The sequence below is a fragment of the Bradyrhizobium sp. SBR1B genome (assembly GCF_014198205.1).
Taxonomy (GTDB): domain Bacteria; phylum Pseudomonadota; class Alphaproteobacteria; order Rhizobiales; family Xanthobacteraceae; genus Bradyrhizobium.
In genome coordinates this window covers 435074-490848 of record NZ_JACIHC010000002.1, presented here as the reverse complement: position 1 = coordinate 490848, position 55775 = coordinate 435074, and the positions used below count along the sequence as shown (strand labels likewise).

52 protein-coding genes, 1 tRNA gene and 3 pseudogenes (2 of these 56 running past the window's edge) are annotated in these 55775 nt (G+C 64.9%); 25 read left to right on the top strand and 31 right to left on the bottom strand.

Annotated features, from left to right (window positions below; all coding sequences use genetic code 11):
- The 4 genes from GGD61_RS06990 to GGD61_RS06975 form a co-directional block, all read left to right on the top strand.
- A protein-coding gene (locus GGD61_RS06990; protein WP_092255549.1) for a GTP-binding protein crosses the window boundary here: on the top strand, positions 1-172 show its final stretch. The gene continues 875 nt to the left of window position 1, outside the view; the window shows 172 of its 1047 coding nt (coding positions 876-1047); the start codon falls outside the window, past its left edge; the stop codon is at positions 170-172.
- Positions 172-1191 (top strand): WD40 repeat domain-containing protein, encoded by a 1020-nt coding sequence (locus GGD61_RS06985; protein ID WP_177237069.1) that lies wholly within the window; start codon positions 172-174, stop codon positions 1189-1191. The genes GGD61_RS06990 and GGD61_RS06985 overlap by 1 nt, the downstream gene beginning before the upstream one ends.
- A 134-nt stretch (positions 1192-1325) precedes the next feature.
- Entirely contained in the window at positions 1326-2042 is a 717-nt protein-coding gene (locus GGD61_RS06980; RefSeq protein WP_092255543.1) for an MgtC/SapB family protein, read from the top strand.
- 99 nt (positions 2043-2141) lie between these two features.
- Entirely contained in the window at positions 2142-2471 is a 330-nt protein-coding gene (locus GGD61_RS06975; RefSeq protein WP_026201622.1) for a hypothetical protein, read from the top strand.
- 151 nt (positions 2472-2622) lie between these two features.
- Here the strand turns inward: GGD61_RS06975 and GGD61_RS06970 are convergent, their stop codons facing one another.
- From GGD61_RS06970 to GGD61_RS06950, 5 genes are all read right to left on the bottom strand, one after another.
- A complete protein-coding gene (locus GGD61_RS06970) occupies positions 2623-4065 on the bottom strand; it encodes a homospermidine synthase (protein ID WP_092255541.1) in 1443 nt (480 codons plus the stop codon).
- A 68-nt stretch (positions 4066-4133) separates the two neighbouring features.
- Positions 4134-4523 carry a RidA family protein gene (locus GGD61_RS06965; protein WP_092255538.1) on the bottom strand — a complete coding sequence of 130 codons (390 nt, stop codon included), beginning with the start codon at positions 4521-4523 and terminating at the stop codon, positions 4134-4136.
- Positions 4524-4669: 146 nt separating this feature from the next.
- Entirely contained in the window at positions 4670-5257 is a 588-nt protein-coding gene (locus tag GGD61_RS06960; protein ID WP_092255536.1) for a GNAT family N-acetyltransferase, read from the bottom strand.
- 129 nt (positions 5258-5386) lie between these two features.
- Positions 5387-6529 (bottom strand): type III PLP-dependent enzyme, encoded by a 1143-nt coding sequence (locus GGD61_RS06955; protein WP_018316185.1) that lies wholly within the window; start codon positions 6527-6529, stop codon positions 5387-5389.
- 690 nt (positions 6530-7219) lie between these two features.
- Positions 7220-7474, bottom strand: a complete 255-nt coding sequence (locus GGD61_RS06950) for a hypothetical protein (RefSeq protein WP_018316184.1) — start codon at positions 7472-7474, stop codon at positions 7220-7222.
- A 138-nt stretch (positions 7475-7612) separates the two neighbouring features.
- On the opposite strand from GGD61_RS06950, the gene GGD61_RS06945 reads away from it, so the two are divergent.
- From GGD61_RS06945 to GGD61_RS06935, 3 genes are read left to right on the top strand one after another with little or no spacing between them, the layout of a single operon-like run.
- Entirely contained in the window at positions 7613-9694 is a 2082-nt protein-coding gene (locus tag GGD61_RS06945; protein WP_092255533.1) for a M3 family metallopeptidase, read from the top strand.
- Positions 9694-10332 (top strand): DUF1007 family protein, encoded by a 639-nt coding sequence (locus GGD61_RS06940; RefSeq protein ID WP_018316182.1) that lies wholly within the window; start codon positions 9694-9696, stop codon positions 10330-10332. The genes GGD61_RS06945 and GGD61_RS06940 overlap by 1 nt, the downstream gene beginning before the upstream one ends.
- The gene (locus GGD61_RS06935; protein ID WP_210310983.1) at positions 10323-11426 is read left to right on the top strand and encodes a nickel/cobalt transporter; all 1104 of its coding nucleotides are present in this window, start codon (positions 10323-10325) and stop codon (positions 11424-11426) included. Before GGD61_RS06940 ends, GGD61_RS06935 begins: the two co-directional genes overlap by 10 nt.
- 105 nt (positions 11427-11531) lie before the next feature.
- Here GGD61_RS06935 and GGD61_RS06930 read toward each other — a convergent pair whose 3' ends face one another.
- A complete protein-coding gene (locus GGD61_RS06930; protein WP_018316180.1) occupies positions 11532-11930 on the bottom strand; it encodes an MAPEG family protein in 399 nt (132 codons plus the stop codon).
- An 83-nt stretch (positions 11931-12013) separates the two neighbouring features.
- On the opposite strand from GGD61_RS06930, the gene hemH reads away from it, so the two are divergent.
- From hemH to GGD61_RS06910, 4 genes are all read left to right on the top strand, one after another.
- Positions 12014-13051: a ferrochelatase gene (gene hemH / locus GGD61_RS06925; protein ID WP_092255526.1), complete on the top strand. Its 1038-nt coding sequence runs from the start codon at positions 12014-12016 to the stop codon at positions 13049-13051.
- 10 nt (positions 13052-13061) lie between these two features.
- Complete coding sequence (locus GGD61_RS06920; RefSeq protein ID WP_092255523.1) at positions 13062-14039, top strand: ABC transporter substrate-binding protein; 978 nt, start codon at positions 13062-13064, stop codon at positions 14037-14039.
- Between the two features lie 223 nt (positions 14040-14262).
- Positions 14263-15267, top strand: a complete 1005-nt coding sequence (locus GGD61_RS06915) for an SPFH domain-containing protein (RefSeq protein ID WP_018316177.1) — start codon at positions 14263-14265, stop codon at positions 15265-15267.
- A gap of 55 nt (positions 15268-15322) precedes the next feature.
- Positions 15323-15766, top strand: a complete 444-nt coding sequence (locus GGD61_RS06910) for an NfeD family protein (protein ID WP_183230457.1) — start codon at positions 15323-15325, stop codon at positions 15764-15766.
- A 9-nt stretch (positions 15767-15775) separates the two neighbouring features.
- On the opposite strand, the gene GGD61_RS06905 is transcribed toward GGD61_RS06910, so the two are convergent.
- Entirely contained in the window at positions 15776-16096 is a 321-nt protein-coding gene (locus tag GGD61_RS06905; RefSeq protein ID WP_183230456.1) for a helix-turn-helix domain-containing protein, read from the bottom strand.
- A gap of 75 nt (positions 16097-16171) precedes the next feature.
- Here GGD61_RS06905 and GGD61_RS06900 point away from each other — a divergent pair.
- Positions 16172-16720: pseudogene (locus tag GGD61_RS06900) on the top strand (carboxymuconolactone decarboxylase family protein); the annotation flags it as partial.
- Positions 16721-16760: 40 nt separating this feature from the next.
- Here the strand turns inward: GGD61_RS06900 and GGD61_RS06895 are convergent.
- Positions 16761-17768, bottom strand: coding sequence for an SIS domain-containing protein (locus GGD61_RS06895; protein WP_092255510.1), 1008 nt, complete (start codon positions 17766-17768; stop codon positions 16761-16763).
- 193 nt (positions 17769-17961) lie between these two features.
- Here GGD61_RS06895 and GGD61_RS06890 point away from each other — a divergent pair, with 193 nt between their 5' ends.
- Positions 17962-19719, top strand: coding sequence for an outer membrane beta-barrel protein (locus tag GGD61_RS06890; protein ID WP_183230454.1), 1758 nt, complete (start codon positions 17962-17964; stop codon positions 19717-19719).
- A 202-nt stretch (positions 19720-19921) separates the two neighbouring features.
- Here GGD61_RS06890 and GGD61_RS06885 read toward each other — a convergent pair whose 3' ends face one another.
- Both GGD61_RS06885 and gltB read right to left on the bottom strand, forming a co-directional pair.
- Entirely contained in the window at positions 19922-21373 is a 1452-nt protein-coding gene (locus GGD61_RS06885) for a glutamate synthase subunit beta (RefSeq protein WP_183230453.1), read from the bottom strand.
- 160 nt (positions 21374-21533) lie between these two features.
- Positions 21534-26267, bottom strand: a complete 4734-nt coding sequence (gene gltB / locus GGD61_RS06880) for a glutamate synthase large subunit (protein WP_183230452.1) — start codon at positions 26265-26267, stop codon at positions 21534-21536.
- Between the two features lie 492 nt (positions 26268-26759).
- Between gltB and GGD61_RS06875 the strand changes: the two genes are divergently transcribed.
- On the top strand, positions 26760-27551 hold the full coding sequence (locus GGD61_RS06875) for a hypothetical protein (protein ID WP_092255499.1): 792 nt from the start codon (positions 26760-26762) through the stop codon (positions 27549-27551).
- Positions 27552-27790: 239 nt separating this feature from the next.
- Here the strand turns inward: GGD61_RS06875 and GGD61_RS06870 are convergent, their stop codons facing one another.
- The gene (locus GGD61_RS06870) at positions 27791-28561 is read right to left on the bottom strand and encodes an alpha/beta fold hydrolase (protein WP_092255496.1); all 771 of its coding nucleotides are present in this window, start codon (positions 28559-28561) and stop codon (positions 27791-27793) included.
- Positions 28562-28845: 284 nt separating this feature from the next.
- On the bottom strand, positions 28846-29307 hold the full coding sequence (locus GGD61_RS06865; RefSeq protein ID WP_026201620.1) for an Hsp20 family protein: 462 nt from the start codon (positions 29305-29307) through the stop codon (positions 28846-28848).
- Between the two features lie 221 nt (positions 29308-29528).
- Between GGD61_RS06865 and GGD61_RS06860 the strand changes: the two genes are divergently transcribed.
- Entirely contained in the window at positions 29529-30476 is a 948-nt protein-coding gene (locus GGD61_RS06860) for an alpha/beta fold hydrolase (protein WP_028140009.1), read from the top strand.
- 214 nt (positions 30477-30690) lie between these two features.
- Here the strand turns inward: GGD61_RS06860 and GGD61_RS06855 are convergent, their stop codons facing one another.
- Complete coding sequence (locus GGD61_RS06855; RefSeq protein ID WP_183230451.1) at positions 30691-33453, bottom strand: di-heme-cytochrome C peroxidase; 2763 nt, start codon at positions 33451-33453, stop codon at positions 30691-30693.
- Between the two features lie 192 nt (positions 33454-33645).
- Positions 33646-35442, bottom strand: a complete 1797-nt coding sequence (locus GGD61_RS06850; protein WP_177237068.1) for an adenylate/guanylate cyclase domain-containing protein — start codon at positions 35440-35442, stop codon at positions 33646-33648.
- A 247-nt stretch (positions 35443-35689) separates the two neighbouring features.
- Between GGD61_RS06850 and GGD61_RS06845 the strand changes: the two genes are divergently transcribed.
- Positions 35690-36322, top strand: coding sequence for a LysE family translocator (locus GGD61_RS06845; protein ID WP_092255486.1), 633 nt, complete (start codon positions 35690-35692; stop codon positions 36320-36322).
- A 126-nt stretch (positions 36323-36448) separates the two neighbouring features.
- On the opposite strand, the gene GGD61_RS06840 is transcribed toward GGD61_RS06845, so the two are convergent.
- The gene (locus GGD61_RS06840; protein WP_092255483.1) at positions 36449-37201 is read right to left on the bottom strand and encodes a sulfite exporter TauE/SafE family protein; all 753 of its coding nucleotides are present in this window, start codon (positions 37199-37201) and stop codon (positions 36449-36451) included.
- Positions 37202-37371: 170 nt separating this feature from the next.
- Here GGD61_RS06840 and GGD61_RS06835 point away from each other — a divergent pair, with 170 nt between their 5' ends.
- The gene (locus tag GGD61_RS06835) at positions 37372-38262 is read left to right on the top strand and encodes a LysR substrate-binding domain-containing protein (RefSeq protein ID WP_092255480.1); all 891 of its coding nucleotides are present in this window, start codon (positions 37372-37374) and stop codon (positions 38260-38262) included.
- Between the two features lie 125 nt (positions 38263-38387).
- Positions 38388-38669, top strand: a pseudogene (locus GGD61_RS40385) (SIR2 family protein); the annotation flags it as partial.
- Between the two features lie 18 nt (positions 38670-38687).
- Here the strand turns inward: GGD61_RS40385 and GGD61_RS40380 are convergent.
- From GGD61_RS40380 to GGD61_RS06810, 5 genes and pseudogenes are all read right to left on the bottom strand, one after another.
- A pseudogene (locus GGD61_RS40380) lies at positions 38688-38792 on the bottom strand (hypothetical protein); the annotation flags it as partial.
- Between the two features lie 27 nt (positions 38793-38819).
- The gene (locus tag GGD61_RS06825) at positions 38820-39056 is read right to left on the bottom strand and encodes a DUF3551 domain-containing protein (protein ID WP_183230450.1); all 237 of its coding nucleotides are present in this window, start codon (positions 39054-39056) and stop codon (positions 38820-38822) included.
- 125 nt (positions 39057-39181) lie between these two features.
- Positions 39182-40147 carry a tripartite tricarboxylate transporter substrate binding protein gene (locus GGD61_RS06820; RefSeq protein WP_092255473.1) on the bottom strand — a complete coding sequence of 322 codons (966 nt, stop codon included), beginning with the start codon at positions 40145-40147 and terminating at the stop codon, positions 39182-39184.
- Positions 40148-40168: 21 nt separating this feature from the next.
- Positions 40169-40951 (bottom strand): histidinol-phosphatase, encoded by a 783-nt coding sequence (gene hisN, locus GGD61_RS06815; RefSeq protein ID WP_183230449.1) that lies wholly within the window; start codon positions 40949-40951, stop codon positions 40169-40171.
- Positions 40952-41483: 532 nt separating this feature from the next.
- Positions 41484-42374 carry an N-formylglutamate amidohydrolase gene (locus GGD61_RS06810; protein WP_018316156.1) on the bottom strand — a complete coding sequence of 297 codons (891 nt, stop codon included), beginning with the start codon at positions 42372-42374 and terminating at the stop codon, positions 41484-41486.
- Positions 42375-42700: 326 nt separating this feature from the next.
- On the opposite strand from GGD61_RS06810, the gene cpdR reads away from it, so the two are divergent.
- Together cpdR and GGD61_RS06800 are read left to right on the top strand one after the other, a co-directional pair.
- Complete coding sequence (gene cpdR, locus GGD61_RS06805) at positions 42701-43060, top strand: cell cycle two-component system response regulator CpdR (RefSeq protein WP_007597092.1); 360 nt, start codon at positions 42701-42703, stop codon at positions 43058-43060.
- A 75-nt stretch (positions 43061-43135) separates the two neighbouring features.
- Positions 43136-43210: transfer RNA gene (locus GGD61_RS06800), tRNA-Val, on the top strand.
- Between the two features lie 225 nt (positions 43211-43435).
- Here the strand turns inward: GGD61_RS06800 and GGD61_RS06795 are convergent.
- Positions 43436-43960, bottom strand: a complete 525-nt coding sequence (locus GGD61_RS06795; RefSeq protein WP_092255471.1) for a DUF4440 domain-containing protein — start codon at positions 43958-43960, stop codon at positions 43436-43438.
- A gap of 199 nt (positions 43961-44159) precedes the next feature.
- Here GGD61_RS06795 and GGD61_RS06790 point away from each other — a divergent pair, with 199 nt between their 5' ends.
- From GGD61_RS06790 to GGD61_RS06780, 3 genes are all read left to right on the top strand, one after another.
- Complete coding sequence (locus tag GGD61_RS06790; RefSeq protein ID WP_183230448.1) at positions 44160-44387, top strand: DUF2945 domain-containing protein; 228 nt, start codon at positions 44160-44162, stop codon at positions 44385-44387.
- Positions 44388-44419: 32 nt separating this feature from the next.
- Positions 44420-44956 carry a DUF488 family protein gene (locus GGD61_RS06785; protein ID WP_092255465.1) on the top strand — a complete coding sequence of 179 codons (537 nt, stop codon included), beginning with the start codon at positions 44420-44422 and terminating at the stop codon, positions 44954-44956.
- A gap of 73 nt (positions 44957-45029) precedes the next feature.
- Positions 45030-45515, top strand: a complete 486-nt coding sequence (locus tag GGD61_RS06780) for an L-2-amino-thiazoline-4-carboxylic acid hydrolase (RefSeq protein WP_183230447.1) — start codon at positions 45030-45032, stop codon at positions 45513-45515.
- Between the two features lie 14 nt (positions 45516-45529).
- Here GGD61_RS06780 and GGD61_RS06775 read toward each other — a convergent pair whose 3' ends face one another.
- Positions 45530-45997: an NUDIX hydrolase gene (locus GGD61_RS06775; protein WP_092255463.1), complete on the bottom strand. Its 468-nt coding sequence runs from the start codon at positions 45995-45997 to the stop codon at positions 45530-45532.
- A gap of 89 nt (positions 45998-46086) precedes the next feature.
- Between GGD61_RS06775 and GGD61_RS06770 the strand changes: the two genes are divergently transcribed.
- Entirely contained in the window at positions 46087-46626 is a 540-nt protein-coding gene (locus GGD61_RS06770) for a RidA family protein (protein ID WP_244550645.1), read from the top strand.
- A 9-nt stretch (positions 46627-46635) separates the two neighbouring features.
- Here GGD61_RS06770 and GGD61_RS06765 read toward each other — a convergent pair whose 3' ends face one another.
- The 6 genes from GGD61_RS06765 to GGD61_RS06740 form a co-directional block, all read right to left on the bottom strand.
- Entirely contained in the window at positions 46636-47727 is a 1092-nt protein-coding gene (locus GGD61_RS06765; protein ID WP_092255460.1) for an enolase C-terminal domain-like protein, read from the bottom strand.
- A 32-nt stretch (positions 47728-47759) separates the two neighbouring features.
- Positions 47760-48386: a LysE family translocator gene (locus GGD61_RS06760; RefSeq protein ID WP_018316147.1), complete on the bottom strand. Its 627-nt coding sequence runs from the start codon at positions 48384-48386 to the stop codon at positions 47760-47762.
- 402 nt (positions 48387-48788) lie between these two features.
- Positions 48789-50012: an ABC transporter substrate-binding protein gene (locus tag GGD61_RS06755; RefSeq protein ID WP_177237084.1), complete on the bottom strand. Its 1224-nt coding sequence runs from the start codon at positions 50010-50012 to the stop codon at positions 48789-48791.
- A gap of 152 nt (positions 50013-50164) precedes the next feature.
- Complete coding sequence (locus tag GGD61_RS06750; RefSeq protein ID WP_092255458.1) at positions 50165-51094, bottom strand: alpha/beta hydrolase; 930 nt, start codon at positions 51092-51094, stop codon at positions 50165-50167.
- A gap of 133 nt (positions 51095-51227) precedes the next feature.
- A complete protein-coding gene (locus GGD61_RS06745) occupies positions 51228-51632 on the bottom strand; it encodes a DUF3606 domain-containing protein (RefSeq protein ID WP_092255454.1) in 405 nt (134 codons plus the stop codon).
- Between the two features lie 205 nt (positions 51633-51837).
- On the bottom strand, positions 51838-52407 hold the full coding sequence (locus tag GGD61_RS06740) for an alpha-ketoglutarate-dependent dioxygenase AlkB (protein ID WP_092255450.1): 570 nt from the start codon (positions 52405-52407) through the stop codon (positions 51838-51840).
- Positions 52408-52486: 79 nt separating this feature from the next.
- Here GGD61_RS06740 and GGD61_RS06735 point away from each other — a divergent pair, with 79 nt between their 5' ends.
- Positions 52487-52627, top strand: coding sequence for a hypothetical protein (locus GGD61_RS06735; RefSeq protein ID WP_018321489.1), 141 nt, complete (start codon positions 52487-52489; stop codon positions 52625-52627).
- Between the two features lie 83 nt (positions 52628-52710).
- Here the strand turns inward: GGD61_RS06735 and GGD61_RS06730 are convergent, their stop codons facing one another.
- The 3 genes in view from GGD61_RS06730 to GGD61_RS06720 are tightly spaced (at most 12 nt apart) and all read right to left on the bottom strand, a layout consistent with a single transcriptional unit that may run on beyond the window.
- A complete protein-coding gene (locus GGD61_RS06730) occupies positions 52711-54297 on the bottom strand; it encodes an ATP-binding protein (RefSeq protein ID WP_183230446.1) in 1587 nt (528 codons plus the stop codon).
- Entirely contained in the window at positions 54294-54998 is a 705-nt protein-coding gene (locus tag GGD61_RS06725; RefSeq protein ID WP_092255443.1) for a response regulator, read from the bottom strand. Before GGD61_RS06725 ends, GGD61_RS06730 begins: the two co-directional genes overlap by 4 nt.
- A gap of 12 nt (positions 54999-55010) precedes the next feature.
- On the bottom strand, positions 55011-55775 hold the 3' portion of the coding sequence (locus GGD61_RS06720; protein WP_177237067.1) for a DUF4173 domain-containing protein. Its footprint extends 744 nt past the window's final position; the window shows 765 of its 1509 coding nt (coding positions 745-1509); its start codon lies beyond the right edge, outside the window; it ends in the stop codon at positions 55011-55013.

Here is a 55775-nt window from a genome sequence, read left to right as displayed (position 1 = left end):
CCACGACGACGACGACCGCTACGTCTTCCAGGGCGTCCACATGATGCTGGAGGGTGACCACCAGCGGAAGTGGAAGGAGGGCGAGCCGCGCGAGAGCCGCCTCGTCTTCATCGGTCGCGAATTGCCGGAAGAAACCATCCGCAAGGGTTTTGAGAGCTGCATCGTCTCGTGATGAAAGAGTTTTCGCCGGCCCCCGATTCCGCCTCGATCGTCTCCGTCACCGATCGCGTCAAGCCTGTTACGCTCGGCATGGGCGTGACCTCGGTGCATTTCCTCAGGGATCGCGCCGCCTTCGTCGGCGGCGAGGAGAATGTCGCGTTCGTCGATGACAAGGGTAAGATCAGCACGGTCACTGTTCACAGCGGCGGCATTCTCTCCACCGCTTGCGACGGCAAGCGCCTGGTGATGGGCGGCGACGACGGCAAGGTCGTCTCGCTCGACGCCAAGGGCGAGGTGACGCTGCTCGCCACCGATCCCAAGCGACGCTGGATCGATGCGGTGGCGCTGCACGCGGACGGCTCCTACGCCTGGTCGGCCGGCAAGACGGCTTTCGTCAAGAGCGGCAAGTCCGAAGAGAAGTCGCTCGAGGTGCCCTCGACCGTCGGTGGGCTTGCGTTCGCGCCCAAGGGACTCCGGCTCGCAATCGCCCATTACAATGGCGCGACGCTGTGGTTTCCGAACATGGCGGGATCAGCCGAATTCCTGCCCTGGGCCGGCTCGCATCTCGGCGTCACCTTCAGCCCGGACAACAAATTCCTGGTCACCACCATGCACGAGGCGGCGCTGCATGGCTGGCGGCTTGCCGACAACAGGCATATGCGGATGACCGGCTATCCCGGCCGCGTCCGCTCGATGTCCTGGAGCGCGGGCGGCAAGGGGCTCGCGACCTCGGGCGCCGACACCGTCATCATTTGGCCGTTCGCCAGCAAGGATGGCCCGATGGGCAAGGAGCCCGCGATGCTCGCGCCGCTGCAGGCGCGGGTGTCGGTGGTCGCCTGCCATCCGAAGAACGACATCCTCGCCGCCGGCTACAGCGACGGCACCGTGCTGATGGTGCGGCTGGAGGATGGCGCCGAGATCCTGGTCCGCCGCAACGGCACGCCCCCTGTCGCAGCGATCGCCTGGAATGCGAAAGGCACGCTGCTCGCTTTCGCCGATGAAAATGGGGACGGCGGGCTTCTCGAGCTTTAATTCGTCATGGTTCCGGCCGTAGGGTGGGCAAAGGCGCCCTTGCGTCGTGCCCACGATTTCTCTCAGCGAAGCAAAAGTGGTGGGCACGTCGCGCGAAGAGCGCGCCTTTGCCCACCCTACCGCGGCTGACATTCATGCGATTTCTGACGACCTTCCAGCTTGCTGATTTCCTCGACACGCTGGTCAGCCTGACCACGGCCTTCGTGCTGGGCACGCTGATCGGTGCCGAGCGGCAATATCGCCAGCGTACCGCGGGCCTGCGCACCAATGTGCTGGTCGCGGTCGGCGCGGCCGCCTTCGTCGATCTCGCCATGCAGCTGGACGGCGCCGACGGCGCGGTGCGGGTCATCGCCTATGTCGTCTCGGGCATCGGCTTCCTCGGCGCCGGTGTCATCATGAAGCAAGGCATGGACGTGCGCGGGCTCAACACCGCTGCGACGCTATGGGCTTCGGCCGCGGTCGGCTCCTGCGCCGGTGCCGATATGATCGCGCAGGCTGCAGCGCTGACCGTGTTCGTGATCGCCGGCAACACCATGCTGCGCCCCCTGGTCAACGCCATCAACCGCATCCCGCTGAACGAGAAGGCGCTGGAGGCGACCTATTATTTCAAGCTCGCGGTCGCCGCCGACGCACTGCCCGACATGCGCGACCGCCTCGTCGACAAGCTCGAAGGTGCGAAATATCCGGTGGCGGGTATCGAGGTCGTCGAGCTCGGCGAGGATATGCTGGAGATTGTCGCCAAGCTGGTCGCCAGCGCGGTCGACCCGAACGAGCTGAACGCGGCGGCGACCGATCTCCAGCATCTGCCCGGCGTCCGCCACGCGACGTGGGAAGTCAGCACGACGGAGTGAGCGCGGCGTTTTGGCGCGCAGGCTGCAGTTCCCCCTCGCCGGGAACGGAACCCTGGTCGGGCAATTTCGTTGATCCCGCGGACAAAGGCGGTGATCGACATGACAGTCAATGACAAGCGCAGACTGAAACTCGACCTTCTGATCGCCTGTTCGCTGTTCGCAGCAGGTGTCGTTATATCGGGCATATCGATCGCGCAGATCCGCGCCGAGAGCCGGATGCAGCTGGCGCAGGCGACACCGCCGCTTCAGGGCACGCCCTCTGACGAGCAGAGCAAGGTGCCCGCGGAAGCCAAGCCGGGCGGCGACCGGCCGACCACGCCGGCCCCCGAGCCGGCGCGGCCTGAGCCGCAGACACAAGGCGCGGCGACCAAGCCGGCACTGCCGCCGGCACCGGCCGAGAAGATCGCGCCGCCGATCGAGAAGAAGTAGCTGTCTGATAGACCAACGGTGTCATCGTCCGCGAAGGCGGACGATCCAGTATTTTCAGAGACCGTAGTGATTGAACCGAGACGCCGCGGCGTACTGGATGCCCCGCCTTCGCGGGGCATGACAGCTGTGGTGGGGCCGAAGCCCGCGCCCCTCAGCGCACCAGAATGTTCTTGAACTGCCAGGGATCGCTGGTGTCGATGTCTTCCGGAAACAGTCCCGGACGATCCGTCAGCGGCGTCCAGTCGGTGTAGAACCCCTTCACTGGGCCGAGATAGGGCAGCTGGATTTCCAACAGGCGATCGAAATCCATCTCGTCGGCTTCGACGATGCCTTCCTTCGGGTTCTCCAGCGCCCACACCATGCCGCCGAGCACGGCAGAGGTCACCTGCAGGCCGGTGGCATTCTGATAGGGTGCGAGCGCGCGGGTCTCTTCGATGGAGAGCTGCGAGCCGTACCAGTAGGCATTGTTGTCGTGGCCGAACAGCAGCACGCCGAGTTCGTCGATGCCGTCCACGATCTCGTTCTCGTCGAGGATGTGGTGCTTCTCCTGCATCTTCGCGGCGCGGCCGAACATCTCGTGCAGTGACAGCACGGCATCGTCGGCGGGGTGATAGGCATAGTGGCAGGTCGGCCGGTAGATCGCCTTGCCCGATGCGTCGCGCACCGTGAAGTAGTCGGCGATCGAGATCGACTCGTTGTGGGTGACGAGGAAGCCATATTGCGCGCCGCGGGTCGGGCACCAGGTGCGCACGCGCGTGTTGGCGCCGGGCTGCATCAGGTAGATGGCAGCGCCGCAGCCAGCTTCGTGGGTCCGCGCGTTCTCGGGCATCCATTTTTCATGGGTGCCCCAGCCGAGCTCTGACGGCTGCACGCCTTCCGACAGGAAGCCTTCGACCGACCAAGTGTTGACGAACACGTCGGGCTCTTTCGGCTTCTTCGAGCGCTGGGTGTCGCGTTCGGCAATGTGAATGCCCTTGATGCCGGCCTGCCGCATCAAATCCGCCCATTCGGCCTTGGTCTTCGGCTTGGGGGCATTGAGCTTCAGATCGGCGGCGACGTTGAGGAGCGCCTGCTTGACGAAAAAGGAGACCATACCGGGATTGGCGCCGCAGCAGGAGACCGCCGTGGTCGAGCCCGCGGGACGCGCGCGCTTGGCCGCCAGCGTGGCTTCGCGCAGGGCGTAATTGGAGCGCGCTTCCGGACCCTTCGAGGAGTCGAAATAGAAGCCTAGCCAGGGCTCGTTGACGGTGTCGATGTAGAGCGCGCCGAGCTCGTTGCAGAGCTCCATGATGTCGGTGGAGCCAGTGTCGACCGATAGATTGACGCAAAAGCCCTGGCCGCCGCCTTCGGTCAGCAGCGGGGTCAGCAACTCGCGGTAATTGTCCCGGGTCACGGCCTTCTGGATGAAGCGCACATTGTGCTTTTCGCAATGCGCCTTGCGGCCCTCGTCCTTGGGATCAATCACGGTGACGCGGGACTTGTCGTAGTCGAGATGCCGCTCGATCAGCGGCAACGTGCCTTTGCCGATGGAGCCGAAGCCGACCATGACGATGGGACCGGTGATCTTCGCGTAGATCTGCGAGGCGGGGCTCATGGGATGGTTTTCTCCGGAACGTGCTGGCAAACAAATGGTGAGGGGTGGATCAGGCGCAGCGGCGCTTGTCAGACGCTGCGGCGCTTGGCGGTGACTTCGATCTCGACCTTCATCTCGGGCTTGGCGAGGGCGCTGACGACCAGCAACGTCGCCGCCGGCCTGATGTCACCGAGGACCTCGCCGCAGACGGCGAAGTGGGCGTCGATGTAGCTGGCGTCGGTGACGTAGTAGGTCGCACGGACAATATCGGCCATCTCGAATCCGCCCTCTTTCAGGACAGCTTCGATGGTCTTGAAGCAGTTGCGTGACTGGCTCGTGACATCGGCCGGCATCGTCATCGTGGTGTAGTCATAGCCCGTGGTTCCCGCGACGAAGGCGAAATCGCCGTCGATCACGGCGCGGCTGTAGCCGACGGTCTTCTCGAGGGGAGAGCCGGTGGAGATGAGGCGACGGGACATGCTTCGGACCTCGACTGAAAGGCGTGTTTCGCGGGGTTAAAGGGCGTTTCTCGAGCCTGCGCAACCCCGAAAGATCAGGCGTCAGGACGGCGCAGCCAAGCGTTGCCGCTTTACGCGGCTTCGGTCGTCGCCATCATGGCAATCCCTCAGGCCGCGTGCGCATGGAGGGCGCGAAGGATCCTCCGTTTGGACAGGGGCGCGCCGGTCGGGACGATCATCCCCTCGGCGCCATCGAGCGCACCCGCCTGGAATTCGATCGCGAGCAGCCGGTCGCGCTCGAACGGGCCGGGCAGCGCCAGCGCGCCGGTCTTCTCGCCCGAGAAGCCGAAGCGGGCATAATAGGGGGCATCGCCGAGCAGGATGACGGCTTCATGCCCGCGCGCTCGGGCGGCGGCCAGCGCTTGATGCATCAGCGCGGCGCCGATCCCGAGCTCGCGGCAGGCAGGGTCCACCGCCAGCGGTCCGAGGACCAGAGCGGGCCTGCCTCCGGCGCTGACGTGCCACAGCCGCACGGTTCCCACGAGCTTGCCCTCGCGCACCGCCGACAGGGCAAGGCCTGTGGCGGGCGCGCGTCCGTCGCGCAGGCGCTGGCAGGTGCGGTCATGGCGGTTCTCGCCAAAGCAGGCATCCAGCAGCGCTTCACGGGCGGCGACGTCGACAGCACGTTCCGCACGGATCGCGAACGGAGCGGCTTTCGAGGTGAGGGCGATCTGTGGCTTCCGAAAAGCAGTCATGGCGCGTCAGTCCCCGCTTGAACCGGCGTGCGCGCAGCACGCCTGTCCAAGACGTCGTCAGATCGAACTGTCAGGGAGGAGCCGGCAAGCCGGCTCCCGGGTTCGTCAGGCCTCAGAGAAAGAGGCGGATCAGATATGGTACGTCCGCAGCGGCGGGATGCCGTTGAACGCCACCGACGAGTAGGTCGACGTATAGGCCCCGGTGCCTTCGATCAGCACCTTGTCGCCGATCTCGAGCGTGACGGGGAGCGGATACGGGCTCTTCTCGTACAGCACGTCGGCGCTGTCGCAGGTCGGACCCGCGAGCACGCACGGCGTCATGTCCGCGCCGTCATGACGGGTACGGATGGCGTAGCGGATCGACTCGTCCATCGTCTCGGCGAGACCGCCGAACTTGCCGATGTCCAGATAGACCCAGCGCACCTCGTCCTCGTCGCTCTTCTTCGAGATGAGCACGACCTCGGATTCGATGATGCCGGCGTTGCCCACCATGCCGCGGCCCGGCTCGATGATGGTCTCCGGAATCTGGTTGCCGAAGTGCTTGCGCAGCGCGCGGAAGATCGAGCGGCCGTAGGTCACGACCGGCGGCACGTCCTTCAGGTACTTGGTCGGAAAGCCGCCGCCCATGTTGACCATGGACAGGTTGATGCCGCGCTCGGCGCAGTCGCGGAACACCTGCGAGGCCATCGCCAGCGCACGGTCCCACGCCTTCACCTTGCGCTGCTGCGAGCCGACATGGAACGAGATGCCGCACGGCTCCAGGCCCAGGCGCTTGGCAACGTCGAGCACCTCGACGGCCATTTCCGGGTCGCAGCCGAACTTGCGCGACAGCGGCCACTCGGCGCCGGCGCAGTCATAGAGGATGCGGCAGAACACCTTCGCGCCGGGTGCGGCACGGGCGACCTTCTCGACTTCGGCGGCGCAATCCACGGCGAACAGCCGGATGCCGAGCGCGAAGGCGCGCGCGATGTCGCGCTCCTTCTTGATCGTGTTGCCGAAGGAGATGCGGTCGGGCGTCGCACCCGCGGCCAGCGCCATCTCGATCTCGGCGACCGTCGCGGTGTCGAAGCAGGAGCCCATGGATGCCAGCAGCGCCAGCACTTCCGGTGCCGGGTTCGCCTTGACGGCGTAGAACACGCGGCTGTCGGGCAGCGCCTTGGCGAAGGTCTGGTAATTGTCGCGCACGACCTCGAGGTCGACGACGAGGCACGGCTCGGTGTCGAGGCCATCCTTGCGGCGGTTGCGCAGGAATTCCTGGATACGTTCGGTCATAGCACTCTCCAAAGCGGCCCCAGCGACGGAGCTCGTTCAAAGTGGTTCTCGGACGAGGGTGCTACGCCGCTGCCGCACGATGGAGACGCGACAGGGCAAAGACCCCTAGACCGAATTGTGCTGCCGTGGATTGGTTGGGAATTTCCCGCCCGCACACCTGGCAATGAAGGACAAGCCTTTTCAGTAGCCCGCGCCGGCGTTGGAATGCCGGTAGAGACCAAAAAAGCCCGATCCGTCGTTGCTTTAAGTCGCGTCCCCCGTTGAGAGCGGGGTGCGCCGGTTCGCCTCCGGCTGCCAGTCACGGTTGCAAAGAGCGAAGTCACCTTCGACAAGGCATCTCTTTGAGAGAGATGCTGGACGCTCCGGGTTTGCTTCTTCGTCCGACCTTCAGGCCTTGCGACCTTCCGTCTTCCGACTTCCGCACTTCCGAAGAGCCCCTCGGCTTCTTCACCCCTTGGCGGCTGTCCGGCCTCTTGTCCGGATACCTACCGACTGACACACGACCACAGGCACGTGCGAAATTGGGCAAGAGCGCACATAAGCGTTTTGAATCAGCTTCGCAAGAATTTTTTTAGGCTGAGAACAGAATTGCCTAACATCTGCTTGCGCGGTGTTGCGCGAGCGACGCGGAAGATGAACACGCGTTAAGTTTTCTGCGGCAGCGCGCGCGTCTCTCGCGCGCGAGAAGCGTCAGCGGCGCTTCGTGAAGGGCTCGACACGCTGGGCCGCGCGGATGAACGCGGTCATCACGAGCACACCGAGCGCGAACAGCACGGCCTGCAGGATGTGCGTGCCCTGGTCGCCGAGGCCGAACAGGATCGCGAGCGCCCAGCCGCCGGCGAAGGCCGCGCCGAACACCTCCGCACCGATCAGGATGGCGGCGCTGATGACGGTGATGACGCTTGGCCAGGCGATCTGACGGGACGAGGAGGAAGGCGCGTTCATGAGCTCAGGGATCCCTAGTCTGTCGAGGGCCGCAATCTCCCCGAAAAGGCGGCCGGGAGCAAGGGCAAATGGCCCAAAAAAGCCCTATCGCGTGCTATAGCTGGCCGCAACAATTGAGCCACGAAATCGGGACTTGTGATGTCAGAACCCCGCCAAATTACGGACTCCGAGACCAACCCGCTGCTGAAGGCCTGGGTGACGCCGTTTGCGACCCCGCCGTTCGACGAGATCAAGCCCGAGCACTTCCTGCCGGCCTTCGAGCAGGCCTTCGCCGACCACTCCGCCGAGATCGCGGCGATCACCAACGATCCGGCGGCGGTCGACTTCGCTAACACCATCACGGCGCTGGAGCGCTCGGGCAAGCTGCTGAGCAAGGTGGCGGCCGTGTTCTACGACCTCGTCTCGGCGCATTCCAACCCGGCCATCCTGGAGATCGACAAGGAGGTCTCCCTGCGGATGGCACGGCACTGGAATCCGATCATGATGAACGCCGTGCTGTTCGGCCGCATCGCCCAGCTGCACGAGAACCGCGCCAATCTGGACCTGGCTCCGGAGCAGCTTCGCCTGCTGGAGCGCACCTACACCCGCTTCCACCGCGCCGGCGCCGGCCTCTCCGAGGAGGCCAAGATGCGGATGGCGGAGATCAACGAGCGGCTCGCCCAACTCGGCACCAGCTTCAGCCATCATCTGCTCGGCGATGAGCAAGACTGGGTCATGGAGCTGGGAGAGGCCGACCGCCAGGGCCTGCCGGAGAGCTTCGTCGCCAGCGCCAAGGCTGCGGCAGAAGAGCGCGGCATGGAAGGCAAGGCCATCGTCACGCTGTCGCGCTCCTCAGTCGAACAGTTCCTGAAGAGCTCCGCCCGGCGTGATCTGCGCGAGAAGGTCTACAAGGCTTTCACCGCGCGGGGCGACAACGGCAATGCCAACGACAACAATGGAACCATCGTCGAGGTCCTCAAGCTGCGTGAAGAGAGCGCCAAGCTGCTGGGCTATCCGACCTTCGCCGCTTACCGGCTGGAGGACTCCATGGCCAAGACGCCGGATGCGGTCCGGAGCCTTTTGGAGCGGGTCTGGAAGCCGGCCAGAGCGCGGGCGCTCGCCGACCGCGACGACATGCAGGCGCTGATCACGGAAGAGGGCGGCAATTTCAAGCTCGCTCCCTGGGACTGGCGCTTCTACGCCGAGAAGCTGCGCCTTCAGCGCGCCAATTTCGACGATGCCGCGATCAAGCCGTATCTGTCGCTCGACCAGATGATCGCCGCCGCCTTCGACTGCGCCACGCGCCTGTTCGGTATCACCTTCAAGGAGCGCAAGGACGTTCCGGTCTGGCATCCCGACGTCCGGGTCTGGGAGGTCAAGGGCCCCGACGGCAAGCACAAGGCGCTGTTCTATGGCGACTACTTCGCCCGGCCGTCGAAGCGCTCCGGCGCCTGGATGACCTCGCTGCGCGACCAGCAGAAGCTCGACGGCGATGTTGCGCCGCTGGTTCTCAATATTTGCAATTTTGCCAAGGGCGCCGGCGGCGAGCCTTCGCTGCTGTCGCCCGACGATGCCCGCACCCTGTTCCACGAGTTCGGCCACGGCCTGCACGGCATGCTCTCCAACGTGACCTATCCGTCGCTGTCGGGCACCTCCGTGTTCACCGATTTCGTCGAGCTGCCGTCGCAGCTCTACGAGCACTGGCAGGAGCGGCCCGAGGTGCTGCAGAAGTTCGCCCGCCACTACCAGACCGGCGAGCCGCTGCCGGACGAGCTGTTGCAGCGGTTCCTGGCCGCGCGAAAATTCAACCAGGGCTTTGCCACGGTCGAATTCGTCTCCTCGGCCCTGGTCGATCTCGAATTCCACACCCAGCCGGCCGAAGCGGCGCAGGATGTCCGCGCCTTCGAAAAGAAGGAGCTGGAGAAGATCGGCATGCCCGAGGAGATCGCGCTGCGTCACCGGCCCACCCAGTTCGGTCACATCTTCACCGGCGACCATTATGCCGCCGGCTATTACAGTTACATGTGGTCGGAGGTGATGGACGCCGACGCCTTCGGCGCCTTCGAGGAGGCCGGTGACATCTTCGACCCCGCCGTCGCCAAGCGCCTGCACGACGACATCTACGCCTCGGGCGGATCGGTCGATCCCGAGGCCGCCTATGAGGCGTTCCGCGGCCGCCCGCCGGAGCCCGACGCGCTGCTGCGCCGGCGCGGCCTGCTCGATGACGCGAAGGCGGCCTGATGGGCATGCGCGCCCTGTTCGGATCGCTGCTTGCCGCCGGCCTGTCGCTCGCGGCAGGCACGGCGCAGGCCCATCCGCATGTCTGGATCACCGCGACCAGCGAGCTGCTCTACGCGGCCGACGGCTCCATCACCGGCGTCCGCCACGCCTGGACGTTTGATGACATGTTCTCGTCCTATGCGGTGCAGGGGCTCGAGAGCAAGACCAAGGGCGCCTATACGCGCGAGGAGCTTGGGCCGCTGGCGCAGACCAACGTCGAGTCGCTCAAGGAATACGCCTACTTCACCTTCGCGCGAGCGGACGGCAAGAAGGAGCGATTCCAGGAGCCGGTCGACTATTTCCTCGACTACAAGGATACGGTCCTGACCCTGCACTTCACGCTGCCGCTGAAGAACCCGGTCAAGTCCAAGCAGCTGGTGCTCGAAGTGTTCGACCGCTCTTTCTTCATCGACTTCCAGATGGCCAAGGAGAGCCCGGTGAAACTGGTGGGCGCGCCCGCCGGCTGCCAGATGAAGCTGGAGCGCCCGAGCGACGGCACCGCGAGCGCGCAGAAGCTCAACGAGCAGACCTTCATGAACGGCGAGAACTCGAATTTCGGCATGATGTTCGCCAACAAGATCACGGTGGATTGCCCTTGATCGGCCGTCTTCGCTCTCCGCTCGCCTGCGGGCTTCTTGTCTGCGCCGCCGTCTTCCTCGTCATGGGCGTGGCTGATGCGGCGCTTCACGATGTCTTCGCGCAAAATCCCTTTGGCGCGCCGCGCCCGGCGCAGGCGGCCCAGCCCGAGGCCAGCGGCCTCATCGGCTGGCTGCTGGCCAAACAGTCGGAATTCTATCGCCAGATGTCGGCAACCATTCGCGCCGCCAAGTCCGACGGCTCGGCGGTGTGGACGCTGCTCTTCATCTCGTTTGCCTACGGCATCTTCCACGCCGCCGGCCCCGGCCACGGCAAGGCAGTGATCGCCTCCTATCTCGTCGCCAACCGCGAGACCGCGCGGCGCGGCATCGCGCTGTCGTTCGCCTCGGCGCTGATGCAGTCGCTGGTGGCGATCCTCATCGTCGGCATTTCTGCCTGGGTGCTGAATGCGACGGCCAAGACCATGTGCAAGGCGGAAGGGGCGATCGAGATCGCGAGTTACGCCCTGATCGCGCTGTTCGGGCTGCGCCTCGTCTGGGTCAAGGGCCGCATTTTCATCCGGGCGCTGCAGGCGGCCCAGCCGGTGCCGGCGATCGCCGGCGTGCCGCATCATCCCGATCACGGTCATCACCATCATCACGATGCCCACGATCATCACGATCACGGTTATGATCATGCCCACCACGGGCATGACCACGTCCATGACGAGCATTGCGGTCATTCCCATGGCCCCACGCCGAGCGAGCTCGCCGGCCCCGGTGGCTGGCGGCGCGGCTTCGCTGCGATCCTGACCGTCGGCATCCGCCCCTGTTCGGGCGCGATCCTGGTGCTGGTGTTCGCGCTCGCCCAGGGCCTGTTCTGGGCCGGCATCGCCGCCACCTTCCTGATGGGATTAGGCACCGCGATCACGGTCGCGGCCATCGCGGTCGTCGCCGTCTCCGCCAAGGACATCGCCGCCCGCCTCAGCGCAGGGCGCGACGGCGGCGGCGCGCTGTTCATGCGCGGCATCGAATTCGCGGCTGCTGGCGTCGTGCTGCTGTTTGGCGCGGGCCTGTTGTTCGGCTACATCGCGGCCGAGCGGACGACGTGTTTCTAGGCGAAGGTCTCGTAGCCCGGCTGGCGCGCAGCGCAATCCGGGACAGTGCCGCCGTGGAAAGACCCCGGATTACGCTTTGCTCCATCCGGGCTACGGTCGCAAACCTCACACCGGCAGAAACCGCTTCAGCGCCGGCATGAAGAAGATCCCAAGATTGATCGCAAAGCCGATGCTCCAGAGGATCGAGCGCAGCGTCGGGCGGTTGCCGAGATAGGTCAGCACATAGGCAAGGCGCACGATGAGGAAGAGGGCCGCGAGCTCGTCGATCAGCCGCTGCGGCGAATCCCTGAATTCGGCGAGCAGCACCGCGAAGGCGAAGAACGGGAAGGTCTCGATGCCGTTCTGGTGCGCGCCGAGCGCGCGCTGCGAGAGCGCGTCCTCGTAGAAGGCGGGGTCGCGTGGCCGGGAATTGTCGAAGCGGCGAAACCTGATCCATTTGATCGAGCCGATCGTCGACAGATAGAGCAGCAGCGCTCCAAAGACGCACCATTCCGCGAGTGTCATCTTTGCCTCCCCTGCCTGGGTGCGACCCTAGCGAAACCGGCCTCATCTTGACAAGTTCGGACCAACGCGCGACCCACAGAGCCATGACCAGTGTCGTCCCCATCGAGGCCGCGAGACCGGCCGCCCAATCCGCCTTGCCGCGCGCTGGCGTGCTCCTGATCAATCTCGGAACGCCCGACACGGCCGATGCGCCCGGCGTGCGGGTCTACCTGAAGGAGTTCCTCTCGGACGCCCGCGTCATCGAGGACCAGGGCCTGGTCTGGAAGTTCGTGCTGAACGGCATCATCCTGCGCAGCCGCCCCCGCACCAAGGCGCTCGACTACCAGAAGATCTGGAACACCGAGAAGAACGAGTCGCCGCTGAAGACCATCACGCGGTCGCAGAGCGACAAGCTGGCCGCCGCCCTGTCGGACCGGGCCCACGTCGTGGTCGACTGGGCGATGCGCTACGGCAATCCCTCGATCAAGTCGGGCATCGACGCACTGATCGCGAAAGGCTGCGAGCGCATCCTGGCGGTCCCGCTCTATCCGCAATATTCCGCCTCGACCTCGGCGACGGTCTGCGACGAAGTGTTCCGCGTGCTCGCCCGTTTGCGTAACCAGCCGACGCTGCGGGTGACGCCGCCTTATTACGAGGATGCGGCCTATATCGAGGCGCTTGCCGTCTCGATCGAGACGCATCTGGCAACCCTGTCCTTCAAGCCGGAGCTGATCGTGGCGTCGTTCCACGGCATGCCGAAATCCTATGTCGACAAGGGCGACCCCTATCAGCAGCACTGCATCGCCACCACCGAAGCGCTGCGTCGCCGGCTCGGCATGGACGAGACCAAACTGCTGCTGACCTTCCAGTCGCGCTTCGGCAATGCCGAGTGGCTCCAGCCTTACACCGACAAGACTATGGAGCGGCTCGCGAAGGAAGGCGTGCGCCGCCTCGCGGTGGTGACGCCGGGCTTTTCCGCCGACTGCCTGGAGACGCTCGAGGAGATCGCGCAGGAGAACGCCGAGATCTTCAAGCACAATGGTGGCGAGCAGTTTTCTGCGATCCCCTGCCTCAACGACAGCGACCCGGGCATGGACGTGATCCGCACCCTGGTGCTGCGTGAGCTCCAGGGCTGGATCTGATGGGCGTCCCATGAACCGCCGAGAGTGTCTGGCGTTTCTTGGGATGATCGCGGCGCTGCCGGTCCCAGTCCTGGCGCAACAACCGAACGCGGCACGTCGGCTTGGCGTGCTCTCGGTCACGGCTGCCGATGATGCGATCGGCCAGACGCGCAGCATGGTCCTGCTCGAGGCGCTCGCCGGACATGGCCTGAAAGAGCGCGACAACCTCAAGATCGACTGGCGCAGTGGTGGCGGGGACCGCGCGCGCATCGCGCGGCTCGCCGACGAGCTGATCGCGCTCAGGCCCGACGTCCTGCTGGCGGTCGGCACGCCTTCGGTCGAGGAGCTGCGCCAGCGCACCACCACGATCCCGATCGTGTTCGCCGTCGTCACCGATCCCGTCAGCCAGGGCTTTGTCGAAAACCTCGCGCATCCCGGCGGCAACGTCACCGGCTTTACCGATTACGACGGCCCGTTGGCCGGCAAATGGCTGGAGATGCTGACGCAGGTCACGCCAAAGGTGTCTCGCGTCTTCGTCGTCTACAATCCCGCCACCGCCCCGTTCGCGCCGCTGATGCTGCGCACGATCGAGGACGCCGCACGGACCCTTCAGGTGACGGTCGAGCCCGCGCCGGTGCATGACGCCGTCTCCATAGCAGCGCTGGCGTCGCGGAGGGACGGCGGCCTTCTGATCCTGCCGGACTTCTTCACCATGGCCAATCGCGGCCAGCTTCTGGCGGCGATCGCGCAGGCGCGCGTGCCGGCGGTGTTCTGGAGCCGCACCTTCGTCGAGGAGGGCGGGCTGATGTCCTACAGCACAGACAGCGCCGAGCAGCTCCGCCGCGCCGCGGACTATATCGACCGCATTCTGAAGGGCGCGCGGCCAGCCGACCTGCCAGTGCAGAACCCCACCAAGTTCGAGCTAGCGGTCAACCTCAAGGCCGCTAGGGAGTGCGGCGTCACACTTCACCCGGGCCTCATCGCCCTCGCGAATGACGTGATCGAATGAAATCGTCTAACGTGCGCCTTCAGATTCGTTAATTTTCGCCGCTAGGTTTCCGCTGCACGCTTCCAAGGGCCCGCTACAAATACATATCTTGATCCTTCCCCGTTTGGATGACTTGTGCAGAATTGGATCGATACCGACGTGAATTGCGACCGCTGAACCGGTAGGGTTGCGCTCCCGACCAATGACGGCGCGGCAAGGAGCTTTTTCCTGCCTTGGAGGAAATATGAGCGGTTTCGACATTTTTGCGATTGTTCTGGTGTTGCTCGTCATCGTCACGCTGGTTGCCGGCGTGAAGACGGTGCCGCAGGGCTATGACTGGACCATCGAGCGGTTCGGCAAATACACGCAGACGCTGAGCCCCGGGCTCAATCTGATCGTGCCCTATTTCGATCGCGTCGGCCGCAAGATCAACATGATGGAGCAGGTGATCGACATCCCCGAGCAGGAGGTCATCACCAAGGACAACGCCACGGTAACGGTGGACGGCGTTGCCTTCTACCAGGTATTCGACGCCGCGAAGGCGAGCTACGAGGTCGCCAATCTGACCCAGGCGATCACGGTCCTGACCATGACCAACATCCGTTCGGTGATGGGATCGATGGATCTCGACCAGGTGCTGTCGCACCGCGACGAGATCAACGAGCGCCTACTGCGCGTCGTCGACGCCGCGGTGTCGCCCTGGGGCGTCAAGGTCAACCGCATCGAGATCAAGGACATCGTGCCGCCCGCCGACCTCGTCGAAGCCATGGGCCGGCAGATGAAGGCCGAGCGCGTCAAGCGCGCCGACATCCTCGCCGCCGAAGGCCAGCGCCAGTCCGAGATTTTGCGCGCCGAGGGCGCCAAGCAGGGCCAGATCCTCCAGGCCGAAGGCCGCCGCGAGGCCGCCTTCCGCGACGCCGAGGCGCGCGAGCGTCTGGCCGAGGCCGAAGCCAAGGCGACGCTGGCGGTGTCGGAAGCGATCGGCAAGGGCGACGTCGCCGCGTTGAACTATTTCATCGCCGACAAATATATCAAGGCGTTCGGCCAGTTCGCGGACGCGCCGAACCAGAAGATCATCATGCTGCCGATGGAAGCAACCTCCATGCTGGGCTCGCTCGCCGGCATCGGCGAGATCGCAAAGGCAACGTTCGGCGAAAGCGCCGCCTCCGCAGCCGCCGCCGCGCGCCGCACCGGCTCGGTGCCGACGACAGGCAGCACGCCGCCGGCGGTGCCGCCGCGGCAGGGATAGTCACCGGCGCATGTCCCTCCGCACGGGGGCATGCACCATGATGGAAGGTCGTGTCATGACCGACATGTTCGTATCGCTCGGCAGCTGGAATTGGCTCATCTTCGGCTTCATCCTGATGGCGCTGGAGGTGCTGGCGCCGGGCATATTCCTGTTCTGGCTCGGGCTCGCCGCGCTGCTCGTCGGCCTGATCTCGTTCACCGTCGTCATATCGTGGCAGATCCAGCTCGTGATGTTCGCGGTGTTTGCCGCCGCCGCCGTGCCGATATGGCGCCGCCTTGCACGGCCGAAGCCGGAAGCAAGCGCCAGCCCGTTCCTCAACAAGCGAACCGAGGCACTGCTCGGCCGCGAGTTCACCCTGGAGAAGCCGATCATCGACGGCAGCGGCACCGTGCGCATCGGCGACACCGTGTGGCGCGTCGCAGGTCCGGATGCGCCGGCGGGGACGCGGGTGAAGGTGGTGCAGGTCGACGGTGCGAACCTGACCGTGGCGGCGGCGTAAGAAAAAGCGCTACCCCTTCCACCTCTCCGCAAACCGGTGCAGCGGCATGACCATCTCGCACAATTCCCGCCCGAGCGGCGTCAGCCGATAGCCTCCGCCTTCCCCCAGCTCCACGAACCCCGCCTCGCGCAACTCCGTCAGCCGCGCTTGCAGCACGGTCGGTGAGGCCTCGTCGCAGGCGGTGCGCAATGCGCGGGAGGTGAGGGGCTCGCCGCGCAACTCCCACAATATTCGCAGGCTCCAGCGCCGGCCGAGCAGGTCCAGCAGCGCCATGATCGGCCGCCCGGTGCGCGAGCCGCGGACGCTTCCTGATGCTGCCTGTTTTGCCATCGCCCCGCCCCCTTGCGTCGTGCTACAGATAGTGTAGCGTATTACTACAATAAATGTAGCAAAAGGAGGCGGCCGATGTCCCAGTCCACGCCGCGCATTGCCCCGCTCACCCCGCCTTATCCCCCGGAGATCCAGGCGCAGTTCGATCGCATCATGCGCGGCGCGGCGCCGCTGGTGCTGTTCCGGGTGATGGCAGGCCATGCCCGCGCTTGGGACAAGTTTCGCGCCGGCGGCCTGCTCGATCCCGGCCCGCTCTCCCTGCGCCAGCGCGAAATCGTCATCGACCGCACCTGCGCGCTGAACAGATGCGAGTATGAATGGGGCGTGCATGTCGCGGTTTTCGCCGGGCCGGCGAAGCTCGCCGAAGACGAGGTGCGTGCCACCGTGCAGGGCGATGCGAAGTCACCGTGCTGGTCGCCGGCCGAACAGGCGCTGATCGCAGCGGTCGACGCGCTGCATCACCGCGCGACGTTCAGCGATGAAGAGTTTGCCGCGCTGTCCGCGCATTACGACGAGGCGCAGATCCTGGAGATCATGCTGCTGTGCGGCTTCTATCGCACGGTGTCGTATCTGGCGAACGGGCTGCGGCTGCCGCTGGAGGAGAACGCGGCGCGATTTCCGGCGGTGGACTCCCTCGCCCCGCAAGCGGGGAGAGGCGAAGAAATTACGCCACGCCCGCCCTCAGCAGATCGTGCAGATGCACGATGCCCACCACCTTGCCCGCCTCGGTCACGACCAGCGTCGTGATCTTGCTTGTGTTCAGCACTTCGATCATCTCGGTGGCGAGCATCGACGGCGGCACGGTCTTCGGCTGCTTCGTCATGATCTCGTCGACCGACGCCGTCAGCAAATCGGGCCGCATGTGGCGGCGCAGGTCGCCGTCGGTGATGATGCCCGCGACCTCGTTCGCTTCGTTGACGATGCAGACGCAGCCGAGGCCCTTGGCCGACATCTCGACCACGGCCTCCGACATCTTGGTGCCCAGGGGCTTGACCGGAATCTCGGCGCCGGTGCGCATGTAGTCGCGGACGAATTTCAGCATCGCGCCCAGCTTGCCGCCAGGGTGGAAATGCGCGAACTCCAGCGCGGTGAAGCCGCGGCCTTCGAGCAGCGCGATCGCGAGGGCATCGCCGATCGCGGCCTGCATCAGGGTCGAGGTGGTCGGCGCCAGATTGTGCGGGCAGGCCTCGCGCGCCTTCGGCAGCTCGATCACGAGGTCCGCGGCTTGTCCCAGCGAGGACGCCGCGTTCGACGTCACCGCGATCATGGGAATGGCGAACCGCGCCGAGTAGTTCACGAGGTTCTTCATCTCCGGCTGCTCGCCGGACCAGGACAGCGCCATGATGACGTCGTCGGTGGTGATCATGCCGAGGTCGCCATGGCCGGCCTCCGCGGCATGCACGAAGAAGGCCGGCGTGCCAGTCGAGGCCAGCGTTGCGGCGATCTTGCGCCCCATATGGCCCGACTTGCCGAGCCCGGTGACGATGACGCGGCCCTTGGCGTTGCGGATCAGATCGACCGCCTTGACAAACGTTTCGCCCAGCGGGCCGCGCAGGGCGGCTGCGAGCGCGTTGATGCCGCCGCTCTCCGTCTCCAGCGTGCGGAGCGCGGATTCGACGCTGTCGGGGATGGGGCCGGATGATTGGGTCATCAGCGGTTTCGAACTCGGCATGTTCTGGTCCAGGGAGGAGGGGGCGTTTGCCCGGTCGGCGCCTCATTAGCACGCCGCGGCGGTGGAGGCGACGAGCGCGCCTAAGCCCTCAACCGGTCATTAACCATAATTGTTTTAACTCCATTAACGATGGTTCCCGCCAGCCGGCGGAGGTCACCGTGAAAGTGTTTGATTTCGTTGGAGTTATTCCATCGTGGGGTCGTCTCCAGGCACCGGCCGGAGCAAACGCGCGCAGTTCCTGCGCGCGGCTTTGCCGTGCCTTGCGCCGGGTCTTGCGCTGACGGCCCTCACAAGCGTGCCCGCGGCCGGCCAGAGCCTCACGTCCGATCTGTTCAATCCCAACCGCGGCGGCTTCGCCGCGCCCGAGACGCTGCCGACGCGCCGCACGGCAGGCGTGCCGCAGGCGCCGTCGGATGCGTTGCCGGCACTGCCCGATCCCAGTGCCGATCCGCGCAAACGCCAGCAGACGCCGGCGACCTCGCGCGTCGGTCAGGTCCCGACCTACGGACTGCCCGCCGCCACTGGCGCGAGCGCCTCCGGCTATGATTCGCTCAACCGCAAGCGACAGCAACCCAAGCTCTATCCGGGCCAGCCGAAGCCGAAGCGCGCCGCCGGGCCCGGCTCGCCGGTGCCGACCACGGCGCCGCCGCACTCGACGCTCGGCCTGCCCAGAATCGCGCCGCCGCCATCCGCGTCCGCCAACAAGGCGCCGGTGCCGGCGGCGATGGCGGGCACCGTGCCCGGCCAGCCGCTGCGCCGCCGCCTCAAGGCGGATGACGATGCGTTCGGAGCCGTCGGCGACTATGCCGGCAGCTTCCTGATCAAGGGCGGGCTCGAGCTCTCCACCGGCTACGACAGCAATCCGACGCGTCTCAACAAGCCGGTGGGATCGCCAGTCTATGTCGTTGCGCCTGATCTGCTGGTGATGTCCGACTGGGAGCGCCACGCGCTGGTCGCTGACCTGCGCGGCTCGTTCTCCGGCTACACCAACAACATGCCGGCGACGATCAATGGTTTTGCCTCGCCTTCGCCGGTCGAGGCCGATCGTCCCGACTTCACCGGCCATGTCGACGGCCGCCTCGACGTCGACCGCGATCTCAAGCTGACCTCGCAGCTGCGCCTGCGGCTCGCCACCGACAATCCCGGCAGCCCGAACGTGCAGGCCGGCCTGCAGAAATATCCGGTTTACGCCGCCTATGGCACCACCGTCGGCTTCGACCAGACCTTCAATCGTTTCCAGGTCGCCGCCGGCGCCACGGTCGATCGCACCGCCTACACGGACTCCAAGCTCACCGACGGCTCGACCTTCAGCAACGGCGATCGCGATTTCAACCAGTATGGCGGCATCGGCCGCTTCTCCTACGACCTCAAGCCGGGACTGAAGCCATTCGTCGAGATCCAGGGCGACACCCGCGTCCACGACCAGGCCGCCGACCGCAACGGCTATTTCCGCGATTCAAACGGCGGCTACGCCAAGGTCGGCTCGTCCTTCGAATTCTCGCGCATCCTCACCGGCGAAATCTCGGTCGGCTATTCCGCGCGCAACTACACCGACCCGCGCCTCAGCCAGCTCGCAGGATTTCTGACCACGGGCTCGTTGATCTGGAATGCGAGCGGCCTCACCACGGTGAAATTCTTCACCGACACGCAGATCGCCGAGACCACCATCCCAGGCTCCTCCGGCGTGCTGGTGCGCACCTATTCGGCCGAAGTCGACCACGACTTCCGCCGCTGGCTCACCGCCGTCGGCAAGTTCACCTACGGCACGCTCGACTACCAGGGCCAGAACCGCAACGACAAGACCTACTCGTTCGAGAGCAATTTGATCTACAAGCTCAACCGCAACATCTGGGTCAAGGGCACGCTGCGCCACGACATCCTGGATTCGAACCAGCCGGGCTCGAGCTCGCAGGGGACGGTGGTGATGGTGGGCGTGAGATTGCAGAATTGAGGGCTGCGGTGAGGCGCGTTTGAGCGCATGCGGCTTGGTTCGGCTCCGCTCTCGCCACTTACTCCGCTGTCATGCCCCGGCTCGACCGGGGCATCCAGTACGCCGCGGCCTATCCGTATACGTTAGATGTCTCTAGAATACTGGATCGCCCGGTCAAGCCGGGCGATGACAACGTTTGCTGACCGGCGGCGGAGCAAAAAGCTCAGCGCGGCAGATCCGTCTTCCCCATCAAAAACGTGTCGATCGACCTTGCGCACAGCCGGCCCTCGCGGATCGCCCACACCACCAGCGACTGGCCGCGGCGCATGTCGCCGGCGGTGAACACGTTCGGACGCGAGGTCTGGTAGTCCAGCGTGTTGGCCTTGACGTTGCCGCGCGGGTCGAGCTCGACGGCGAGCATCTTGAGCAGGCCCTCGTGCACGGGATGGACGAAGCCCATGGCGAGCAGGACGAGCTCGGCCTCTAACTCGAACTCGGTGCCGGCAATCGGCTTGAACTTGTCGTCGACGTGCACGCAGTGCAGCTTCTTGACCTGGCCGTTCTCGCCGGAAAACTTCTGGGTCAGCACGGCGTATTCGCGCACTGCGCCTTCGGCCTGGCTTGAGGACGTCCGCATCTTCAGCGGCCAATTCGGCCAGGTCAGGCCCTTGTTCTCGCGCTCGGGCGGGGCGGGCATGATCTCGAGCTGGGTCACGGACAGCGCGCCCTGGCGCAGCGAGGTGCCGATGCAGTCTGATCCGGTGTCACCGCCGCCGATGACGACGACGTGCTTGCCGCCGGCCAGGATCTCCTTGACGCCGTTCAGCGGCTCGCTGGCGACGCGGCGGTTCTGCTGCGGCAGGAAGTCCATGGCGTAGTGGATGCCTGACAGCTCGCGGCCGGGAATCGGCAGGTCGCGCGGGGCTTCCGCGCCGCCGGTCAGCGCCACCGCGTCATACTCGTTGAGCATCTCGCGCGGATCGACATTGCCGTCGACGCCGACATGGCTGTTGTAGTGGAACGTGACGCCTTCGCCCTCCATCTGCTTGACGCGGCGGTCGATGACACCCTTCTCCATCTTGAAGTCGGGGATGCCGTACCGCAGCAGGCCGCCGGCCTTGGCGTACTTCTCGAACAAATGCACGTCGTGGCCGGCGCGCGCGAGCTGCTGGGCGCAGGCCATGCCGGCCGGGCCCGAGCCGATCACCGCGACCTTCTTGCCGGTCTTGACCGCAGCGATCTCGGGCTTCAGCCAGCCATTATCCCAGGCGCGGTCGACGATCGCGCATTCGATGGTCTTGATGGTGACGGGGTTGTCGTCGATGTTGAGCGTGCAGGAGGCTTCACACGGCGCCGGGCAGATGCGCCCGGTGAACTCCGGGAAATTGTTGGTCGAGTGCAGATTGCGCGAGGCTTCTTCCCAATTGCCCTGGTAGACGAGGTCGTTCCAGTCGGGGATCTGGTTGTTGACCGGGCAGCCGGGCGTGCCGGGCGCGACCGAGCCGGTGCCGTGGCAATAGGGAATGCCGCAATTCATGCAGCGCGCGGCCTGGTCGCGCGTTTCCTTCTCGGTCAAGGGAACGACGAACTCGTTGTAATGCTTCACGCGTTCGGCGACCGGGGTGTACTTGCGGTCATGCCGTTCGATTTCCAGAAAACCCGTGATCTTGCCCATTAAACCCGAAGTCCCTGCCGCTTAAGTTCTTTGTTCTCTCACTCCTCATCCTGAGGAGCGGCGCGCTCTTCGCGCCGCGTCTCGAAGGATAGAGGCCCGGATGGTGGTCTCATGGTTCGAGGCGGCGCTTTCCGCGCCTCCTCACCATGAGGGCTTTCTCTTACGCCCCGATCGCGATTTTCGGCTCGGCGTCCGCGTTGGCGGCCATCTCGCGCAGCGCGCGCCGGTACTCGACCGGCATCACCTTGCGGAATTTGGGCAGCCATTCCTTCCAATTGGCAAGGATGTCGGCGGCGCGCTTGGAGCCGGTGGCTTTCGCATGGCGCGAGATCAAGACGTGCAGCCGCTCGACGTCGGAGGCGAGCAGGTTGTTGAACACGTCGACCCGGCCGTGCGCCTCGAGGTCACCGGAATGGTGATAGGTGCCGGCGTTGATCAGCTCCTCCGACAGCACCGGCTCGAGCTCGACCATCGCCATGTTGCACAGCCTGTCGAAATCGCCGGTCTCGTCGACCACGTAGGCGATGCCGCCGGACATGCCGGCCGCGAAGTTGCGCCCGGTCTTGCCGAGCACGACCACGATGCCGCCGGTCATGTATTCGCAGCAATGATCGCCGGCGCCCTCGACCACGGCGACCGCGCCGGAATTGCGCACGGCAAAGCGTTCGCCGGCGATGCCGCGGAAATAGCACTCGCCCTCGATCGCGCCGTACATCACGGTGTTGCCGACGATGATGCTTTCTTCCGGCACGATGGCGGAGTTCTTCGGCGGCTTGACGATGATCTTGCCGCCCGAGAGACCCTTGCCGACATAGTCGTTGCCTTCACCTTCGAGCTCGAAGGTGACGCCGTGGGCGAGCCAGGCGCCGAAAGCCTGGCCTGCGGTGCCCTTGAGGCTGACATGGATGGTGTCGTGCGGCAGGCCGGCATGGCCGTAGATCTTGGCGACCGCACCGGACAGCATCGCGCCCGCGGAGCGGTTGGTGCTGTTGATCGTGGCCTCGATCTTCACCGGCGCGCCGCGGTCGAGCGCAGGCGTTGCCTTCTCGATCAGCGAGCGGTCGAGCACCGCCTCCAGATGATGGTTCTGGCGCTCGGAGTGATAGATCTTCTGGCCCTTCTCTTCCTTCTGCTTGACGAACAGCTTGGAGAAATCGAGGCCCTTGGCCTTCCAGTGCGCGACCAGCTTGGTCTGGTCGAGCAGCTGAACTTGGCCGACCATCTCGTTGAAGGTGCGGAAGCCGAGCGAAGCCATGATCTCGCGCACTTCCTCCGCAACGAAGAAGAAGTAGTTGATCACGTGCTCGGGCTGGCCGGTGAAACGCTTGCGCAGGACGGGGTCCTGGGTCGCGACGCCGACCGGGCAGGTGTTGAGATGACACTTGCGCATCATGATGCAGCCGGCCGCGATCAACGGGGCGGTGGCGAAGCCGAACTCGTCGGCGCCCAGCAATGCGCCGATCACAACGTCACGGCCGGTGCGGAAGCCGCCGTCGACCTGGACCACGATGCGGCTGCGCAGCCGCTCGCGCACCAGGGTCTGGTGGGTTTCGGCTAGCCCAATCTCCCAGGGCGAGCCGGCATGCTTGATCGAGGTCAGGGGCGAAGCACCAGTGCCGCCTTCGAAGCCGGCGATGGTGACATGGTCGGCGCGCGCCTTGGCAACGCCCGCGGCGACCGTGCCGACGCCGATCTCGGAGACGAGCTTGACCGAGACGTCGCCCGTCGGGTTGACGTTCTTGAGATCGTAGATGAGCTGCGCCAGATCCTCGATCGAGTAGATGTCGTGGTGCGGCGGCGGCGAGATCAGGCCGACGCCCGGCGTCGAGTGCCGGACCTTGGCGATGGTCGCATCGACCTTGTGGCCGGGCAGCTGACCGCCTTCGCCGGGCTTGGCGCCCTGCGCCATCTTGATCTGCATCATGTCGGAGTTGACGAGATACTCCGTGGTGACGCCGAAGCGGCCCGAGGCGACCTGCTTGATCGCCGAACGCATGGAATCGCCGTTCGGCATCGGCTTGAAGCGGTCGGCTTCCTCGCCGCCTTCGCCGGTGTTCGACTTGCCGCCGATCCGGTTCATGGCGATGGCGAGCGTGGTGTGCGCCTCGCGCGAGATCGAGCCGAAGCTCATCGCACCCGTGGCGAAGCGCCTGACGATGTCCTTGGCGGGCTCGACCTGGTCGACCGGGATCGGCTTGCGCTTCTCTTCGTCGGCGTTCTTGATCCGGAACAGGCCGCGCAGCGTCAGCAGACGCTCCGACTGCTCGTTGAGGATCTTTGCGAAGGCGCGATAGCGCTCCTGCGAATTGCCGCGCGCGGCGTGCTGCAGCAGCGACACCGATTCGGCGGTCCAGGCATGGTCCTCGCCGCGGCTGCGATAGGCGTATTCGCCGCCGACGTCGAGCGCGGTCTTGTAGACCTGCGCCTCGCCGAACGCGTCGGCATGACGGCGCACCGCCTCCTCGGCGATCTCGCCAAGGCCGACGCCCTCGACGCGGGTATGCGTGCCCGCGAAGAACTTTGCGACGAAGTCCGCCTTGAGGCCGACCGCGTCAAAAATCTGCGCGCCGCAATAGGACTGGTAGGTCGAGATGCCCATCTTGGACATCACCTTCAAAAGGCCCTTGCCGATCGACTTGATGTAGCGCTTGACGATCTCGTAATCGTCGAGCGAGCCGGGCAGGCGGTCCTTCATCGCGACGATGGTTTCGAACGCGAGATAGGGATTGATCGCCTCCGCGCCGTAGCCGGCCAGGCAGGCGAAGTGATGTACTTCGCGCGGCTCGCCGGATTCGACGACGAGACCGACCGAGGTACGCAGTCCGACGCGGATCAGATGATGATGCACGGCGGCGCAGGCCAGCAGTGCCGGAATCGGCACCCGGTCGGTGCCGACCATGCGGTCGGACAGGATGATGATGTTGACGCCCTCGCGCACCGCGCTTTCGGCGCGCGCGCAGAGCTCGTCGAGCACCTGGTCCATGCCTGCCGCGCCGAGACCGGCGTGGAAGGTGGTGTCCAGCGTGCGCGACTTGAAGTGCGACTCGGCAACATCCGAGATCGAGCGGATCTTTTCGAGATCCGCGTCGGTCAGGATCGGCTGGCGCGCTTCGAGGCGCTTGGTGGTGGCAAGCCCCTGCAGATCGAACAGGTTGGGCCGCGGTCCGATGATGGAGACGAGGCTCATCACCAGCTCCTCGCGGATCGGGTCGATCGGCGGGTTGGTGACCTGCGCAAAGTTCTGCTTGAAGTAGGTGAACAGCGGTTTGGACTTGTCCGACAGCGCCGAGATCGGCGTGTCGTTGCCCATCGAGCCCGCGGCTTCCTCGCCCGTAGCCGCCATCGGCGTCATCAGGATCGCGATGTCTTCCTGGCTGTAGCCGAACGCCTGCTGGCGATCGAGCAGCGACAAATTGGAGCGCACGCCGGTGGTCGGAACCTTCGGCAGCTCCTCCAGCACGATCTGGGTCCGCTCCAGCCACTCCTTGTAGGGATGGCTCCTGGCGAGCTCGGCCTTGATCTCGTCGTCCGGGATCAGGCGGCCCTGTTCGAGGTCGACCAGCAGCATCTTGCCGGGCTGCAGGCGCCACTTGGTGATGATCTGGTCCTCGGGGATCGTCAGCACGCCCATCTCGGACGCCATCACGATGCGGTCGTCCTTGGTGACGAGATAGCGTGCGGGCCTGAGGCCATTGCGGTCGAGCGTGGCGCCGATCTGGCGACCGTCGGTGAAGGCGATCGCGGCGGGGCCGTCCCACGGCTCCATCAGCGCGGCATGATATTCGTAGAAGGCGCGGCGCTTCTCATCCATCAGCGGATTGCCGGCCCACGCCTCCGGAATCATCATCATGACGGCGTGCGGCAGCGAGTAGCCGCCCTGCACCAGGAATTCGAGCGCGTTGTCGAAGCAGGCGGTGTCCGACTGGCCTTCGTAGGAGATCGGCCAGAGCCGATTGATGTCCTTGCCGTAGAGCTCGGAGCTCACTGAAGCCTGGCGCGCCGCCATCCAGTTGGTGTTGCCGCGCAGCGTGTTGATCTCGCCGTTATGCGCGATCATGCGATAGGGATGCGCCAGCGACCAGGCCGGGAAGGTGTTGGTCGAGAAGCGCTGATGCACCAGCGCGAGCGCGCTCTCGAAATCTGTCTCGTGCAGGTCGGGATAGTACTTGCCGAGCTGGTCGGCGAGGAACATGCCCTTGTAGATCACGGTGCGGCAGGACATCGAGCAGGGGTAATAGCCTGCGAGCCCGCGGTCGCGGCGCTGGTAGATCGCCTGCGAGATCGACTTGCGCAGGATGTAGAGCCGACGCTCGAACTCGTCCTCGGTCTTGGCGGTGCCGTTGCGGCCGATGAACACCTGCATGCAGGCGGGCTCGGTCGGCTTCACGGTGACGCCGAGCGAGGAATTATCGGTCGGCACGTCGCGCCAGCCGAGCAGGGTCAGGCCCTCCTCCTTGATCTGGTCGGCGATGATGCTCTTGATGACGTTGCGCCATGCGGTGTCGCGCGGCATGAACAGCGCGCCGATGGCGTATTCGCCGGGCGCCGGCAGCGCGAAGCCGAGCTCCTTCGCCTTGCGGCTGAAGAAGGCGTGCGGGATCTGCACCAGGATGCCGGCGCCGTCACCGGCGCGCGGGTCGGCGCCGACGGCACCGCGATGCTCGAGATTGCACAGGATGCTCAGCGCGTCCGCGACGATCTCGTGCGACTTCTTGCCCTTGATATTGGCGATGAAGCCGACGCCGCAGGAATCCTTTTCCAGGCTCGGATCGTAGAGGCCAACGGCTGGCGGGCGCGAATTGTGTTCCTGAATCGGATCGGTCGTTTTCGAGGCGACCGTCGCCGACAGCTCTTCTGCCACGATGTTTGCGCGCTCGAATTGCGACCCGTTCATTGTTCCAATCCTCTCCATGCGGCAAGCTGCCTCACCGCCATCATCGGCGCACCTTGGGCGTTCCGCGGCACCCGCCTCTGGGTCACCGCTCGTCCGCTAGCGAGCCGCATTTTCTTAAATTCAGGCCAAGGCGTTCTTCGTCCCCGAGAACGGCTTTGCCCGTTGCCTTATGGTGCTCGAAAGCACCCGCTTTCGTTGAAATTCCAATGCCGGAACCGCAAGCAAAATTGAGACAGTCTTCCTGTCCTAACCATCACCTTGCCAAATTTTTGTCTAGCACACAAGCGTGCGGAAGTCCCGATTCCCGATATGTCAATCAATCGCTTTCCGAAAGTTGCGCGGCCCCGGTTTTGAAGCAAACGCGCCCCGATCCGGCCCTGTGGGCGCCGAAATCCCAAATGAAGCTTCGGATCAACCCTTCGAAAGGCGCGCCACGCCGCAAGAAGCGAAAGAGCGCGAGGCATTCGGGGGCCTGACAGGAGCGTGTCGACGATGAAGTTTTTCACAGGATGTGTGGCTGCCGCCACGCTGGCGCTCGCCATGAGCGCCGGGCATGGGCAGGTTTTGGCGCAAGTTCCCGCGAACGGTATTGCGAGAGGGGCGATCATCCCGGCGTCGGATTTCGACGGACCCTATGCGCCCCCCGAAGCCGCCCCGCCACCGCCGCCGCGTTACGGCCAAGGCTACGGTTACGGCTATGGTTACGAAGAGCGCGGTCCGGCGTTGTTGCCGTCGACCGAGGTCTACGCGGTCTTGCGTGAAAACGGCTTCTCGCCGCTCGGCATCCCGCGCCTGCGCGGCAGCGTCTACACCATCGCGGTGATCGACCGTCGCGGTGACGACGGCCGGCTCGTGATCGACGCCCGCGACGGGCGGATCATCCGTTTCATGCCAGCCGCCGACGCCTACGGCATGGCGCCCGCCTATGACGAGCGCGCGTCCTCGCCTTACGGTCCGCAAAGCGCGCTGCCGCCGCCGACCGTGATCCGCAGCGGCCCGCCGCGGCCGCCGGCCGCGATCCCGCATGTGACGAGCCGCGCCGTGCCGCTGCCCAAGGCCGCCCCGCGACGCGGCGAGACGCCGGTCGCCGCCGCCAAGCCGGCGGAGCCGGTGGCGCAGCAGGCTCAGGCGCCGCAGGCCCAAGCCCCGCAGCAGACCGCTGCCGCGCAGGCGAGGCCTGCCGAGGCCGCGCCACAAGCCATTGCGCCAACCGTCGGCCAGGCCAAGCCGGCCCCAACGATTCTGCCGACGCAGGAGATGCCTGCCGCGCAGGGGCTGGATTAGCACCGCGAGTTTGACGCGATCGCGCCGGCCGCACCCACGCCGTCGTCCCTGCGAACGCAGGGACCCATACCGCGTGATCTATCGGTGCGGATGAGGTGCGAGTACCGGACCACTGGCCTTCGCCAAACTGCTCCCTGGGGTTATGGGTCCTCGCGTTCGCGGGGACGACATCCGGGAGACTGAGCAAAACAAAAAGCGCCCGAGGATCTCGGGCGCTTTTGCGTTGTCGCGGTGAAGCCTCAGCTCCGCGGATACCCCGCCGCTTCCAGGATCAAATTCGTGACCTCCTTCGGATGCGACACCAGCGAGAGATGGCCGGCATCGAGCTCGATCGTGGTTGCGTTCATGCGCTTGGCGAGGAAGCGCTCGAGATCGGGATTGATGGTGTAATCGTTCTTCGACACCGCGTACCAGCTCGGCTTCGAATGCCACGCAGCTTCCGTGGTGCGGCCGGCGAAGATCGACGCCGCGGTCGGCCATTGCACGGCGTAGAGCTCTTTGGCCTGTTCGGGCTTCACGCCGTTGGCGAAGTACTTCAGGAAGGCCTCTTCTGAAAGCTTGGTGTAGCCGTCGCGCTCGACGATGCCGGCACGCACCGGGCCGGTCGGAAACTGCTTCGACAGTGCGACGAAATCCTCGTTCGCATCCGGCGCACGGGCGGCGACATAGACGAGCCCGGTTACTTTCGGATCGGTGCCGACCTGGCTGATCACGGTGCCGCCCCAGGAATGCGCGACCAGCACCGTCGGACCATCCTGCTCGGCCAGCGCGCGCTTGGTCGCCTCGACCGAGTCCGCAAGCGACGACAGCGGATTCTGCACCGCGGTCACGTGCAGGCCTGCGGCCTGGAGGATCGGGATCACCTCCGACCAGCTCGAGCCGTCGGCCCAGGCACCGTGCACCAGCACGACGTTTTTCGCCTTCACCGTTTGCGGCGTCTGCGCATGAGCAAGGCTGAGGGGAGCCGCCAGAAGGCTCGCGGCGACAAAAAGGCTGCGCCAGAGTGACATGATCTTTCTCCGTCTTGTTTTGGGTTCGATCTCGAAAGGACGGCACGTGGAGCGTCGGCGTTACGCGCGGTCACCAAGCTGTGACAAGCGTCTGGTCGGGGAGCATCGCGATTGCGCAATCGATGCAGCTATCTCTGGTTTCCCGCGCCTGAACCGGACCAGACTTAGAATGACGACCCGAACCTGTATTTCCATTTCGACCGAAAACAAAAGCCGCGGACTGAGCACGCAAAAAACGCCCCGGGGCACCGGGGCGTTTTCGCAACCTGGAAGTGGCCTATTGCTTAGGCAGCGACCGAGTTCTCGATCACCTGCGCCTTGGGTGCGCTGGTGTTGATCGCGATCTGGCGCGGCTTCTTCGCCTCGGGAATCTCACGGACGAGGTCGACGTGAAGCAGCCCGTTCTCGAGCGAGGCGTCCTTCACCTGCACGAAGTCGGCGAGCTGGAAGGCGCGCTCGAAGGCACGCGCGGCGATGCCGCGGTAGAGCACTTCGGACTTGCTGTTCTCGTTGGCGACTTTCTCGCCCTTGATCGTCAGCGTGTTTTCCTTCGCGACGATGGAGAGCTCATCCCTGGCGAAGCCCGAGACCGCAACGGTGATGCGGTAGGCGTTCTCGCCGGTACGCTCGATGTTGTAGGGGGGATAACCGGGGCTGCCGTCCGAGCTGGCCTGGTCGAGCAGGCTGAAGAGGCGGTCGAAGCCGACGGTGGAACGATAGAAGGGGGTGAGATCATAGCTACGCATGGTCAAGTCCTCCATTGAGCGACTGTTGGGTAACCCGCCCGCCAATCGGGCCGGGCTTTAGTCTGTGTGCAGCCTGATGTTCCGGTTCCGAAACACTGGTAGCGGCCTGCACGAAGATGATATGGGTGGAACGAGACGGCGTTCAAGAGGGCGGCAATCAGCGCCTTTTCGGCGCTCCCGCCCCTTGATTTGCAGCACTTCGCGCCCAAGCACTTCCAATCATGACGCTGGTCTCGATCCCGTCCAATCCCGTCCCCGAAGACGTCGTCAGCGGTACCATCAAGACGCCCGATGGTGCCGAGCTGCGCTTTGCGCGCTGGGCGCCGCCGGCGAACCGCAAGGGCACCGTCTGCGTCTTCACCGGACGCAGCGAGCAGATCGAGAAATATTTCGAGACCGTGCGCGATTTGCGCGACCGCGGCTTTGCCGTGGCGATGATCGATTGGCGCGGGCAGGGCCATTCCTCGCGCCGCCTGCGCGACCCGCGCAAGGGCTATGTGCGCGATTTCTCCGATTTCGAGGTCGACGTGGAGGCCTTCGTGCAGCAGGTCGTGCTGCCGGACTGCCCGCCGCCCTTCTTCGCGCTGGCCCACTCCATGGGCGGCACGGTGATGCTGCGGGTGGCGCATGCGGGCAAGCGCTGGTTCGATCGCATGGTGCTGTCGGCACCGATGATCGACCTGCCCGGCCGCACCACCTCGCTTCCGGTGCGTGCGCTGCTCAAGACCATGCGCCTGCTCGGGCAGGGCGGCCGTTATGTCCCCGGCGGCAGTGACCGTCTCACCGGGCTCGATCCCTTCATCAACAATCCCGTGACCAGCGATCCGGTGCGCTATGCGCGCAATGCCGCGATCCTGGAGGAGGACCCGACGCTCGGGCTGGCATCACCGACCGTGGCCTGGGCCGACACCGCCTTCCGCGCCATGAACACCTTCAAGGGCAAGAACTACCCCTCGCAGATCCGCCAGCCGATCCTGATGCTGGCGGCCTCCAACGATGCCGTGGTCTCGACCGCGGCGATCGAGGAGTTCGCCTATCATCTGCGCGCCGGCTCCCATCTCGTGATCGCCGGCGCCAAGCACGAGATCCTCCAGGAGCAGGACCGCTACCGCTCCCAGTTCTGGGCCGCCTTCGACGCCTTCGTGCCGGGCACGCCGTTGTTTAAGTGAGGAGACCTTCTCCCTCGCCCCGCTCATGTCCGCCCAAGCCTTGGCGAAGGCGGATGCGGGGACGCGACGAGCTTCGCTCGCGCTGAGAGGGTCGGGGTGAGGGGAGTCTCCGCGGGGGCGGTGAGAGTTGGATTCGCGGAGAGTCCCCCTCACCCGAATTCGATCTGCAATCGAATTCGACCTCTCCCCGCAAGCGGGGAGAGGTGAAGATCATCTACAGCGTCTTCAGATACTCGATCAGGTCGTAGCGCTCGTTATCGTCCTTGAACATGCGGCCGATGACGCCGTCGCGTTTCGGTTCGCCTTCCTTGCGCTCGAAGGAATGGCCGAGCACGCTGTTACCCTGGACCGGGTCCTTCTCCGACCCCGCCGAGAACTGCGTTTCGCCCGTCTTGCACGTCTCATCCGCGGTCACCGCAAAGCCGACGGTGACGGGATCATAGTCGCGGCGGCCCATGCAGAATTTGGTTGGGCGCTCGTTCGCCGGCTTCAGCAACCAATACAGCGAAGGCACCGAACCGTTGTGCAGGTAAGGCGCCGTTGCCCAGATGCCGTTCAATGGCCGCGCGCGATAGCGCGGGTCGGGCGCCGGATTGAGACAATTCTTGCGCGCGAGATTCCACAATTTCGCCCGTTCGGCCTCCGGGACCTTCTCGTCGTCCATCCATTTGCGGGCGACGAGATCGACCACCGTCATGAGCCCGAGCGCATAGACCATCTCATTGGGCGATTTGCTCGCGGTCGGGATGTCGCATTGCCACCATTTCTGGAGGTCGGCCGTATTCACCTTCAGGAAGCCGGGCACATCGACGATCCTGTTGCTGAGAACAAGGGATTGTTCGGGATCCGTCTTGATCTCCTTGAGGGGAATCGTGACCGCGTTCAGGACCTTGCTGTCGCCGCTCGCCTCCCAATGAGTCGAGGACCAGAAAGCCTTGGTGTTGACGGCCGGCAGGTGACATCCGGAACACATCTCGGCGTAGATCTTGCGGCCGTTCTCGACCTTGGCCTGATCGATCCTCCATGCATCGCCGAGGATCTGCGAGGGCCATTGCGGCGCCAGCAGGCCGCCGAATTTCGGATCGGCAGAGGGATCGGCCGGCTTGAACGGATCGGGGCCTCTCAGCATGTCCTCGATCCAGCCGAGTGTCCTGATGTTCACTGAGGACCGCCACAGCCGGTCCTCCGGATAGGCATCGGACAGGTTGAGCAGCGCAGTCACGCCGAGCGCTTCACCGGCATTTCGGATCAACGGCTGCTCGATCGATGCGTCGTACTGGGCGAATTTGAACCAGGGCACGGTCCAGATCGCGGGGTAGCTGACCGGCGCGTCCTGGGCATGCAGGTTCTTCTCGAAGCCCTTGACCCCGCTCAGCGCGAGATCCTGTGAGAAGACCTGGTTGCCGATGCGATTGAGAGCGTCGAGGCGGCCGAACCCTTCCTCCGTGTCCTGCTGCTGCCTGCCGTTCCAGGTCTTCTTGCTTTCAACCGTCTTTTGCTGGGTTTTCGCCCGGTCGATCAGGAACGTGCCGATCGCGTTGAGCTTCTGCTTGAGTGCGGCGCGGTCAGTCTTGCTGGCATCGGGGCCGAGCACGCGATCGGCAAAGCGCTGGAAGCGGAACGGGACATACAGGGTGTAGGCGATCGACAGGCCGGTCGAGAGCTCCAGCTTCTTCAGGTCGGTCATGGCCGGGCCGCCGTCGAAGCGCACGTCCACGCCCTGGTAATGGATCTGGCCGGTGTGGCAGGCCGCGCAGGTCAGCCCGATCTTATCTTCCTCGCGACGGCCGGTCGCGGGATCGACGACGCCGGTCATCCGCGCGAAACCGACCGGCAGGCCGTCGACGTTCTCCACCGGCGTCCATCTGGTCGACCAGTCCGGCACCTGCGTCGTCTCGTAGACATTGGCGTAACCGAAGCGGCGCAACGTCGTCGTGTCGGTCTGGATCGATTGCGGGCTCGGGATGAAGCCGAAGCCTTCGAGGTAGGCGCTGTCCTTCATCATGCCGGGCTTCGAGAACAGATGAAGGCGTGGCTGCTCCAGCGCCATGAACCATTCATAGGGCACGGGGAAGGTCGCGGTGCCCTGGCTGGCATGGTGGAACCAGTGCCGGTCCTTCAGCGACCAGTTTTGCTCGAGCCAGAAGGCGGCCTTCGTCTCCGGGACCGCAGGCAAGGGCGGCGGCAGGAGATTTACGAGAATTCCCTTCTGCGGCAGCATGGCGCGAACCTGATTGGGGAATTCGGCCACCGCGACAAGAGCAACGAGGCCGACGGCGATCAGCAAGGCCGCAAGCTTGAGGGCGCCCCGCACCACGCGCTGGCAGGTCGATAGCACCGGCGGGACCAGTCGCTGGTTGATGCGCGCGGGGAATTGGCGCTCGTTGAACAGCGTGCGCACGTCGGCAACGCTGAGATAGCGATCCTCGCCCGTGCCCTTGCCGATGATCTTCAGGAGGATCGGCCATTCGAACTTCATCAGCAGCGGGTAGTACCAGCGCGCGGCGCTGCCGGCGCGCTTGAGGTTGTCGCGCATGAAGATTTCGATTTCCGAGGCGTTGAGGCCCAGCTCGGAGCCGCCATTCGGATCGGTGTAAGTCCGGCCGAAACTCGCGAACCGAGCGATCTCGTCGTCGTTGACCTTGCCGTCGACGCCGAGGATGCGCGAGCCGGCACCGCGTTTGTCCAGCGGGCCCCCGCGCAGCGCATCGAGCTGCGCGCCCGAAAAGATGCTCTTGAGGATGTGACCGAGACCATTGGCGATGAGCGCCACGCCGCGGACCTGGAGCTGGGCAGACGCCTTCTTCAGCCCGGTCTCGCCGGTCGCGTTCGCGATCGTCTCCGACAGCTTGCCGAGCGGGACGGTGCCGCCCTCGACGAAGCCCTCGCCGACGAGGCCGCGCAGGAATGGGCAGGGATTGTTCGGCGAGACCTGGACCGAGGGATCGAACGGCGGCTTCGAAGCGGGGTCATGCATGGCCCAAAATCCTGAAAACAGCGAATCGTGAAATGAGGCGCCGATCAAGCGCGGAAAGTCCTAACAAACCGACATCAGATTATACTACTTCAGCGTGTGGCGAAGTGTGGCCGAATTCACTGTCCTGTCAACAAGCAGGCGGTTCTGGCCAAAGACCAAAGGGAACGGCTGCGGGAGACCGCGGTCTGCCGGTCAGGACTCGGCGACGCGTTTGACGTCGCTCTGAACCAGGGTCAGCTTGCCGAGCGGCACGCCGGCCTTCAGCAGCCCCTCGCGATAATGGGCGAGATCCTCGGGCCGCTTCCAGTGGAAGTTGCGCAAATGACGATCGACATTGAGGGTCGGGTAGTTGCCCATCAGCACGCCCGTCGCCTCGCTCGCCTCGGCGCTCCGGCCCAATTGTGCCAGGGCCGCGGCGCGGATCGCCAGCGCCTGCATGTGGTTGGGGTTGATGTAGAGCTGCTCGCGCGCCCATGACAGGGTCGCGTCATATTGGCGCAACAGATAATGGCTGAAGGCGTTCAGTGCCGCCCATTGGTAGCGCGGGTCGCTGTTGTCGCGCTGCGCGGCCATCGAGAACAGCTCGATCGCCTCCCGGTGCTCGCCGATGACGAAATGGCAGATGCCGAGCACGCCGCGCGCGCCCATGTCGTAGGGATTGAGCGCGACCGCGCGCTTGGCCGCGTCCATCGCCGCCTCATAATGCCCTTCCATGGCGTGCGCCCAGGACAGGATCGAGAATGCAAAGGACGAGCGCGGGTCGAGCCGGACGCTGGTTTCGGCGAGGTTCATCGCCTCGGCCCACATCTCTCGCGTGCCCTTGACCCAGCCGAACTGGATGCTCTGGATCTGGATCGTGGCGAGATAGGCGTGCGCGATCGACAGTTTGGGATCGACCCTGATGGCCTCCCGGAACAGATCGACGGCGGTGGCCAGGTCCTCCTTGGTCTGCCGGTAGTAATGCGACAGCCCCTTGAGGAAGCGGTCCCAGGCGGTGACGTCGGTCGAGAGTCGCGCGGGCGCCGAGGCTTCGGCACGGACGATCTCGGTGGCGATGGCGGCGGACAGATTGGTCGTGATCTCGTCCTGCATCGCGAAGAAGTCGCCGATGTCGCGGTCGTAACGGCCGGTCCAGAGCTGCTCGCCGGTCTCCGGCGCGATCAGCTCGGCGGTGACGCGGATCTTGGCTCCGGCGCGCCGCACCGAGCCCTGGATCAAATAGGTGGCGTCGATCTCGCGCGCGATCAGGCGGGTGCTGGTGTTCCTGCCCTTGAAGGCGAAAGTCGAGTTGCGGCTCAGCACGCGATAGAAGGATTGCAGCGACAGCGCGTGGATCAGATCCTCGGTGAGGCCGTCGGAGAAATATTCGTCCTGGGCATCGCTGAGATTGGCGAAGGGCAGCACGCCGACGATCGCGGTGCGGTATTGTTGCGAGAGGGCGGACGCCTCGCGGAGCTCGGGCGCGAGCGCCGGCGCACCCTCGGGTGTCCAGGTCCAGACCCCGACCGCATCCTTGATGTTCTTGAAGCGATGATTGCCGGCATCGACCAGCGGCACGCTGAGATGCTTGCTCGCCTCCTTGTAGGCCTTGGCCGAGATCGCAAAGCCGCCGGGGCTCGCCACCGATTCCAGGCGGACGGCAATGTTGACATCGTCACCGAATACCTCGTCCTCATCGGCGATGACGTCGCCCATGTGGATGCCGAGGCGGAACTGCATGGCGCGGTCGGCCGGCAGATGGTGGTTGCGCTCCGCCATCAGCGTCTGCATCGCGATCGCGGCCTCGGTGGCGCCGACGATCGAGGGGAACTCCAGCAGGAAGCCGTCGCCGGTGTTCTTCACGACGCGGCCGCCGTGATTGAGGATGATCGGGTGGATCGCGCTGCGATGGGCCTTGAAGGCGGCATGGGTGCCGGCCTCGTCGCTGCCCATCATGCGCGAATAGCCGGCGACATCGGCGCAGACGATGGCGGCCAGACGTCTTTCCATATCCCGGAAGCTCCAAGGGATCGATAAGTGATCGTGAAGGGACCTGGGACTGGCCACAGCGTGGCAAGTCGGCTCGAATCCCGCATTTCAAGAACCTCGCCTTTATAAAGCAGATGTGGCCGAGCGGAAGCATGATCCGCATTGCAAATTCGAGGTAAATCCCACGCAATCCCGGCGGTGGACGGCGGCGGCCGAACCGACTAAGCGGAATTGCGACGCACGAACGGGCGGCAGGGGCACCTTTTGCATGCTGGGCATTCACGAAATCGGGCTCTTCATCCTCTCGGGCGTGCTGCTCAACATCACGCCGGGGCCTGATTCCGTCTACGTCATCGGTCGCAGCATGCAGATGGGCTGGCGGGGCGGCGCCGCGGCCGCATTCGGCATCAGTTGCGGCTGTTTTGTCCATGTCGCGGCCGCCGCGATCGGCCTTTCGGCCCTGCTGATGGCCTCGTCGACCGCCTTTTCGATCCTGAAACTGGTCGGCGCGGCCTATCTCGTGTTCACCGGGATTCAGATGCTGTGGTCGCGTCCTGTGCTGGCGGCGGCGATCGACGAGCCGGTGCGAAGCTCGCTGCGGCGGGTGTTCCTCCAAGGGGTCTTCACTAACGCGCTCAATCCCAAGGTCGCGCTGTTCTTCCTGGCCTTCCTGCCGCAATTCGTTGCGGCCGATTCACCGCACAAGCCGCTCGCCTTCCTGACGCTCGGCCTGATCTTCATCTCTACAGGGACGCTGTGGTGCTTGGTGCTGGCCGCGTTCGCGGCCAAAGCCGCCCACCGGCTGCGAGAATCCGAAGGTGCGATCGCCTGGGTCAACCGCGCGCTCGGCGGCCTCTTCATCTATCTCGGCATCCGCGTCGCCATGCTGGAGACGCGGTAGCTCGTTCGAACGGATGAGGGAAGCTGCGCAGGGTGGGCAAAGGCGCACTTGCGCCGTGCCCGCCACCCTCTCTCGATCACAAAAAATGCGTGGGCACGCTTCGCTTTGCCCACCCTACGGTCTGCCCTAGCCGAATTCCTTCGCCACCGCGCTGCCGGCGAGATAAAGGCCGAGCAGGATCATCGCGATCAGGAACCAGCGGCGGAACGCTTCCGCCGGCATTCGCGCCCGCACCGACTGTCCCACGAACATGCCGGCAAAAGCCATGGCCATACCCACCGCGCCCGGCACGACATTGGCTGGCGTCACCAGGCCAACGGCGGTGAGGTTGAAGGCGAGCGCCAGCGTCGCTGTCGTGAAGAACACGCCGAGCGCCTGCACCAGCTCGTCCTTCTCCATGCCGATCGCCTGCATGAACGGCATCGAGGGGATCACCTGCACGCCGGTCGAGGCCGAGATCACGCCGGTGACGACACCGACCACGCCGCCCACCCATTTCTCGTTTTGCTGCGCGACGCGGAACTGGAATTTGTTCAGGCCGATCACGGCGTAGATGACGAGCAGGACGCCCAGCACGATCGTGCCGTAGCGCGCATGCGGGCCGGTCAGCGCGCCGGCATTGAGCCAGCATCCGATCACGGTGCCGATCATCAGCGGCCACAGCCGCTTCAGGATGTCGCGCAGATAAGGGCCGACGAAGGTCTGCCAGATGTTGGTGACGATGGCGGGCACGATGACGATGGCGATCGCGCGGCTGGGCGTCATGCTCACCGCGAGCAGGCCCATGGACACGGTCGGCAGGCCGAGCCCGACCACGCCCTTGACGAATCCGGCGACCAGGAAGACGGCGGCGATGACAATGAGAAGCGGGTCGATCATGCCTGCACATTGACCGAAGCCGCGCCGACGCACAATCTGGAGGTTACGGAGCAAGCCTTCGTTGGAGACGAAGGCTGACGCATGATCCGGACCCGCAGGGCCGCGTCAGCGCAAAGTGCGCAGCGGTTTTCCGTCAAGATCGTGCTCCAACAACAAGAAAGAGACCTGCCATGCGTTTCGACCTCGTCGACCTCCAGCTGTTCATCGCGGTCGCCGACCAGCGCAGCATCACCCGCGGTGCGGAGCGGTCGCATCTGGCCCTGGCCTCGGCCAGCGCGCGCATCAAGGGGCTCGAGGACGCGCTCGGGGTCGCGCTGCTCAAGCGCGGACGGCGCGGCGTCGAGCTGACCGCGGCGGGCGAAAGCCTGCTCGACCATGCGCGGCTGGTCATCCACCAGATCGACGCCATGCGCGGCGATCTCGCCGGCTTTGCCTCTGGCGTGCGCGCCAGTGTGCATTTCCTCGCCAACACCTCCGGCCTGTCCGAGCATCTGCCGAAGGCGCTGGCCGGCTTTCTGCGCGAGCATCGCGACATCGCCGTCGACATCGAGGAGCGCGAGAGCACCGACATCGCAGCCGCGATCACCGCAGGCGCGGCCGATCTCGGCTTCGCCGCCGAGCACGCGCTGCCCGATCATATCGAGCGCTTTGTGTTCAGCGAGGACCGCCTGGCGCTGGTGACCTCGCGCCGCGGCCCGTTCGCCGGCCGCCGCCAGATCGATTTCCAGGAGGCGGGGGCGTGCGAGTTCGTCGGGCTGACCAGCGCCACTGCGCTTCAGATGCATATTTCGAAGCACGCGGCGCGGCTTGGCATGCGCCCGCATTTCCGCGCACGCCTGCGCGATTTCGACGCGATCTGCCAGATGGTCGCCGCCGATGTCGGCGTGGCCCTCGTGCCCGAATCCGCCGCCCGCCGCTGCGCCAAGCTGATGCCGCTCGCCATCGTCCGCCTGCGCGATGCCTTCGCCAACCGCCGCCTCGTGATCTGCGCGCGCAGCTTCAAGGCGCTGCCACGGCCGGCCAAGATGCTGGTGGAGCATTTAAGGGCAGAGACGGTGTGAGCAGTGCCGTCGCGATCGAGGAGCGACGTCCTGACAGACCGCGCCTAGTGCCTGTTCGATTTCTGCCATTCTCCAGGTCGACCGGTGGCCGCTTCGGATCGATCTGGTCTTTCTCCGGATTGCTCAATTCCCCGCTAGATATCCGTTTCCGCGCCGACGCCTTGGGAAGCATGCTGCTGTTGGTCGGCTACAGCATGTCCGCCCCCAACATACGTCTGCTCCTGCACCGGCAGATTTGAGACGATTCCGGCCACCGCCAGGACCGGCCGAAATCCTTTGTATTTGTCGCGCAGCGCAATCCTGTGCAGGAAGCCGTCTTGGCCAACTGGGACATCACCACCATTGCGCCGATGGATGGCGTGACCGCCTCCCGCGATCAAGGCTGCCGTGATCGCGCCCGCCGATGAACCGGCCACCCAATCGATCCGCGGTGCCAGATCAGTCAGGGCTTCGAATGCCCCGCCATGATAGGCACCTAGGCCCAGGCCGCCGGAAAAGACCACGGCCGTCAGGGATCGCTCCGGGTCCATGGCACGGCTCGCCTTGGCGGAGGTTACTTACCGGTATTCCCTGTAACGGCGTGCCTGGGCATAGCGCGGGTTGATGCCGCAATAGGCGTGCGTGCCCGAGGCGGTCGCCATGCATTGAGCGTAACTGGCAAACTGGCAATTGCCCGGATAGCCCCAGGTCCGGCCCTGGAGGCCGTAGCGATCCTGCGCAACTGCCGAGGTCGAACAGCCAAGGCACGCCATGAACGACAGAGTGGCGGCAGCTATCAGCAAACGACGCTTCATGGAAATCTCCAATTTCGACATTGAAACGCGGCCAGTGAGGCGGCGTTCCAAATGGGCTCGGCACGCCTGGGGTCGCGGCACATCGGGTTCGGCGAGGTCGGCCGCCAGCGGCCCGTCAGCCGGCCCTACTTCGCCGTCTCCACGCCGGCGTCCTTGATCACCTTGGCCCATTTCGCGGTCTCGTCCGCGATGAACTGCCGGAAGTGCTCCGGCTCGTCGCCGACCAGCGTCGCGCCCTGGGCGGCGAGCTTTCCCTTCACCGCCGGATCCGCCATCGCCTTGGTGGCGAGGCCATGCAGCGCCGTGACGATCTCCTTCGGCGTGCCCTTCGGTGCGACCATGCCGTACCAGTTCTCGATGTGGAGGCCGGCAAAACCCGCTTCCGCGGTGGTCGGCACATCGGGCGCGGTCGGCGCCCGCGCGGCCGAGCCGACCGCAATGGGACGCAGCGCGCCGGCCTTGACCTGCGGCAGCAGCACGGGGAGATCGAGAAACGTCATCTGCACCTGCTGGCCCAAGAGATCGTTCACGGCGGGAGCTGCGCCGCGATAGGGCACGTGGACGATGTCGATCTTCGCCGTCAGCTTGAACAGCTCGCCAGCGAGGTGTGGCAGGCTGCCAGCGCCGGAGGAGGCGAAGTTGAGCTTTCCCGGCTGCGCCTTGGCGAGCGCGATCAATTCGCCGATGTCCTTGGCGGGCACGTTGGTGGCGACCACGAGCATTTCCGGCACGGTCGCAACCAGCGTCACCGGGGTAAGGTCGCTCAAGGTGTCGTAGGCGACTTTCTCCATGCTCGGGCTGATCGCGAGCGCGCCGGCTGAGGAGATCGCGATGGTGTAGCCGTCGGGCGGGGCCTTGGAGACCGCATCGGTGCCGAGCACGCCGCCCTGGCCGCCGCGATTGTCGATCAGCACCGGCTGCCCTGACAGCTCCGACATGCGCTGGCCGATCACCCGCGCGATGATGTCGTTGGGCCCGCCGGCCGGGAACGGCACGATCAACTTGATCGGCTTCGTCGGAAAGTTCTGCGCGGACGCCAGCGTCGGCAGCAGCAGCAATAATCCAAGAAGAAGCCTGCGTGAGATGGTCATGCAAGCCTCCGCTCGCGTTTGTTATTGGTTGAGCAGCTTCAGTGCTTCTTCGTGAACCCTGGCATCCCCGGCCGCGACGATGCGGCCGCCGCCCTGGGCCGGCTCGCCTTCCCAGGTGGTGACGACGCCGCCGGCGCCGGTCACGATCGGGATCAGCGCTGCGATGTCGTAAGGCTTCAGCTCGGTCTCGACCACGAGATCGACGTGGCCGGCCGCCAGCATGCAATAGGAGTAGCAGTCGCCGCCATAGCGCGACAGACGCGCGCCCTGCTCGATACGGCTGAAAATGGCGCGGTCGCGGTCGTTCATCAGAAGCGGGCTGGTGGTGTAGGTCGTGGCTTCCGAAAGTGAGGCGCAGCGGCGGACCTGGAGCCGGCGCTCGCCGGACGGGCCCTTGTAGTTGGCCGAACCGTTGTCGCCGGAGAAGCGCTCGCCGATGAAGGGCTGGTGCATCATGCCGTAGACCGGCGCGCCCTTGTGCAGCAGTGCGATCAGCGTTCCCCAGATCGGAAAGCCGCCGATGAAGGATTTGGTGCCGTCGATGGGGTCGAGCACCCAGACATAGTCGGCGTCCTCGCGCTCGTTGCCGAATTCCTCGCCGACGATACCGTGCTGGGGGAAGTTGGCCTTGATCAGCCGGCGCATCACCGCCTCAGCGGCGCGATCGGCCTCCGTGACGGGGTCGAAATCCTTGGTCTTGCTCTTGTCGTCGATCGACAGCGAGGTGCGGAAGAACGGCAGGATAGTTTCGCCGGAGGCGGTGGCGAGCCGTCCGATGAAGGCGGAGAAGTCGATCACCGTCACAGGCCAAATCCTCAAAGCGAAAGTTGGATGGAGCTTCCTCCTGCCTAGCTCAATTCGCCTCCCTCGTGCAGCGCTGTCTTGATCTTGCACCCTGGTATTTTGGATGCCGAAGGCGGCTGCCTCATTCAAGTCATCTGCTGGCCAAATATCGATCACGGAGTTGAAAACTTAGTTCCGAATATGCCTTGTTCGTATGCAAATGACTATCAACCCATTGAATTTCCTTATCAAAGAAACTGAATCTGGGTTTCCATAGAAGCAATTGAGCCATGTGCGTACTGCATGGGAAACGGCTCGAAAGCCCTTGCACTTTGTGCGTCGCGGTCGCATATTGTTGCGGTGCGGTAGCTCTTGGCGTTACCGCTGCCCTCCTTGGGCGTTTCCTCCCTAGACTTGGGCCGCTTGCGTCATTCGCGAGCGGCCCTTTTTTCTTTGCGGCTCTGTTTTCGTTTCAACGTGCGCCTCGAAAGCAAAGCGAAGGCGCGCTCGCGCCAATCACAGGCAATACGATCTGACGAAGGAAGGCCGGCGCCTATTCCGCCGCGGCCTGGAACGGGCCGAGATCGCCGAAGGGAATCGTGGTCGCGAGCACGTCGGCGAGAACGCCGAAGTCGGATGCCACTTGCGCAAAGCGCGCACTCCGCTCGCGCCGCCGCTCGTCCATGTAGATCGCGCGGTTGAGCTCGAGCTGCACCGCGTGCAGGCCACTCGCGGGATTGCCGTAATGCTCGGTGATGAAGCCGCCGGCATAGGGCTTGTTGCGGCCGATCGAATAGCCGAGGCCGGTCATGGTCTCCTCGACCCGGTCGGGCAGAAGCGGGGTGCAGCTCGTGCCGTAGCGGTCGCCGATCACGACGTCGGGCCGGCGCGGCTCGTCGCGGGACACGCCGACCGACGGCATCGAATGGCAGTCCACCAGCACCACGGTGCCGAACATCTGGTGCACCTTGTTGATCAGCCGGCGCAGCGCGCGGTGGTAGGGCTTGTACAGCGTCTCGATCCGCCCCAGCGCATCGTCGACCAGGATGCGGTCGCGGTAGATCTCCTGGCCGTCGCCGACCACGCGCGGAATGGTGCCGAGGCCACCGGCGACCCGCATCGAGCGGGTATTGGCAAAGCTCGGCAGCCGTCCGCTGAACATGCGGGGATCGAGCTCATAGGGCTCGCGGTTGACGTCGACATAGGAGCGGGGAAAGTTGACCCGCACGGTCGGAAAGCCGCGCTCGCTCAAATGGCCGATCAGCTCGTCCATGAAGGAATCTTCGGACCGCCGCAGCGTCGGCAGGTCGATCCTGGACGCCGCGAGGAATTCGTCCGGATAGGTCGAGCCGGAATGGGGCGAGTTGAAGATGACAGGCGCGCGCCATTGCGCGGGCTCAACGATCTCGAAGGCTGGCGACACCTCGCCGTCAAACCGGGTCATCTTCTCAGGCTTCGTCCCTTAGCGGCAGGATCCGGGCCCCGGATCGAATTGATTCGGCCGATCGATGCGGCTCTTATGTGTCGTCATTGTCCGGAATCGCAACCATTCTGCCAAGCGAAAAGATGTGATTGGCGCTGGAACATGTCTTAACCGTGTGGGCAGGGAAGCGGGGATGCGCCGGGGGCTCGATTGATTCGAGCAGCATTCCGGTTCACAAGGAGCCGGCAGCGCAGCCGGCTTGGGGTTAAGATTTTCACCCCAAATTTACCCTCTGTCCGGCTTAGTAAGCTCTGCTGATATCCTCTGGGGATTCGACGTTTCCTGCCATGCCAAAAATCCTGCTCGCCGAAGACGACAACGACATGCGCCGTTTCCTGGTCAAGGCGCTGGAAAACGCCGGTTTTCAGGTCTCGTCCCACGACAACGGCATGGCCGCCTATCAGCGGTTGCGGGAAGAGCCGTTCGAGATGCTGCTCACCGACATCGTGATGCCGGAGATGGACGGCATCGAGCTCGCCCGCCGGGCCTCGGAACTCGACCCCGACATCAAGATCATGTTCATCACCGGCTTCGCCGCGGTCGCCCTGAACTCGGATTCGGACGCCCCCAAGAACGCCAAGGTGCTGTCCAAGCCCGTGCATCTGCGCGAATTGGTCAGCGAAGTGAACAAGATGCTGGCGGCCTAAATCGGCCCCGTTCCGTCCTTGCGCAGGGTCCCCTCGTCCGTTATAGGGACCCCACCCGACGTAAGTGGACTATTAGGGCACGTAGCTCAGCGGGAGAGCACTACCTTGACATGGTAGGGGTCACAGGTTCGATCCCTGTCGTGCCCACCATCCTTCGCTCGCGAAGCGAGAAAAGGATGCCGCGCCGAAGGGCGCAGGCGGGCTGCCGCCGCGAGCTACGGCTCGGCAAGCCACGATCTCAATGCGAAGCGTGTCCGGCGTAGCTCGAAGAGCGGAGACGGACTGGGGCGTCTTGCTCGGTTTCGCTGGACAGCCCGTAGCCCGGATGGAGCGAAGCGCAATCCGGGTTGCCCCTGCAGAGGCCCATCCCGGCCATCACTTCAGTTCCGTGTTCGCCACCGGCAGGATGGAGGCGACGTGCCAGCCGGTCGCATCCTGAACGTAGGTCTGGCTGATCAGAAACGTATTTTGTTGCGACGGCTTGCTCGGAAGGCCGCGTGTGAAAACGATTGGAACGAGAATCTGCATCACCTCGTTCGAGATCACCGCAACGTGGAATTTCGACATGTCGGGTTCGAGGTGCCAGGTGCCCTCGTAATAGGCCTTGAAGCGGGTGGCGACCGCATCGCGGCCTCGCGTCTCGATGCCTCTCGCAAACAACAGCGTGCCGGGCGAATTCCAGAGCATCACCTTCACATCGTCCGCATCATGCGCATTCTGCGCGGCGATGAATTTCTCGAAGATGGCTCGTGCCTCGGCGTCATTTGCGGCAGCTTGCGCCCCTCCTGCTGACCAGAACGTTGCGGCGAGCACCAGCGCTGCGGTCGCTGCCGCAGCACGACGGCATCGCCCAGATGGCCGCGGCCTGATGGAGCCTCGAGACATCTCGGAAGGGGGCATGGTTACCTCTCGTTTTGAATGATAGCCGTAATATCATCGATCGCCTCGCCGACCTTTCAGGATCGCGCGATCCGCGGTCGCCGCTGCATCACGTCTTCGTTGCCCACGCCTTGGTGGATTGCCGCAGGGATTTAGCCTGCCCCGCGCGGTCGGGGGCTGCCCCCTGGAACAGGCCGGTGCTGCCGCGCATTGATCCGCCATGTCCAAGACCCGCGGAAAAAGGTTTGCCGTCGGCGACCACGTCAGCTGGAATTCCGAGGCCGGCCGGGTGCGCGGCCATATCCAGCGCGTGCACACCGCCGACGTCGATTACAAGGGCTACGTCCATCACGCCACGCCCGACGATCCGCAGTACGAGATCAGGAGCGACAAGACCGATCACGTCGCCCTGCACAAGGGCCGGGCGTTGCGGTCGTTGAAAAGCTGACGGCCGGCGAGCCGAGCGGTCGAGGTCTCACCATGGCTCATCCGTTCTTCACCATCGGCCACGCCACACGTTCGATCGAGGAATTCCTCGAATTGTTGCATCACAGCGCGGTCACCTTCGTGGTTGACGTTCGGACCGTGCCCCGCTCCCGTACCAACCCGCAGTACAATCGCGAGACCCTGCCGCAATCGCTCGCGGCTGCTTCGATCGGCTACGAGCACATTGCCTCGCTCGGCGGCCTGCGCAGCCGCAAGCGCGAGGTGCCGCGTGAGACCAATGCCTTCTGGCAGAACGGCAGCTTTCACAATTACGCCGACCACGCGATGGGCGCGGCCTTTCACGAAGGGCTCGCACATCTGCGCGCCGTCGGGCAGATGGAGCGCTGCGCCATCATGTGCGCGGAGACATTGTGGTGGCGATGTCACCGTAGGATCATCACCGACTACCTGCTCGCCGCCGGCGAGACGGTGTTCCACATTCTCGGTCCCGGGCAGGTCAAACCGGCCGAAATGAACCCGGCGGCGCGGGGCGTGGCTGACGGCCGCCTAGCCTACCCAGCCGAGAGTTAGCCAATCCTCGCCGCGGAGATTATGCTTGCGCTCCATCCTGGCTGCGATGTGGCCTTCCGACGCGAGCCCGCCCATGAGCATATCCGTCATCGAGCAAGCAAAAATCCAGGCCCAGGTGCTGGTGCCGCTGGTCAAGGCGCTCCAGGCCGAGCTCGGCGAGGCGCGCGCCAACGCGCTGGTGCGCAAGGCGCTCGGCGATCTCTATCGCGGCTTCGGCGAGGAATTCTGGAAGGCCAAGAACGGGGGCGAGAGCGAAGCCGATCTTGGCAAGGCTGTATCGTCTGCCTTCAAGACCTACTCCCGCGATGACGCGCTCGCCTATGACGTCATCGAGCAGTCGCATGATGCCTTTGCCTTCGACGTCAGGCGCTGCGCCTATGCCGAATTCTATAAAGCGCTCGGCGAACCGGAGCTCGGCTTCCTCCTGATCTGCACGGCCGATTTTGCGACCGCGGAAGGCTTTGGTCCCGACATCAAGCTCACGCGGACGCAGACGATCATGCAAGGCGCGTCCCATTGCGACTTCCGCTATCGGCGCGATGGCGGCGAGGGCCGGTGAGGGAGCGCCTCCTCTCACGTCCCGCCGTCTTTTGCTCCCAGCAGCACATCCTTCAACCCGGTCGGATAAAGGCTCGGTCCGTCGTCCACATCGAGATCGGCAAGGTTGAACCAGCGCGCGACGATCGGCTCTCCATTGTCCTCGAGGAAGTCGATGCGGTCCTCACCGGCGAAGGCGCCGTCAGGAAACTCCACCTCGCAGATGAACATCACCTCGTGCCCGGTCGATCCCTCGTGCACAAAAATGTTCTCCAGCACCAACGGCTCGCTTGTGATGGTGACGTCGATGCCGAGCTCCTCGTTGAGCTCGCGCATCAGCGCAGCGCGCCAGCTCTCGCCGAACTCGATCTCGCCGCCGAGCGGGCGTACGCCCTTGATCCGCCCGGCATCGTCGCGAATTTCGGCCGCCAGCAGGCGCCCGTCCCGCCAGTGCAGGCCGATCGCGACGACGCGGATGTGGGGATGAGGGCGCCAAATGGTCATGACGGATCGTTATCGCGCGCGCCGCCTCCGTGCAATGCACGAAGGTCAGGTCTTCACGCCAGGCCTGATCAGCTTCGCAGGCTTGATCCATGATTCGCGGCCTGTCATTGTCCGGTCATCCGCCACGGCGAGCTGGTGCGATCGAGCTATCGCGTGCGACGAAATGCGTCGCTCCGCCGGATGTGAAGAGAAGGCAGGCTATTGAGATGAGCAGCGTGAATAAGCCCGGCGGCAACTACTTGCCGGTGATCATCCATGGCGGGCTCGCCTATGTCAGTGGCCAGCTGCCGCGTCGCGGCGAAGACCTGCTGTATGTGGGCAAGGTCGGAGCAGGCGTCGATATCGCGGCCGCACAGGAAGCTGCTGCCCTTTGCGCTGATCTCTGCATCTCCGCCATCAATCACGCCACAGGCGGAGAGGACCGGATCGTCCAGGTCCTGCAGCTCGTTGGATACGTCGCTTCAGCGCCTGGATTTACCCAGCAGTCGCAAGTCATGAACGGTGCCTCCGACCGGCTGATCGAACGCCTCGGCGAGCGCGGTCGTCATACGCGGACGTCCGTCGGCGTCGCCGAGTTGCCGCGAGGGGCGCCGGTCGAGCTGAACATGATTGCCGCTGTTCGGTCATAGCGGGCAGCGTTATCTGACGAGATATTTGGCAATCGCCGCCTCGTCCCACGCGATCCCGTTGCCGGGCTCCTCGCTCGGCAGCGCAAAGCCGTCCTTGATATCGAGCCGCGTCGACAGCACAGCGTCGGCCCAGTCGACATATTCCAGCCAGTGCGCCGTCGGCGTCACGCAGAGCAGATGCGCGCTCACTTCGGAGAACAGATGCGAGGACATCTCGATGCCGGCGGCATGCGCGAGCGACGCGGCGCGCAGCCATCCGGTCACGCCGCCGATCCGTTGCACGTCGGGCATCACGTAATCGCAGGCTTCCGCGGAAAGCGCCGCCTGCATCGAGAAGGCGCTGTCAAAATTCTCGCCGATCTGGACCGGCGTATGCAGTGCGTCGGCGATGCGGGCGCAGCCGGCATAATCGTCGTGGCGGATCGGCTCCTCGATCCAGCTCAAGCCCTCGTCGTCGAGCATCTCGCCGCGTTGGATGGCGTCGGTCACCGTCAGTGCCTGGTTGTAGTCGCACATCAGCGTCACCTCGTCGCCGACGGCCTTTCTCACCGCGCGGACGACGGCGAGATCCTCCCGCGCATCAGGCCGGCCGACGCGGATCTTGGCGGCCTGAAACCCCTCGGCCAGCAGCTTGTGCGCCTCCTCGACCGCGGCGCCCGCCGGCATGATGCCGAGCCCCTTCGAATTGTACGCCCTGACCGGCTTCGGCGCGCCGCCGAGCAGCCGTGCCAGCGGCAGGCCTCTGCTGCGGGCAAGCGCATCCCACGCCGCCATGTCGATGCCGGATTGCGCCAGCCGCTGCAGGCCGGCGAGGCCAAGCAGGGTGAAGCGCTGGGTCAGCTTGCGCTCGATCTCGAACGGCAGCAGCTCGTCGCCGGCAAGCAGGTCTGACATTTCCGTGACCATCGCCGTCAGCGGCTTCAATGCCGACGGTGTGATCGAGAACAGATAGGCGTGCCCGCGGGCGCCCTGGTCGGTCTCGCAGTCGATCAGCACCAGCGGGGCTTTGGCGACAGCGCCGGTCGAGGTCTGCAGCGGCAGGTTCATCGGCACGATCACGGGCCGCGCATGGAAGCGCTTGATGCGAATGGTCTCGGTCATGAGTCTCTCCAGGCGGGGGCGGAACGATCAGGCTACTTTTGCTGCAAGGCCATGCGAACGCCAAGACCCAGGTAGATCGCCCCGATGACGCGGCCCTGCCAGCGGCCGATGCTGCGATGACGGGTGAGCCAGCCAGCGACTTGCCCGGCAACAAGAGCGATCAACGCGGTGTAGATCGCGCTCATGATGACGAAGATGAGGCCAAGAATTGCAAGCTGGGCAACGACGGAGCCCTTCTCGGAATGTACGAACTGTGGGAGAAAGGCCAGGAAGAAGAGCGCCGTCTTCGGGTTGAGCAGTTCGGCCAGCACCGCCTGCCGGAAGGCGAGCGACGCGTCGACCAAACGCGACTGCGCCAACTTGATATCCTCGCCTCTTTCCATAAGCGCGCGGATGCCGAGATATATGAGGTAGGCAGCGCCGGCGTACTTCACCAGGCTGAAGGCGAGGGCCGAGGTCATCAGCACCGCCGACAATCCGAGCGTAGCCATCGCGGTGTGAAGCAGGTCTCCAGTAGCGATGCCAAGACCGGTGGCAATTCCGACGCGATGCCCGCCCACAGACGCGCGCCCGAGCACCAAGAGCACCGCGGGACCCGGAATGAGAAAGAGGCCGAGAACCACCGCGATATAGGTCAGCAACGTGTCGAACTGGATCATGGTGAGTTCCGGTCTGATTGTCAGGAGCTAGAACCAGCCAGACCCGGTCTCTCAATGCAAGCCCTCGATGCGGCATAGGCTCCTGGTTCTCAGAGCTGTCTCCATCAGCCGCGAGGTGATTCCCTATTCGGTCGACGCGCTGAGCGATGCGGCGGCCGAGCGAAGCGGTGTCATCACCGAGCGCGCGCCGGGCCTGGAGCTCTATCTCGATCCCGCGGTGGTGAAATCCGGCGATGCGGCGCGCGCTGCTGGAAAACGCACTGGCTTCGCTCAAGCCCGCGTGAGGGCTGCTGTTCTGAGAGAGCTTCCGTGGGGCATGCTCTCTTACCCTCCAGGGGAGGGTAAGCGTGCGCTTCCCGCAACGAGAGAGGAAGGAGGCCCACCAAAAGGTCTACGTGGGCCTCACCTCGCCGCCCCCTCCGTGAACGCCGTCTCGATCACCTCACCAAAAGGCTGCCACGACCGCCCGTCGAACTGCACCAGCCGCATCTGCTTGATCGGCAGATAGTTGTTCGGCGAGGTATTCATCCTGATGTTGGGCAGCGCGACGGAAGGGTTGTAACCCCTCAGCGAAGCCGCCTGACGCATGATGTTCTCGCGTGACAGGTCGTCGCCGCATTGCTTCAGCACCTGCGTCAACGCCTCGGCCGCGGCGTAGCCGAAGACCGCGGCGCTGTTGTTGGTGCTTTCGACTTGATGGTATTTGTCCATGAAGGCGAACCATTCCTTCATGGCAGGATCGTCTTTCCAGGCGGGGTCGCTGGGGTCCTTCAGGAAGGCCGCCGAGATCACGCCGGCCGAATTCTCCAGGCCTGCGGGCGCCATCGCATTGGCGATCGAGGCGGAAGTATCGTTGACGATGAAGACCGGACGCCAGTTGAGCGAAGCCGCGAGCCTGATCACCTTGGATGCCGTCGACGGTACGCCTAGAAAGACGAAGATATCGGCGCCGGCGCGCTTGAGGATCGAGACGTGCCCGTCGAGGTGCTCGTCACCGATGTCAAAGGCGATGTCGACGAGGACATGGCGGTTTAGATCGCCAAGTCCGTCCTGGATTCCCTTGTAGAGCATGCGTCCGAACTGGTCGTTCTGCCAGAGCACGACGATCTTCTTCCTGGGATAATAGGCCTGAATGTAGTTGGCGTAGATGCGCCCCTCCGACCGGATCGACGGCTGCCAGCCCATGGTCCAGGGGAAAGCCCTGGCCTGGCTCAGCTCCTCGTCGCCGGAGGCGACGAAAAGCTGCGGCACCTTCTTCTCGTTCAGATACCAGCGCGTGGCGAGATTGCCGGGCGTGCCGAACGACCCGAACATCAGGTGCACGTCGTCCTTCTCGACCAGATTGCGCGTCAGCTCCAGCGCGGTCGACGGATCGGAATTGTCGTCGCGCGTGATGAAGCGGATCTTGCGGCCATTGATGCCGCCGCGCGCGTTGACCATGTCGAAATAGGCGGCCTCCGCCTGACCGATCGCGCCGAATTCAGAGAGCGCTCCCGAATACGGCATGACATTGCCGACGCGGATTTCCTTGTCGCTTGTGGGTTGGTCCGCGCGTTGCTCGGACATCGCGCCAAGCGACGCGAGTGCGGCGATCAAAACGAACAGCAGTCTGCCGGTGACGCGCATGCTCGACACCTTGTCGTTGGCCCCCAACGAGGTCGGCTCAGTCCGCACCAAGGCGAGTTGATCTAGATCAGGCGTTTGGCAATCGTGTGGCTTGGCAGCCCGCTTCAATACAGCGCAGGCCCGTACGAAATGGCAGGCGTACTGACACGCCGCTACGGCAGCCCGCGCGCCTCGAGCTGATGCACCAGCAGCAGGGTCGGCTCGGCGAGGCTGTCGCCGGAGCCATCCAATCCGAAGGCGGAGGCGATGCCGTCGCGGCTGCGCAGCAGCGCGCTGCGCGGACAATGGCCGGCGCCGCAGAGCGTCTTCTTCAGGGTCTCGCCCTGCGTCACGAGGCCAGGGGAATCGTCCGCGGCCCAGGCCAGCACGATCGGCACATCGACATTGAGGATGCCGGGGAATACCGAGCGCGCGTTGTACTGGCTGGCGTCGCCGCCGAGATAGGCCTTCTCGCTGTCGCTGGCGTCCTTGCCGGCACGGTAGATGCCGGATACCAGCACGACGGCCGCGACATCGGCACGGTCGGCCTGGAGGTCGGGATGCGCCAGCAGGGTTGCGACATGGAACGCGCCGGCGCCGTAGCCGACCGCGACGATCTCGCGGGCGTCGCCGTTGAACAGGTCGATATTGCCGTGAACCCAGGACAGCGCCGCCGCCACGTCGGTCGCTCCCATCGGCCAGGTCGCTGCGGGGGCCAGGCGATAATTGACGCGCACCCCGATCATGTCATTGCGGGCGGCAAAGCACATGGCCTGGTCCTGGATCTGGCGCGACAGCTCGGGGGCGGCGCGGTCACCGGTGAAACTGTCGCCGGTCACGAACAGCAGCACCGGCCGCGGCGTATCCGCCTTGGTCGTGCTGGCGGCGACGTCGAGCACGTTGGCCTCGCTCTCGCCGTAGCGCAGGCCCCGCGAGAAGGTGACCTGCTCGCACAGCCGCGCGGTGCCGCCGGCGGTGGTGTCGGAATCGGTCAGGCCTGTCTGGATGAGGTCGGAGGGCGGCGTCAGCGGCGCCGGCAACGGGCCATGCGCGGATGCTGTCGTGATGGTCAGAAACAGGAAAAAAGCGAGATAATTCTTCATTTGGTGCCGGCCTTTGCGCCCCCCATATTGGTTCGCCGGTTTGGCCTGTCTTTTCAATTCGCCTTATTCGTCCGCCTTGAGGCGATTTCACGGCACCTTTGGTTCGTCCGCCGTTTCAAGGCTTGGCGGCGTTTCAGGCGGCGCTCTTGCGCTTGGCAGCCTTCTTCGTCGTCTTCTTGGCGGACTTCTTCTTTGCAGCCTTCCGGGCGGCGAGATAGGCCTCGACCTTCCTGGAGGAATGGCCGGCCGCGGCGACGGCAGCTTTCAGCTTGGCCGGGGTGATCTTGAATCTCTTCGACCAGTAACGGACCTCATAGGCTTCGCTCAGCGCGATCCGGCTCTTGTCGGAGGCGCGGTGCTTCTGGAGCTTGATATACGCCTCGACCTTCTTGGCGGAACGGCCGACCTTCTTGACGGCGTATTTCAGCTTGGCGGGGGTCACCTTGAACTTCTTCGACCAGTAGGCGACTTCATATTTTTCCGTGAGCGCAATCAGCGCCCGATCGGCCCCGCCGCGCTTTGCCTTGTTGTCGGCCATGCTTCCCTCCTGCCGCGGAATGCGTGCTGCCAATCTAGCATGCAACCGGATTCGGAAGGCAAGACGCAAGCCGTGCGGTGATTGCGCAAGGCGGCGGTTTTGCACCGATGTGTCAAACCCTTGTGCGGCGTGGCCACGCCTCGGGCAGAACGGGCGTTCTACTTTGCATGGGGTTGTTTTCGCATTTTTTGTTTGGCCGGCCGCGTTAGGCCCGCTTCATCGTCCGGAACGTGATGGAGTAACGCCGCGCCTCGACCGGCGGGATACTGTGCTCCCATTGCGAGCGCGCCTCGCCCTCCATCATGTACAGCGAGCGCGACTGGGCCTCGAGCGTATGGCGCTGCCATTTGTCGCCGCTGCGGCGGCGGAAGCGGAATTTGCAGGCCGAGCCGAGCGACAGGCCGAGGATCTTGTCGAAGTGCGGCTTGTCGCGGTGCCAGCCGATGCCGACGCCGGCCTCATACTCGGTGCAGAGCATCTGCCGGACGCTGGCCTCCGGCAGCCCGGCCCAGGCCTCGGCCTGACGCGCGATGGTCAATAGCCAGTCCGGGATCGGCTCCGCCTCGGCGAGCCGCTGCAGCGTGTAGTCATAGCGATAGCCGAACGACGCCACCCGGCGGTTGCCCTCGAACGCCCCGAACTGAAAACGCTCGAGCGGCAATGTTGCGATGCGGCCGATCAAGCCTTGCTCGACGGCGGTTTCGATAAAATTGTCCGCGTAGCGAAGACCGGTAGGGCCTTCGTCAGGGACGGCGAACAAGCCAAGCTGCGTCATGCCTCGCATTTCCGTGATGGAACCTAATGGCGGCTGGTGCGACTTACATATGACGCGGGAAGAAACGTGCGAGGCTGTCATGGCACACAAGCATACCGCCGATCCGGCAGAGATCATGCGGGCGACCGGTCATCCTGAGCTGGAATATGCCGCTGGCTGGACCATCGCTGGTCTCGTCACCATCGGCACAATCGTCGCGGCGTGGGTGTTTGCGATCTAGGGCATGATCCGGAAAAGTGTGAAGCGGTTTTCCGAACAGATCATGCCCAAATAAAAGCTGAGGGGCGATGACCTCATCGCGCCTCAGGCGACAGGGAATTGTAGCTCGAAGGCCGCGCCCTCGTCGGTCGGCTTCAGCCTGATCGAGCCGCCATGGCTCGCCATCACCGCCCGCGCGATCGCAAGCCCCATCCCGGTGCCGCCCTGGTCGCGGCGGGTGGTGAAGAAGGCATCAAAAATCCTGTCGCGGTTCGGTGCCGAGATCGGCTCGCCGTCATTGCTCACCGTCAGACGCAGGGTCGTGCGCTCGTCCACAGCATGCAGCCTGATCGTCCCGGCCTTGTGCCGCATCGCGTTGTCGGCGAGATGCGACAGCACGATCAGCGCCTTTTCGCTGGACATGCCGATCGCCCGGTCGAGGCTGCCGCTGGCCTCGATGGAGCTTGCCGGAAACCTGTTCCTGAGATCGGCGATGACGGGTGCAAGCTCCGTGCGCTCGTTCTGCGGCAGGCTCTCGGCGCGCGCCAGATCGCGCAGCCGCTGCGCCATCGCCTCCAACCGCTGAGTGTCGGACAGGATGTTGGCGATGAACGTCTTCTGCTCGGCCGGCGTCAGTCCGTCAGACCTGCCTTGATACGAATCCTGCAGCAGCTCGGCCGCGCCCTTGATCGAGGTCAGCGGCGATTTCAGCTCGTGGGTGAGATGGGCCGAGAATGTCGCGATATAGTCGGAACGTCGCGCCAGCTGCTCGGCCATGCCGAGGAAGCTGTGCGAGAGCTGGGCGAACTCGCGCGTGCCGTAATGCCGGAGCGGCTGGAAGGCCTCGCGGTCGCCGCGGCCGATCCGTGCGGCACGGTCGATCAGCTCGCGCATCGGCAGGGTGATGGTGCGCGAGAACACCAGGCCGATCGCGATCGTGCCGAGGATGACGGCGAGCCCGGCCAGCACGAACTTGGCGCGCTCCTGATAAAGATGGTCGAAGATGTTACTCGGCGTCCGCGTGGTGTAGATCACGCCGGCGACGCGGTTGTTGACGATGACGGGCATCGCCGAGAACACGTGCACGCCGAGGCCGCGGCTGAAGGAATAGATCGGCGGCGGCGGCTTGTCCGGCACGCGGTTGCGCAAGGTGGCGCGGTATTGCCCGTGCAGCGCGTCCGCGACCTCCTCGATATGGGCGAGCGATTGGCCGACCTCCTGCCACCCGGCGATGACGACGCCCTGCGGATCGAGGATGCGGAAGCCCGCCAGCGTTACCTTCTGGGTCTCGCGGATGATCGGCGTCAGCCTTGCGCCGATCTCGACATAGGCCGCCTGCGACGGATGAGACGCGGCTTGCGCATCCGGCCGCCGCCGCAGCAGATCGTTGGCGGTGAGATCGAGCGCGGGGCGGATCGGGGTGACCTGGTCGCCGGGGTCGGGCAGCACGTTCGGCGGCACCTCGGCGCCGAGCGTCAGGCCGCTGTCGAGCCTGGCCGTGACCTCCTGTGCATAGATCGTCGCCAGCACGCGGCTTTGCGCGATCAGCTCGGCCTGGGTCTGGCGGATTAACTGGTTGTCATAGAGGCGGAAGAAGAACAGGCCGACCAGCGGCAGCACGCCTACGGTGGTCAGCACCGTGAAGATCACGAGGGCCAGCGACGGCCGCCATTTGTCGGGCGCCGCGCTCATGCCGCTTTCTCGCAGCGGCCGAGCTTGAAGCCGACGCCGTGGATGGTCTCGATCACGTTGTCGCAGGCCAGCGCGGCGAGCTTGGCTCGGATGTTGCGGATGTGGCTGTCGATGGTGCGGTCGGAGACCTGGATGTTGAGCTGATAGGCCGCCCGCATCAGCTGCTCGCGGTTGAACACCGAGGTCGGTCGGGTCAGGAACGCACGCAGGATGCCGAACTCGATCGCGGTCAGCTTCAGCGGCGTGCCGGCAAAGGTCGCGACATGCTGCTCGGGATCGATCAGCAGGCCGCCTTGCGACAGCGCGGTGGGACCCGCCTTGATCTCGCCGTTGCGCGGACTGAGCCGGCGCAGGATCACGTTGACCCGCGCCACCAGCTCGCGCGGGCTGAACGGCTTCGTCACGTAGTCGTCGCCGCCGATCTCGAGGCCGAGGATGCGGTCGATCTCCTCGTCGCGCGCCGACAGGAACAGGATCGGCACGTCGGACGTCTTGCGGATCTCGCGGCAGACATCGAGGCCGTCGAACTCGGGCATACCGATGTCGAGCACGATCAGATCGGGCCTGTCGGCGGCAAAGCGGCTGAGCGCCTCCTTGCCGTCGCGGGCCTCGATCACGTCCATGCCGGCCTTCTTCAGCGCAACGCGGATGACCTCGCGGATATGGCCTTCGTCGTCGACGATGAGAATGCGATGCGCCAAGAAAGTCTCCGCTCACCCTGCCGGCCGGCTGCCGGTCTGATCTTTCGCCTGCGCGTCCAGCCTGCGCTGCAGTCGCCAGCTCCGAAAGCCCCAGCTCCGCCAGGCCAGATCCTGACGCTGCTGTTCTACAAGGCGGTCGCGTCGCGACACAAGACAGCTCTCGCTGGCGCCGGGCCGAAGTGCGATGGCCCTGTCGATGGCGGGGAGTGCCTGCGGTCCGAGCGTCAGGAGATAGTCGATGTCGATCTGCACGCCGTTGCCCGATGCTTCCCGGCTGTGGCTGACATTGTAGTCGGCAATGAAGGCATCGAAGTTCACGAGTGAGCAGCCATAGAGCACGATCGCGAGCGCGATCAGATTGACGCCCACGAGCCATTGGTTGGACCGGTTGAGGGCGATGCGGGTCACGATCAGGACCAGTCCGAGCGCGACCAGCCCCATCCAGATGAAGGCCGCGATCCGCCAGTAGGTCAGCATGTAGATGTCGACGTAGAGGTTGAGGCGAAGGATGGAGGAGGCGACGAGAAGCACGTTTTGCCCGACCCAGAGATAGACCAGCGGGCGGATCACTGGCGATTTCTCAGCCGGCCCGCCCGGGCGCATCGCAACAAGCACGAAAGCCGCCGCGAGCAGGGCGGTCACGATCAGCGGATAGGCGCCGCGATGCGCATAGCCCGCATAGGTCAGATTGTCCGGCAGCGCCATATGGCCCCAGAGATAGATGCCGTCGAGAATGGACTGCGCCGCGAACAGCAGGTTGAACAGGATCAACGAGCG

Excerpts from the sequence above, each read along its gene's own strand:
- GGD61_RS06860 (WP_028140009.1), top strand. The coding sequence starts at position 29,529 with ATGACGCTGGTCTCGATCCCGTCCAATCCCGTCCCCGAAGACGTCGTC.
- GGD61_RS06810 (WP_018316156.1), bottom strand. The coding sequence starts at position 42,374 with ATGACCCGGTTTGACGGCGAGGTGTCGCCAGCCTTCGAGATCGTTGAG.
- GGD61_RS06895 (WP_092255510.1), bottom strand. The coding sequence starts at position 17,768 with ATGCCGAGTTCGAAACCGCTGATGACCCAATCATCCGGCCCCATCCCC.
- GGD61_RS06980 (WP_092255543.1), top strand. The coding sequence starts at position 1,326 with ATGCGATTTCTGACGACCTTCCAGCTTGCTGATTTCCTCGACACGCTG.
- GGD61_RS06985 (WP_177237069.1), top strand. The coding sequence starts at position 172 with ATGAAAGAGTTTTCGCCGGCCCCCGATTCCGCCTCGATCGTCTCCGTC.
- GGD61_RS06780 (WP_183230447.1), top strand. The coding sequence starts at position 45,030 with ATGAGCATATCCGTCATCGAGCAAGCAAAAATCCAGGCCCAGGTGCTG.
- GGD61_RS06865 (WP_026201620.1), bottom strand. The coding sequence starts at position 29,307 with ATGCGTAGCTATGATCTCACCCCCTTCTATCGTTCCACCGTCGGCTTC.
- GGD61_RS06790 (WP_183230448.1), top strand. The coding sequence starts at position 44,160 with ATGTCCAAGACCCGCGGAAAAAGGTTTGCCGTCGGCGACCACGTCAGC.
- GGD61_RS06915 (WP_018316177.1), top strand. The coding sequence starts at position 14,263 with ATGAGCGGTTTCGACATTTTTGCGATTGTTCTGGTGTTGCTCGTCATC.
- GGD61_RS06945 (WP_092255533.1), top strand. The coding sequence starts at position 7,613 with ATGTCAGAACCCCGCCAAATTACGGACTCCGAGACCAACCCGCTGCTG.
- GGD61_RS06960 (WP_092255536.1), bottom strand. The coding sequence starts at position 5,257 with ATGACTGCTTTTCGGAAGCCACAGATCGCCCTCACCTCGAAAGCCGCT.
- GGD61_RS06950 (WP_018316184.1), bottom strand. The coding sequence starts at position 7,474 with ATGAACGCGCCTTCCTCCTCGTCCCGTCAGATCGCCTGGCCAAGCGTC.
- GGD61_RS06875 (WP_092255499.1), top strand. The coding sequence starts at position 26,760 with ATGAAGTTTTTCACAGGATGTGTGGCTGCCGCCACGCTGGCGCTCGCC.
- GGD61_RS06975 (WP_026201622.1), top strand. The coding sequence starts at position 2,142 with ATGACAGTCAATGACAAGCGCAGACTGAAACTCGACCTTCTGATCGCC.
- GGD61_RS06835 (WP_092255480.1), top strand. The coding sequence starts at position 37,372 with ATGCGTTTCGACCTCGTCGACCTCCAGCTGTTCATCGCGGTCGCCGAC.
- GGD61_RS06850 (WP_177237068.1), bottom strand. The coding sequence starts at position 35,442 with ATGGAAAGACGTCTGGCCGCCATCGTCTGCGCCGATGTCGCCGGCTAT.
- GGD61_RS06965 (WP_092255538.1), bottom strand. The coding sequence starts at position 4,523 with ATGTCCCGTCGCCTCATCTCCACCGGCTCTCCCCTCGAGAAGACCGTC.
- GGD61_RS06740 (WP_092255450.1), bottom strand. The coding sequence starts at position 52,407 with ATGACGCAGCTTGGCTTGTTCGCCGTCCCTGACGAAGGCCCTACCGGT.
- GGD61_RS06765 (WP_092255460.1), bottom strand. The coding sequence starts at position 47,727 with ATGACCGAGACCATTCGCATCAAGCGCTTCCATGCGCGGCCCGTGATC.
- GGD61_RS06785 (WP_092255465.1), top strand. The coding sequence starts at position 44,420 with ATGGCTCATCCGTTCTTCACCATCGGCCACGCCACACGTTCGATCGAG.
- GGD61_RS06760 (WP_018316147.1), bottom strand. The coding sequence starts at position 48,386 with ATGATCCAGTTCGACACGTTGCTGACCTATATCGCGGTGGTTCTCGGC.
- GGD61_RS06795 (WP_092255471.1), bottom strand. The coding sequence starts at position 43,960 with ATGCCCCCTTCCGAGATGTCTCGAGGCTCCATCAGGCCGCGGCCATCT.
- GGD61_RS06820 (WP_092255473.1), bottom strand. The coding sequence starts at position 40,147 with ATGACCATCTCACGCAGGCTTCTTCTTGGATTATTGCTGCTGCTGCCG.
- hemH (WP_092255526.1), top strand. The coding sequence starts at position 12,014 with ATGACCAGTGTCGTCCCCATCGAGGCCGCGAGACCGGCCGCCCAATCC.
- GGD61_RS06970 (WP_092255541.1), bottom strand. The coding sequence starts at position 4,065 with ATGAGCCCCGCCTCGCAGATCTACGCGAAGATCACCGGTCCCATCGTC.
- cpdR (WP_007597092.1), top strand. The coding sequence starts at position 42,701 with ATGCCAAAAATCCTGCTCGCCGAAGACGACAACGACATGCGCCGTTTC.
- GGD61_RS06825 (WP_183230450.1), bottom strand. The coding sequence starts at position 39,056 with ATGAAGCGTCGTTTGCTGATAGCTGCCGCCACTCTGTCGTTCATGGCG.
- GGD61_RS06750 (WP_092255458.1), bottom strand. The coding sequence starts at position 51,094 with ATGAAGAATTATCTCGCTTTTTTCCTGTTTCTGACCATCACGACAGCA.
- GGD61_RS06775 (WP_092255463.1), bottom strand. The coding sequence starts at position 45,997 with ATGACCATTTGGCGCCCTCATCCCCACATCCGCGTCGTCGCGATCGGC.
- GGD61_RS06840 (WP_092255483.1), bottom strand. The coding sequence starts at position 37,201 with ATGATCGACCCGCTTCTCATTGTCATCGCCGCCGTCTTCCTGGTCGCC.
- gltB (WP_183230452.1), bottom strand. The coding sequence starts at position 26,267 with ATGAACGGGTCGCAATTCGAGCGCGCAAACATCGTGGCAGAAGAGCTG.
- GGD61_RS06940 (WP_018316182.1), top strand. The coding sequence starts at position 9,694 with ATGGGCATGCGCGCCCTGTTCGGATCGCTGCTTGCCGCCGGCCTGTCG.
- GGD61_RS06735 (WP_018321489.1), top strand. The coding sequence starts at position 52,487 with ATGGCACACAAGCATACCGCCGATCCGGCAGAGATCATGCGGGCGACC.
- GGD61_RS06870 (WP_092255496.1), bottom strand. The coding sequence starts at position 28,561 with ATGTCACTCTGGCGCAGCCTTTTTGTCGCCGCGAGCCTTCTGGCGGCT.
- GGD61_RS06955 (WP_018316185.1), bottom strand. The coding sequence starts at position 6,529 with ATGACCGAACGTATCCAGGAATTCCTGCGCAACCGCCGCAAGGATGGC.
- GGD61_RS06905 (WP_183230456.1), bottom strand. The coding sequence starts at position 16,096 with ATGGCAAAACAGGCAGCATCAGGAAGCGTCCGCGGCTCGCGCACCGGG.
- GGD61_RS06855 (WP_183230451.1), bottom strand. The coding sequence starts at position 33,453 with ATGCATGACCCCGCTTCGAAGCCGCCGTTCGATCCCTCGGTCCAGGTC.
- GGD61_RS06920 (WP_092255523.1), top strand. The coding sequence starts at position 13,062 with ATGAACCGCCGAGAGTGTCTGGCGTTTCTTGGGATGATCGCGGCGCTG.
- GGD61_RS06930 (WP_018316180.1), bottom strand. The coding sequence starts at position 11,930 with ATGACACTCGCGGAATGGTGCGTCTTTGGAGCGCTGCTGCTCTATCTG.
- GGD61_RS06885 (WP_183230453.1), bottom strand. The coding sequence starts at position 21,373 with ATGGGCAAGATCACGGGTTTTCTGGAAATCGAACGGCATGACCGCAAG.
- GGD61_RS06730 (WP_183230446.1), bottom strand. The coding sequence starts at position 54,297 with ATGAGCGCGGCGCCCGACAAATGGCGGCCGTCGCTGGCCCTCGTGATC.
- GGD61_RS06770 (WP_244550645.1), top strand. The coding sequence starts at position 46,087 with ATGATTCGCGGCCTGTCATTGTCCGGTCATCCGCCACGGCGAGCTGGT.
- GGD61_RS06745 (WP_092255454.1), bottom strand. The coding sequence starts at position 51,632 with ATGGCCGACAACAAGGCAAAGCGCGGCGGGGCCGATCGGGCGCTGATT.
- GGD61_RS06910 (WP_183230457.1), top strand. The coding sequence starts at position 15,323 with ATGACCGACATGTTCGTATCGCTCGGCAGCTGGAATTGGCTCATCTTC.
- GGD61_RS06845 (WP_092255486.1), top strand. The coding sequence starts at position 35,690 with ATGCTGGGCATTCACGAAATCGGGCTCTTCATCCTCTCGGGCGTGCTG.
- GGD61_RS06755 (WP_177237084.1), bottom strand. The coding sequence starts at position 50,012 with ATGCGCGTCACCGGCAGACTGCTGTTCGTTTTGATCGCCGCACTCGCG.